Consider the following 57,671-nt stretch of genomic DNA (forward strand, 5'->3'; position numbering starts at 1 on the left):
CAGCGCGACCGGCAGGACGGCCGTCACGGCATCGACCTGCGGCGGCGGCGCCACGGGCGGTGGGAGGAGAGGCGGGAAGGAGAAGCTGGCCATGATCTCAGCAGTATAGTAGAAAAAAGCCAGAAAAAAAGGCCAGCGGAGGCTGGCCTTTGGAGGGTCCCGGCAGGTACGTCAGCCGGGTAGGGAAGCCTTGATTACTGCAGCAGCGACATGACCATTGAGGACATGCTGTTGGTCTGCTTCAGCATGGCGGTGCCGGCTTGCATCAGCATCTGGCTCGAGGTCATGTTCGACGATTCGGTCGCGAAGTCGACGTCCATGATCAGGCCGGTAGCGGCCTTGGTGTTGGTGCTGATGTTCGACAGGTTGTTGTACACGTGGCTCAGACGGTTTTCCGCAGCGCCCAGGCCCGAACGGACGGTGTTGATCGATGCCAGCGCGTCCTTCAGATTGTCGATGGTGGTGTTGGCGCCGCCCTGGGTCGTGATCTCGCTGCCGGCCGCGCCAGCCGGGGCGTAGGTGCTTGCAACGCCCGAGACGCCGCTCACGGCGGTGGTCATGGCCGCGCTCAGGTCGACGTTCATGGTTTCGCCCGACGATGCGCCGATCTGGAAGGTCATCGCGGAGGCGATGGTGCCGCCAGCCAGCAGCGGGCTGCCGCCGAAGGTGGTGTTACGCATCACGTTGCCCAGTTCCTTGCCCAGTGCGTCGTATTCCGACTGCATTGCGGTGCGGTCGTCGGCGCTCGACGACGCGTCGGCGGACTGGGTGGCCAGGTCCTTCATGCGGATCAGCATGTTGCTGACTTCGTCCAGGGCGCCATCGGCGGTCTGCAGCATCGAGGTGGCGTTCTGGGTGTTGCGCATTGCGACGGTCATGCCCGAGCTCTGGGCTTTCAGACGCGATGCGATCTGCAGGCCGGCGGCGTCGTCGGCTGCCGAGTTGATGCGGTAGCCGGTCGACAGGCGGGTCATCGAGGTCGACAGCGAGTTCTGGGTGCGGGTCAGCGAGTTTTGTGCGGACAGGGCGGCGTTGTTGGTGTGCAGGCTCAGCATGGTAGGCTCCTAAAAAGCTTTGAATTCAGTTGGTATCGGTTCGTCTTGCAGTGTTCTTTGAGATTCGTTTCGAGTGTTTGTCTCGCTCTCACAAGTACAAGACGACCGCTTTCAGCCGCGCATTAAGTGCCACACAGAAATTTTTTAAATTTTTTTTCGAAAAGATTTTTCATTGTCCGAGTGGCAAGCCGAGGAGACACCGTGCAGATCCGTGAAGCCACAGCCGAAGATGGTCAGGCCGTCGCCGGCCTGTTTGGACGGCTTGGCTATATCGCCCAGTCAGAGCGGGTCGCGCGGCAGCTGCAGGCGCTGGGCCCGAGCGGCTCGGGCCAGGCTTTCATAATGGAGATGGATGGGGATCCGGCGCTTCTACGAACAGAACGGCTATCGGGAAAAGCGCCTGCGCTTCGTGAAGATTCTGTGAGGCCGGCGCGTGCGCGGCTCAGCGCCCGCGCGTCGCCGCCGCGCCCATGGCCAGGGCCACGATCAGGGCGACCAGGGCCAGCAGGCCGATCATGCCGGCCAGCTGCAGCACCGCCATGCCGTCCGGGTCGACCGGTGCGGGCGGCAAGGCGCCCAGGTGCTGCAGCACGAACAGCGCCACCAGCGCGACCAGCACGAGTGCGCCCCATACCAGGCCGGGACGCAGGCCGCCGATCAGCATCGCGACCGCCGGGCACAGCACGAACCAGGGCGTGGTCGGCGCGCCGATGCCGCCCAGCTGCAGCGCCATCCCGATCTTGAGCATGAACAGCGCGCCGACGAACAGGTCGCGCGCCAGCGGCAGGCCGGCGCCGGCCGTCAGCGTGAACGGGCTGACCATCATGACGATGCCGGCGGTGATCACCATCATGCCGACCGCATCGTAGCCGAGCAGGTGGTACATCACGGTCAGCAGCGGCACGCTGCCGGCGGTGACGGCGGCCAGCAGCGACAGCTGGCGCGCCCCTTGCAATTCGGTGTCGTGGGCGCGTACCGCCGGCGGCAGCAGGCGGTCGAAGACTTTCAGCAAGGGATAGGCGGTGGCGATCATGCAGGAGTTCCGTAGCGGGCCGCGGCCGGCGCGCCCGACTCGCGCTGGCGCTCGAGGAAGACGGCCAGTTCGTTGATGCTCGGGTAATCGAACAGGACTTCAGGCACGACCGCCATGCCCAGCCGTTGTTCGAGGTCGACCGCGATCGTGGCGGTCGCCAGCGAGTCCATGCCGAGCGTGGCGAAGGACACGTCGAAGTCGACCGCGTGCACGTCGCGCCGGCCTTCGCCGCGCAGCCAGTGCAGGATGCTGTCGTGCACCTGGGCGCGCAGCGCCGCGCTCGCGTGCGCGGGCGCATGCGCGAGCGTGGGGGCGGGCGCGTGCGCGGACGCCGGCGCGAAAGCCGGTGCGGGTGCGGCGCGGCGCAGCAGGGCGTCGACCTCGCGGTCTTCGCCGGGCAGCGTCTGGTCGACGTCGCCGATGGACTCGGCATAGCCGGCCACCACGGCCGCCAAGTCGGCCGCGCTGCTGTAGGGACGCTGGGCCGCAAGTTCGGCCAGCAGCGCCTGCAGCAATGCGTTGAAGCGCCTGCGCGCCCATACCACGGCGTGGCTGGCGGCCAGGGCGCGCGCGCCGTCGTGCTCGCTCTCCTGGGCCTGCTCGGCCGCGCCCAGCAGCAGCGCGCCGGCGGCCAGTTCGCCCAGACGGTAATCGATCCACTGGCGTGCCGCGCCGCGCGAACCGAACAGGCGCTCGGCGCCGTCGGCCAGTTCGCCGACGCGCGCCACGGCCGCGTCCAGCTCGGCGGCCAGCGGCGCGCGCTTGAGCGGACCGGCCAGGAAGGCGCGGCTGGCGCAGCCCGGCTTGGCCAGCGATGCGCCGAGGTGGGCGTACAGGGTTTCGGTCGGGCCTTCCAGGATGCGCATCACGCGCGCGTCGCGCAGGATCTGCGGCGCGCCGTTCGATTCGATGTAGCCGCGTCCGCCCAGCATCTGCACCAGCAGGTCGGCCGCGTCGCCCAGCGCTTCGGTGGCGGCGGCCTTGCAGGCCACGTAAACTTCCGCGCCCGGGGCCGCGCCGGCGTCGATCTGCGCCGCCAGCGCAAGCACCAGCGCCTCGCATGCCGCGATCGATGCCGTCAGGCCCTGCAGGCGCACCACGCTGACCGCGTTCTCGGCCAGCAGGCCGGTGCCCACCGTGCGGCGGCCGGCATAGCGCGCGATCAGCTGGGCGCAGCGTTTCATCGCGCCGACGCAGATCGCGCCGATGCCCAGGCGGCTGAACAGCATAGCGTCGTGCGCCGCGTCCATGCCGTCGCCGGGCGCCAGCAGCACCGCGTCGTCGGGCACGAAGGCGTCGCGCAGGAACAGCGTGTTCTGGACCATGCCGCGCATGCCCATCGTCAGCGATTCCGGACCTTGGGTCAGGCCCTCGGTATCGGCGTCCACCAGCAGCGAAATCATGCCGAGCGGCGTGCCGTCGGCCGTGCTGGCCTTGGCGAACAGCGTGGTCAGGCCGGCCCAGGAGGCCAGGCCGATCCACTGCTTCTCGGCCTGCACGCGCCAGCCGCCGGCGGTCTTGACGGCGCTGGCGCGCAGCGCCATCGGGTTGGAGCCGGCGCCCGGTTCGGTCAGGGCAAAGGCGCCGAGACGGCGTCCCCCGGCCAGCGCCGGCAGCAGGCGTTCCTGCTGGGCGTCCGAGCCGAAGCGCAGCAGCGGGCGGATGCCCAGGCCGTTGTGCACGCCGACCATGGTGGCCACCGTCACGTCGATCGCGGCCAGCTGCTCCATCACGCGCATCAGGTCGACCGTCGTCAGCTCCTTGCCGCCGAAGCGGCGCGGCGCCTGCAGGCCGAAGAAGCCGGCATTGCCCAGGTCGAGCACGACGTACGGCGGAATGGTGCGGCGTTCGTCGATCACGCGCGAATTCAGGCGCCGTTCGGCATAACGGCGCAGCCAGGCGATCATGGCGTCGGCCTCGTGGCGCGAGCGTTCGCGCTCGGCGTCGACCGTCGGGACGGGCTGCGCGGCGGCCGATTGCGCCGCGACGGTGGCAGCAGGGGCGACAGGGGCGGCAGCGGCAGCGGCGTCAGGGGCGGCATCCGCAGGCGCACCGGCCCCTGCCGGCAGCGTGGCCGCCTGGGCCAGGTCGCGCGGCGTGCGGCGGTCGAAAATACTGCCCGGCATGACGTACACGACCTCGAGCTCGCCATGCAGCGCCAGCTCGCGCGCACGTCCGCGCTGTACCTTGCCGCTGGTGGTGCGCGGGAAGGCGCCCGGCTTGACGAACACGATCGAGGCCACCGCGACGTCGAACTGCTGCGCGATCACGGTGCGGATGTGCTGCACGGTCGCTTCGAAACGCGCCATGTATTCGTCGTGCCCGAGTTCTTTCTCGATCTGCTGGGCGGCGCGCACCAGGCTGCGGTTGGCCTCGGCGACGATCGCCAGCCGTTCCTGCCCGCCGATCTCCACCGAGAACGCGGCGCACATGTTCGGCTCGATGAAGTCGATGGCCTGCTCGATGACTTCCTCGATGTCCTGCGGGTAGACGTTGCGCCCGTTGATGATCACCAGGTCCTTCAGGCGCCCGGTGATGAACAGCTCGCCGTCGCGCAGGAAACCGAGGTCGCCGGTGCGCAGCCAGCGTTCGCCGTTGCCGTTGGCCAGCGTCGCGCCGAAGGTCGCCTCGGTCTGCTCGAGGCGGTGCCAGTAGCCGCGCGCCACGCTCGGGCCGGCCACCCAGATCTCGCCGACGCGATGGCTGGACACCGGCAGCGAGGTTTCGGGATCGACCACGCGCACGCGCGTGCTCAGTCCGATCCGGCCCGAGCTGACGATCTCGCGCGCGTCCGGGTCGCCCGGCTGCGCGTCGCGGATCTGGTTGCCCTCCAACAGGGACTTGCTGACCGTGCGCACCAGCGGGCCGCGTCCGCGCGGGCCGCCCGAGACGAACAGCGTGGTCTCGGCCATGCCGTAGCACGGGAACAGGGCGGACTCGCGCATGCCCTGGGCGGCAAAGGCGTCGACGAAGGCGCGCAGCGTGGCCGCGCGGATCGGCTCGGAGCCGTTGTAGGCGACGCTCAGGCTGGACAGGTCCAGTCCGGCCTTGTGTTCGTCGCGGATCTTGGCGGCGCAATAGTCCCAGCCGAAGTTGGGCGCGCCGGCGCAGGTGCCGCGGTAGCGCGTGATCGCTTCCAGCCAGCCCAGCGGATGCTTCAGGAAGGCGGCCGGCGCCATCAGGACGCAGTGGAAGCCCACGTGCAGCGGCGAGACCACGCTGCCGATCAGGCCCATGTCGTGGAACAGCGGCAGCCAGCTGACCATCACGGTGGAGGGATCGAAGCCGAAGCCGTCGCGGATCGAGGCGACGTTGGCGGCGAGGTTCGCATGGGTGACCTCGACGCCCTTGGGCAGCGAGGTCGAGCCCGAGGTGTACTGCAGGAAGGCGACCGACTCGGGGGTGGGCTGCGGCAGGCGGGTGCGGATGGCGTCCAGCTCGGCGTCGGGGATGTCCGCGGCGTCGCCCGCCAGCAGGTCGGTGCACAGGCAGGCGCGGTTGGCCGCTTCGACCAGCGACAGGCTGTGCTGGATGGCCGGCTCGTTGTCGCTGCGGGTCAGGATCAGGACCGGGTCGGCGTCTTCGAGCAGCGCCTTCAGGCGGCGCGAGGCGCGGCTCTTGTGCGGAATGGTGGCCGGCACGGCGATGATCCCGGCCAGCAGGCAGGCCAGGTAGACGGTGATGAATTCCAGGCCGGCAGGATACAGCAGCAGGGCGCGCGCACCGGCCGGGGCGCGCGCGGCCAGGGCGCCGGCCAGCGCGGTGGCGCGGCGTTCGAGCTGGCCATAGGTCAGCTCGTCGATCTTGCCGTCGTCGCGCAGGAAAGTGTAGGCCAGCCGGTCGGGCGTGGTGCGGGCATGCTCGCGCAGCCGCTCGGTGATCAAGATGATGTCCTCGTGCAGCTTGTCGATGTTTTCCCGCATATGTCCCTAACAGTTAATCCGCTGTGTTGGCCCCATGGTCGCGGCGTCGAGCTTCGGCGGCGGCCAGGGCGGCGCGCGCTCGTGCGACCGTCTGGCCGATCACGGGTGCAGCGCGTTTGATTTGCTGCATATTATGGTTTGACATCAGTTGAAGGCGCAAGCGCGAAGCGCCGATTGGCACCCCGGGAAACTCGACCTGGTTGACGAACACCGATTGTTCGAACAGCAGCTTGCCCACCAGGCGCGAGGCTTTTTCGCCGCCGATCAGCACCGGCACGATCGGCGATGCGATGCCCATGCAGGTCAGGCCTTCGGCTGCGAGCAGGCTGCGCAGGCCTTCGACGTTGCGCATCAGGTCGGCGCGCAGCGTGTCGCCTTCTTCCGAACGGATGATCTGGATGCATTCGCCGATCGTGGCCGCCTGCACCGGCGACAGCGCGTTCGAGAACATGTGCGGGCCGGCGAACAGCTGCAGGTGGCGCTTGACCGAGCGCGAGGCGGTGGCGACGAAGCCGCCGTTCGAGCCGAAGCTCTTGGAGAACGCGCCCATCACCAGGTCGATCTTGCCGAGCATGCCCTGGCTGGCGATGCAGCCGCCCCCGCCCGGACCCATCGCGCCCAGGTCGTGCGCGACGTCGACCAGCAGCGTCGCGCCGTACTCGTGGCACAGCGCCTGCAGCGCGGCCAGGTCGGGCGTATCCGAGTCCATGCTGAACAGGCCTTCGGTGACGACCATGATGCCGTGCTCGGTATCGCGCGCGCGGATGGCGCCCAGCAGCTGGCGCACGTGCGCCACGTCGAGGTGGCGGTTGATGCTGATGTTGGACGTCGCCGCGTTCGCGCCCTGGCGCAGCGAGGCGTGCGCGAACTGGTCGATCACGATGTGGTCCTGGGCCTGCACCAGCGCGGTGATGGCGCCGAACGCCGCGCCCCAGCCGGTCGGGAACAGCGCCACGTGCTCGGTCGCGACCAGGCCGGCGATGGCCTGCTCGAGCGCCAGCGAGTAGCGCGTGTTCCCGAGCAGGACGGCCGAGCCGGCGCTGTGCGGGCCGGCTTCGCGCAGCGCGCGCGCGGCGGCGTCGGCGACCTGCGGGTGCGAAGCCAGCGACAGGTAATCCTGCGAAGCGAAGTTGATGCCGCGCGCCGCGGTCCCGGCTTCGTCGCGGATGCTGGCGATCGGGTAGGGCGCGCCTTCCAGCGAGCGCGCGTACTGCCACAGGCCGTCGTTGCTGCGGGCGTCGTGCCAGGCCTCGACCGCGGCGGTGCGGCGCAGCAGGTCGGCGCCGCGCGGCTGCGCGAACTGGGCCGCGGTGCCGTCGAGCGAACCGTTGGCGAGCATGGTTTCGACCTGGCGCGCGAGTGCGTCCGCGGCGGCGATCTCGGAATCGACGTCGTCGGACGCCGGATGCGTGGGTTGAGCGTACATGGTTGGGCTTTCCTGGTTATGGGCTCAAGCGACCCGCAGGGTCGGGGAGGGCATGGTGTCCATCTGCGTGCGCAGCAGCGCGGCGACGCGGTCGGGGTCCTGCGGACGGTGGAACAGGTAGCCCTGGGCGTAGTCGCAGCCCATGGCGCGCAGGTCGGCCAGCTGTTCCGGCGTCTCGACCGCTTCCGCGATCACGGTCAGCTGCAGGCGGTGTGCCATGTGGATGATCGATTCGGCCAGTGCATAGGAGCGCGCGCCGGGGTCGCCCTGGCCGAGGCGCATGACGAAGCTGCGGTCCATCTTGAGGATGTCGGCCGGCAGTTCGGTCAGGTAGCTCAGGCTCGAGTAGCCGGTGCCGAAGTCGTCGATCGAGATCTTGACTCCCGCCTGGCGCAGCACGCCCAGGCCGATCTGGTTCATTTCCATATTGTCGATCAGGATGCTCTCGGTGATTTCCAGGTCGAGGCAGCTCGGATCGATGCCGGTCTCGGCGATCACATCCAGCACGCGTCCGACCAGTTCCGGATGCTTGAGCTGGCGTGCCGACAGGTTGACCGCCATCTTCAGCGCCGGCAGGCCGGCGTCGCGCCACGCTTTTTGCTGGCGGCAGGCCGTGCGCAGCACCCATTCGCCGATCGGGACGATCAGGCCGGTCTCTTCGGCCAGCGTGATGAAGCGGCCCGGCTCGATGCGTCCGTATTGCGGGTGGTTCCAGCGGATCAGCGCTTCGACGCCGACGATGCGGCCGGTATCGCCTTCCACCTGCGGCTGGTACTCGAGCAGCAGCTGGTCGTGCGCCAGCGCTTCGCGCAGGTGATTCTTGAGCAGCAGGCGCTCGCTCGGCGGCAGCGGCGCGTCCGACGAGTAGATCTGGACGCAGTTCTCGCCCCACAGCTTGGCGCGCGTCATGGCGGTGTCGGTGCGTTTGAGCAGCGTGTCGATGTCGCAGCCGGGCGCCGGGAAGATCGCGATGCCGATCGACAGGCTGACGAAGCATTCGCGCTCGCAGGCCTGCAGCGGCAGCGCGAAGCGGTCGAGGATCTTTTCGGCCACCTGCTGGGCGTCGGCGGGTTGGGCCAGGTCTTCCAGGATGACGATGAATTCGTCGCCGCCCCAGCGCACCACGGTGTCCGACTCGCGCAGGCACTGGCGCACGTTGGCCGCCACCTGCACCAGGATCGCATCGCCGGCTTCGAAACCGAGGGCTTCGTTGATGTCCTTGAACTTGTTCAGGTTCAGCAGCATGAGGCCGACCGAGCGCTCGTTGCGCACCGCGCGCGCCATCGCGTGGCCGAGGCGGTCGCGCAGCACGCGCCGGCCGAGCAGGCCGGTAAGCGGGTCGCACTCGCTGCTGTCGGTGTTGTCCACCGCGGGCGCGCCCACGGTGGACATCGGTACGGTCTGCTCGCGCAACAGGAATTCGATGGTCTGGCCGTGGTTGACCACGCGGTTGCGCCCCACCGACTTGGCGACGTACAGCGCTTCGTCGGCGCGGGTGATGGTCTGGCCGATGGTCTCGCCGGCGCGGAACTGGGCCACGCCGATCGACACCGAGACTTGCAGTTCATTGCCAACGTCCGGGAACGCCAGCTTCTCGATTTGCTGGCGCACGCGCTCGGCGAACGCCATCGCGTCCTCGAGCGAGGTGGCAGGCAGCATCAGCAGGAATTCCTCGCCGCCATAGCGTCCGAACGCGTCGGTGTCGCGGATCTGATTTTGCACGGTCAGGGCAAACATGCGCAGCACCACGTCGCCGGCCGCGTGGCCGTAGGTGTCGTTGATGCGCTTGAAAAAGTCGATGTCCAGCAGGCACACGCAGAACGCCGTGCAGCCTTGCATCACACGCTCGCGTTCGTGTTCGATCAGGCCGATCAGGTGACGCCGGTTGTGGGTGCCGGTCAGCTCGTCACGGATGGCCAGCTCGTTGATCACGTTGAGGGCTTGCTCGAGCTTGATGAAGCCCTGCGTCTTGGTCAGTTCGAACAGCAGCACGAACACCACGATCACCATGTACAGGCCGACGTCGCACAGCAGGTACAGCAGGTCCATGTCGCGCACCGGATGGGCCGGCAGGGCCATGCCCAGCATAGGCAGCGCATACACCCCGCCGGCGGCCAGGCAGCTCATCGCCAGCCAGAACACGGCAGTGCCGACGCCGCCGAGGAACATCGCCACCACCGGCGCGGTGATCAGCCAGCCGGCGGTCGGGGCGTTGACGCCGCCCAGGTGGAAGGTCAGCCAGGTGAAGTTGAAGAACACCGCGCACAGGAAGACCTCACGCGCGACCACGATGCTGCGCGTCATGCGCAACAGGAACGGCGTGACGAACATGAAGGCGCAGCAGGTCAGGATTTCCTGCGCGGCGATGGTGAAGCCCAGCAGGTAGTAGGCCAGCGCATACAACGGTCCCGACAACGCCGCCATGACGACCGCATTGATGACGTTCTGCGCGCGTGTCAGCTGAGCGGCGTTCTGCTGAGCCTCGATGGGGATGAACCAGTGGATTGCGGTGATGTAACGGCTGATCAGTTTGGAGCCGGGTTTGGTCATGATGTCTAAGGCAATGCGAAAGGCGGGTCGATTTCTTGCTCTTCATCCTACGCCACCCGCAATCTAAAGTTGCTTTGTAGCATTTAAACGTCATACTAACATGTCTGGACGTGTTGCCGGCCGATTTGGCTGGACGTATTCATTTTCTGTTGCTAATTGGTTAGATAACAGAACCAGTTTTTGAACTTACATACGTTTTTAGCAAGATCGTTTCCCGAAAAGCTTAAAATGTAGGCAATGCGCGCGAACCATCATGGTGCGTCGGCCAGGCGGGGCAGCGCGTTTTCTAGGATAATGTCCGACTGCCTCCGCCTCACATCATCTTCATGAAACACAGCAAGCGAAAATTATCCGTAGCACCCATGATGGACTGGACCGACCGCCACTGCCGCGTCTTCCATCGCCACATCACGCGCCACACCTGGCTGTACACCGAGATGGTCACCACCGGCGCCCTGGTCCACGGCGACGTCGAGCGTCACCTGCGCTACGACGACATCGAACACCCGGTCGCGCTGCAGCTGGGCGGCAGCGACCCGGCCGACCTCGCCAAAAGCGCCAAGCTGGGCGAGCAGTGGGGCTACGAGGAAATCAACCTGAACTGCGGCTGCCCGTCCGAGCGCGTGCAGAAGGGCGCGTTCGGCGCCTGCCTGATGCATGAGCCGCAACTGGTGGCCGATTGCGTCAAGGCGATGCGCGACGCGGTCAGCATCGACGTCACCGTCAAGCACCGCATCGGCATCGACTACAACGAGGAATACGGTTTTGTCCGCGACTTCATCGGCACGATCGCCGAGGCCGGCTGCGAGACCTTCATCGTGCACGCGCGTAACGCCGTGCTCAAGGGCCTGTCGCCCAAGGAAAACCGCGAGATCCCGCCGCTGCGCTACGCCGTCGCCTACCAGCTCAAGCGCGATTTTCCTGATCTGGAAATCATCATCAACGGCGGCATCAAGACCAACGACGAGATCGAGCAGCACCTGGCCCACGTCGACGGCGTGATGATCGGGCGCGAGGCCTACCACAACCCGTGGCTGATGGCCGACTGGGACCGGCGCTTCTACGGCGACCAGGATGCGCCCGTGAAAACGCGCGAGGACGTGCTGGCGGCGATGATTCCGTACATCCGCGCGCAGCTGGAGCGCTACGGCCCGCTCGGCCTGCGCCTGAACAGTATTACCCGCCACATGCTGGGCCTGATGGCCGGGTTGCCGGGCGCGCGCGGATACCGCCAGTTACTTTCCGATTCGCGCAAGCTGGCTGCCGGCGACCCCGAACTCTTGCTCGAAGCCGCCGGCCGCCTGCGCCAGGCCGCCTGATTCCCGCTCTTCCTCGCCGGCAGCGCCATCGCGCGCGTTGCCGGTTGTCAAAATTCCGCCACACGTATAGACGAGAAGCAAACACTCGTCGTCTTTTCCTTGCCCGAAGGCAAGAAGACAACCATAATCCAATCGCTTCTTCATGCATATACCGCCACTTGGTTGTTGTAGCAAAACAACTTTTGTGCAATGCATGTTTTCCATCGGCAATTAATATGTTTTGATACAAGCTGATGGAAAAACACGACCGTTCACGGGGAAGGTGAACTGTTCGTAACAAAGCGACGCGCGGTAGCGGCAGCCGGGCGATCCAACAAATGGAACAGGGAATGGCAATGAATTTAGCAAACATGAAGGTCGGTGTGCGTCTGGGCCTGGGTTTTGCCCTCGTGCTGGTGCTGCTGGTGATGGTGACCGTTGTCGGCATCCTGCGCATGGCGCAGATCCAGAATCGCCTCGACCATGTCGTCAACGTGAACAATGTCGTGACCCGCCTGGTCGTCGACATGCGTAACAACGTCAGCGAACGCGTCACTTCGCTGCGTACCCTGACCCTGATGACCGATCCGGCCGACATGGAGCCGGAGCTGAACCGCTTCAAGGAACAGACCGCCAAGTACGACGCCCTGCAGCAGAAACTGGCCGAGAAATTCGCCGTCGAAGCGTCGAGCGAGGAAAAGGCGCTGCTGGCCCAGATCAAGGATGCGGAAGGCGCGACCATGCCGGCCGTCAGCAAGGCGTCGGCCCTGTACCTGGCCAACAACGCGATGGACGCGACCCGCGTGATGGTCAAGGAAATCCGCCCGGCCCAGAAAAAATGGACCGAAGCGCTGGAGAAACTGGCCGCGCTCGAAGACAAGCAAAACAACCAGACCCAGCTCGACGCCGAGGCGCAGTTCGTCAATGCGCGCAACTTCATGCTGGTGCTGCTGGCCCTGGCCGTCGCGATGGGGGTGGTGGCCGCCACCATGATCACCCGCGGCCTGCTCAAGCAGCTGGGCGCCGAACCGAGCTACGCAGGCAGCATCGCCGGCCGCATCGCCCATGGCGACCTGTCGATCGCGATCGAGACCAAGGCCTCGGACACCGGTAGCCTGGTGGCCGAAATGAAGCTGATGCGCAATAGCCTCGTCGACATCGTCAGCCAGGTTCGCCGCGGCACCCACACGATCAGCACGGCGTCGCGTGAAATCGCAGCCGGCAACACCGACCTGTCGTCGCGGACCGAACAGCAGGCCAGCTCGCTCGAAAAGACCGCTTCGGCGATGGAAGAGCTGACCTCGACCGTCAAACAGAACGCCGACAATGCCCGCGAAGCCAACCAGCTCGCCGCCACCGCATCGGACGTGGCGCGCAAGGGCGGCGAAGTGGTGTCGCAAGTGGTCGGCACCATGGGCGAGATCAACAGCTCGGCCAGCAAGATCGCCGACATCATCGGCGTGATCGACGGCATCGCTTTCCAGACCAACATCCTGGCGCTGAACGCCGCCGTCGAGGCAGCCCGTGCCGGCGAGCAGGGCCGCGGCTTCGCCGTGGTGGCGTCGGAAGTGCGCAACCTGGCCCAGCGCTCGGCCGGCGCAGCCAAGGAGATCAAGACGCTGATCGGCGACTCGGTCGAGAAGATCGGCCGCGGCAGCAAGCTGGTCGGCGAAGCCGGCGTGACGATGGAAGAAGTGGTCGGCAGCGTCAAGCGCGTCACCGACATCATGAGCGACATCGCCAACGCCAGCGCCGAACAGAGCGCCGGTATCGAACAGGTCAACCTGTCCATCATCGAAATGGACGGCATGACCCAGCAGAATGCAGCGCTGGTGGAGCAGGCCGCGGCCGCGTTCCAGAGCCTGCAGGACCAGGCGGCCGAACTGCAGCGCGTGGTCAGCATCTTCAAGCTGGCCGAGGGCGAGGAGCCGGTCGCGGCAGTGGCGCCAGCGCCTGTAGCACCGGCCAAGTCCGTGGCTGCGACCGGCACCGCGGTGGCGACGCGCGCAGTGACGGCGCGTCCGGCACGGGCGCAGTTGAAGAAACCGGCCGCCGCTGGCGCCGCTGTGAAGCCAAAGGCCGATGCCGAGGGCGCACCTGCGCCGACGACGAAAGCTTCGACCGCCAGGAAAGTCGCTGCCGCTTCGAGCAACGACGACTGGGAAGAATTCTGAGCCAGGAAGGCTTGTCCTATCGCCGGCGCCCACGCGCCGGTTTTAAAAAAACGATATTTTTCAGGGGAAATAAAAATGTCCAATAAGAAAGTCGCCGTTAGCATTGCCGCTCTGTTGCTGTCCGCCGTCGCCGGTTCCACCTTCGCTGCCGAAAACCCGGCAAGCTTCGATGCAAGCAAGTGCAAGGTCGACTACCCGAAAGCCTCGCTGATGAACGAAGAGCAGGGCGTGACCTCGATGTCCTTCCTGGTGAACCCCGACGGTTCGGTCGCCGATTCGAAGCTGGAAAAGTCGAGCGGTTTCAAGGGCCTGGACAAGGCTGCGCTGAAGGGCCTGGCATCGTGCAAGTTCAAGCCGGGCACCAAGGATGGCGCACCGGCCCAGACCTGGACCAAGGTCGACTATGCTTGGAAGCTGGACTGATTCCTGATCTTTTGAGATGTTTGCGAAAACCGGCCACTGGCCGGTTTTTGTTTTTCCAGCTTTGCGATTGGCGCGTTGATTTCGAAAGCAGACGCCCGAAAGCACGCTGTTACATGTCTATTTACCTATGTATCGAATGTAAGAACTTGCTTCAAACCTACTGTGTGGGATGTTCGCTGGCTATAGTTAACTCACTTAAAACAACAGGAGAAGCATCATGAAACGTATCCTCTGCGCCGCCGCTGCCGCTGTTCTGAGTACCGCCGCCTTCCTGCCGATCCAGGCTTCCGCCGACACCGTGATCATCCGCACCGCGCCGCCGGCGCCGCGCCACGAAGTCGTGCCGGCACTGCGCCACGGCTACGTCTGGGCCCCGGGCTATTGGAACTACAACGGCCATCGCTACGTCTGGGTGCGCGGCCACATGGAGCGCGAGCGTCATGGCTATGCCTACCGTCAGCCTGAATGGCGCCAGGGCGACCATGGCTGGGAACTGGATCGCGGCGGCTGGCGCCGTTAATCCCCGATAAGTACTGAATCGTCGATGACGGCCCGGTCCGATAACCGGGCCGTTTTGCTTTTGTGCAATAACAGCGCGTACCCGTGTGGCAGACTGGACCGATTCATGTCCCAAGCCATGCGGGAGCCGCGATGCAAGCCGAGTTATACGAGCTCAAGCCTGGCCACGTCCAGGTCAACCAAGCCTTGCAATGGGATGTGTTTTCGGCGCAGGGCTTGCTGCTGCTGCACAAGGGCACGATGATCCAGAGCGAAAGCCAGCGCGACCGCCTGCTCGAGCGCGGGATGTACGTCAACCGGGCCGACATCCGGAAGCCGAAAGTCGAAGGGCAGCGCCAGGCCTACGATCCGTTCGGCGAATGGGAGCAGCTGCGCAAGCGCCTGGTGCGCCTGAACCTGGCCTTCATGGGCGTCGCGCGCGCGCCTGCGGCGAACCCGGCGCTGCTAGCGGAGCTCGAGCAGCTCGCCACGCGGATCCGCGTGCTGGTGACGCGCGCGCCGGACATCGCCATCTTCGAAATCATGCAGATGGATCCGACCCACTACGTCGTCGCCCACCATCTGCAGGCGGCTGCGCTGAGCGCGCTGGTGGCGCAGGCGCTGGACTGGCCCGAGCCCGGCGTGCACGATGCCTGCCGCGTCGCGTTGACCATGAACATCGCCATGCTGGAACTGCAGACGGTCCTGGCCGCACAGGCGCCGCCCGTCACCGCGGCGCAGCGGGAGGTCATCGATGGCCACGGCCTGCAGGGCCGGCGCATCCTGGAGGCGATGGGCGTGCTCGATGCGAACTGGCTGCACGCCGTCGAGGAACATCATCCGGACCGGCTCGGCGCGGGTCGCACGGCGTCGCCGCTGGCCGAGCTGGCGCACCACGTCGACGTCTACCTGGCCAGGATCTCGCCGCGCGGCTACCGCGTCGCCAAAACGCCGTCCGCCGCCGCGCGCGAACTGCTGCAGCATCCCGCCATGGACAAGGGGCTGGTCAGCACCCTGATCAAGCTGGTCGGCGTCTACCGGTCCGGCACCTACGTCAAGCTGGCCAACGGCGAGACCGCCGTGGTCGTGCGCCGCGGCGCCAGCGCGCACGCGCCGTGCGTGTGCAGCCTGGTCAGTGGCGCCGGCATGCCGCTGGGCGAGCCGGTGGTGCGCGATACCGCGCTGCCGAAATACGCGGTGGCGGCGATCGTGGCGAAGGCGAGGGTGATGGTGAGGTTTGATCGGGCCAGGTTGTTCAGGCTGGTGGGGCAGGGCTGAAAAGCAAAAAGCCCGATTCTTGCGAACCGGGCTTTTGCTGAATTCTTGGGGTGGCTGATGGGACTCGAACCCACGACAACAGGAATCACAATCCTGGACTCTACCAACTGAGCTACAGCCACCACTGTCTTACTTGCTGTCTCGTTGTTGCCGAGACAGAACGAGATTATAGCGACACCTTCCCGATCTGGCAAATCTAAATGTGCTCAAGCGTGCTCGGAGCCGCGAACGCGGTCTCGGACACCGGCGGATCGATGCCGATCAGGCTGTTGAAGGCGCTGGCCAGGGCCGTGGCGCTGGCGCTGGTCCAACCCGCCACGCGCGCGGGCGCCTGCGCATCGGCAGCGCGCAGCAGGCCGCCGGCGTCGAGCAGGCGCGCCACCTGGCGCGCCACCGCCTCGCCGGTGTCGATCAGCGTCACGCCAGCAGCGCCATGTTCCGCGATCACGCGCTCGATCGACGCCTGCACCAGCGGATAGTGCGTGCAGCCCAGTACCAGCGTGTCGGCGCCCGCATCCAGCAGCGGCGTGACGTACCCGCGCAGCATCTCGAGGATCGCGGTGGCGCCCAGGTCGCCCAGCTCGATCTGGTCGACCAGGCCGCGGCAGGGCTGCAGCAGGAAGCGTGTGCCGGATGCGTCGGCGACCTGGTCGCGCAGGTGCAGAAACTTGGCGCTGGCGAGCGTGAGTTCGGTGGCGAGCACACCGACCGTGCCGCTGCGCGTCGCCGCCGCCGCCGGTTTCAGCCCCGGCTCGACGCCGACGATCGGCAGCTCGGGCAGGCTTTCGCGCAGCAGCTTGACCGCCGCGCCGGTCGCCGTGTTGCAGGCGACGACGATGGCCTTCGCGCCCTGGCCGGCCAAAAAACGCGCGACCGACAGCGAGCGCTCGGCCACCACCGCCTCCGGCTTGCCGCCGTACGGTGCGAAGCCGGAATCGGCTGCGTAGATGAGGTGTTCGTGGGGGAGCAGGGCGCGCACGTGGCGCAGGATGGACAGCCCGCCGACGCCGGAATCGAAGATCCCGATGGGTGCGTCGGCGGTGATGGTGCGGGTAGTCATGGGTAGATGTTACCCCAGCCGCGCGCGCGTGTGCAGTACCCGCGCGCGGCCATGCATCAAGCCGCAGCGATCAAGCGACAGCGACCGGAATGCCTTTGAGCGACTCGATCTTGGCCGACCATTCCTTCGGGCCGGTCTGGTGCACCGAGGTGCCGCTCGAATCGACGGCGACGGTCACCGGCATGTCCTTGACTTCGAACTCGTAGATCGCTTCCATGCCCAGGTCTTCGAAGCCGACCACCTTGGCCGACTTGATCGCCTTCGACACCAGGTAGGCCGAACCGCCGACCGCCATCAGGTAGGCCGACTTGTGGTTCTTGATCGACTCGATCGCGGCCGGGCCGCGCTCGGCCTTGCCGATCATCGCGATCAGGCCGGTCTTTTCCAGCATCATGTCGGTGAACTTGTCCATGCGGGTCGCGGTCGTCGGACCGGCCGGGCCGACCACTTCGTCACGTACCGGATCGACCGGGCCGACGTAATAGATGACGCGGTTGGTGAAGTCCACCGGCAGCGATTCACCCTTGGCCAGCATGTCCTGGATGCGCTTGTGCGCGGCGTCGCGGCCGGTCAGCATCTTGCCGTTCAAGAGCAGGGTCTGGCCCGGCTGCCAGGAAGCGACTTCTTCCTTGGTCAGCGTGTCCAGGTTGACGCTCTTCGATTTTTGCGTGTCCGGGGTCCACTGCACGTTCGGCCAGGTCGACAGCGCCGGCGGTTCGATGTAGGCCGGGCCCGAGCCGTCCAGCACGAAGTGGGCGTGGCGGGTCGCGGCGCAGTTCGGGATCATCGCGACCGGCTTGGAGGCCGCGTGGGTCGGGTACATGTTGATCTTCACGTCCAGCACGGTCGTCAGGCCGCCCAGGCCCTGCGCGCCGATGCCGAGCGCGTTGATCTTGTCGCACAGTTCGATACGCAGCTCTTCCAGCTTGTTCTGCGGGCCGCGCAGCTTCAGCTCGTACATGTCGATGTCTTCCATCAGCGACTCTTTCGCCATCAGCATCGCCTTCTCGGCCGAGCCGCCGATGCCGATGCCGAGCATGCCCGGCGGGCACCAGCCGGCGCCCATCAGCGGCACGGTCTTCAGGACCCAGTCGACCAGCGAGTCGGATGGGTTGAGCATCACGAACTTGGTCTTGTTCTCGGAGCCGCCGCCTTTCGCAGCCACTTTCACGTCGACGGTGTCGCCCTCGACCAGTTCCATGTGGACCACGGCCGGGGTGTTGTCCTTGGTGTTCTTGCGCTCGAAGTGCGGGTCGGCGACGATCGAGGCGCGCAGCTTGTTGTCCGGGAAGGCGTAGGCGCGGCGCACGCCTTCGTTGACGGCGTCGGTGACCGAGCCGCTAAAGCCTTCGAAGCGCACGTTCATGCCGATCTTGAGGAACACGTTGACGATGCCGGTGTCCTGGCAGATCGGGCGCTTGCCTTCGGCGCACATGCGCGAGTTGGTCAGGATCTGCGCGATCGCATCCTTGGCGGCCGGGCTCTGCTCGGTTTCGTAGGCGCGCGCCAGGTGCTGGATGTAGTCGGCCGGGTGGTAGTAGCTGATGTACTGCAGGGCAGCAGCGACGGATTCGATCAGGTCTTCCTGTTTAATGACAGTCATCTTGGATCTCGTTATGGTCTTGGACGGGGTGTTGTCAGTGTTGCTTGGCGTCGTTCGCCGTGTTGGTCATGATCCGGTCGGTGTAGGCGATCGCCATCGCCGACAGCAGGAACACGACGTGGATGCAGGTCTGCGCGATGATCGGCGCGGGTTGGTACTGGGCGGCGTTGATGAAGGTCTTCAGCAAATGGATCGAGGAGATGCCGATGATCGCCATCGCCAGCTTGGTCTTGAGCACCGAGGCGTTCACGTGCGACAGCCATTCCGGACGGTCCGGATGGTCTTCCAGGTGCATGCGCGACACGAAGGTCTCGTAGCCGCCGACGATCACCATGATCAACAGATTCGAGATCATGACCACGTCGATCAGGCCGAGCACCACCAGCATGATCGTGGTTTCGTTCAGCTTGCTGGGCGGCGTCGCGCCCGGCACGGCCACGGCCTGGAAGATGTGCTGCAGCGCGTCCTCGTTGCCGAGCGCGGCCAGGATCAGGTCCTTCAACTCGACCCAGAAATGGAACACGTACACGCACTGCGCCAGGATCAGGCCGAGGTACAAAGGCAGTTGCAGCCAGCGGCTGGCGAACATGAAAGAGGCGAGGGCGCCGCGCTTGCGCGGGTTGGACGGGACGTGCGAATCGAACATCGGAAGAGGGTCGCCGGTACGGCTGCGGACAAGACAGCTCGATATTCTACACCTGCCCGGCCGCATCGGCTCGACCGTATTTCATCCTCGACGCCCGACTCGCCCTTCGGGAAACGTTGGTAGAATCGTACGCGGGATGCCGGGCGCGCCGCCGCTTCAAGCGCTCATCCGAGTGCACATGTAAGCACTCAGTAAGCGACACGCCCTAAGGTAATGTGCAAGAACTATTACTATGGAGACTAATATGGCCGAAAATGAGATCAACCAGCAGGGCGGTTTGCAGGAGCATCGGGTGTTCCCGCCGCCTGCCGAATTCGCCGCTCAGGCAACCATCTCCGGCATGGACGCCTACCAGAAGCTGTGCGACGAAGCCGCCAGCGACTACGAAGGCTTCTGGGCTAGATTAGCCCGCGAGAACCTCGACTGGCAAAAGCCTTTTACCCAGACCCTGGACGAATCGAACGCGCCGTTCTACAAATGGTTCGCCGATGGCCAGCTGAACGCGTCGTACAACTGCCTCGACCGCAACCTCGCGAACGGCAACGCCGACAAGACCGCCATCATCTTCGAAGCGGACGACGGCAAGGTCACGACCGCCACCTACCGCGAACTGCACGAGCGCGTCTGCAAGTTCGCCAACGCGCTCAAGTCGCGCGGCATCAAGAAGGGCGACCGCGTCATCATCTACATGTCGATGTCGATCGAAGGCGTGGTCGCGATGCAGGCCTGCGCGCGCATCGGCGCGACCCACTCGGTGGTGTTCGGCGGCTTCTCGGCCAAGTCGCTGCAGGAACGTATCGTCGACGCCGGCGCGGTGGCCGTGATCACCGCCGACGAGCAGCTGCGCGGCGGTAAATCGCTGCCGCTGAAATCGATCGTCGACGAGGCCTTGGCGATCGGCGGCTGCGACACCATCCGCGACGTGATCGTCTATAAACGCACCGGCGGCAACATCAATTTCGAGCAAGGCCGCGACATCTGGATGCACGAGCTGGTCGATGGCCAGTCGGCCGAGTGCGAGCCGGAATGGGTCGACGCCGAGCACCCGCTGTTCATCCTCTACACCTCGGGCTCGACCGGCACGCCGAAGGGCGTCCAGCACAGCACCGGCGGCTACCTGCTGTGGGCCGCGCTGACCATGAAGTGGTCGTTCGATATCAAGCCGAACGACGTCTACTGGTGCACCGCCGACATCGGCTGGGTCACCGGCCACACCTACATCTGCTACGGCCCGACCGCGGTCGGCGCCACGCAAGTGATCTTCGAAGGCATCCCCACCTTCCCGCACGCCGGCCGGTTCTGGGAGACCATCGGCAAGCACAAGGTCTCGATATTCTACACCGCGCCGACCGCGATCCGCTCGCTCATCAAGGCGTCGAACACGGACGAGAAGGTGCATCCGAAGAGTTTCGATTTGTCGAGCCTGCGCCTGCTGGGCACGGTCGGCGAGCCGATCAATCCGGAAGCCTGGATGTGGTACTACAAGAACATCGGTCAGGAACGCTGCCCGATCGTCGACACCTTCTGGCAGACCGAGACCGGCGGCCACATGATCACGCCGCTGCCGGGCGCGACGCCGCTGGTGCCGGGTTCGTGCACGCTGCCGCTGCCGGGCATCATGGCCGCGATCGTCGACGAAGCCGGCCAGGACGTGCCGAATGGGCAGGGCGGCATCCTGGTCGTCAAGCGTCCTTGGCCGTCGATGATCCGCACCATCTGGAATAACCCGGACCGCTTCCGCACGGCGTATTACCCGGACGAGCTGGGCGGCAGATACTACCTGGCCGGCGACGGCGCGATCCGCAACAAGGACACCGGTTACTTCACCATCACCGGCCGCATCGACGACGTGCTGAACGTCTCGGGCCACCGCATGGGCACGATGGAGATCGAGTCGGCGCTGGTGGCGCATCCGGTGGTGGCCGAAGCCGCCGTGGTCGGCAAGCCAGACGACACCACCGGCGAGGCGATCTGCGCCTTCGTCGTGCTCAAGCAGGCGCGCCCGACCGGCGAGGAGGCCAAGAAGCTGGCCGCCGAGCTGCGCACCTGGGTCGGCAAGGAGATCGGTCCGATCGCCAAGCCCAAGGAAATCCGTTTCGGCGACAACCTGCCCAAGACCCGCAGCGGCAAGATCATGCGCCGCCTGCTGCGCGTGCTGGCCAAGGGCGAGTCGATCACGCAGGACGTGTCGACGCTGGAGAATCCGGCGATCCTGGAGCAGCTCAAGGAATCCGCTTGATGCAATCGGCTTGATGCAATCGGCTTGACGCACTAGCCGCCCGGCCGGGGTCGGGCGTGCGCAAGGCGGCAGAGTCGGCGCCGCATCCGTGCAAACGGTGCGGCGTTTTTATTGCCCGTCCGGTTTGCCGAACAGGTCGTCGAGTGGATTCTTCTTGACCTCTGCCGGCTCGGTACCGCCGAACAGCGCGTCCAGCGCGGCGCGTTTGCTGGCCACCTGCGCGCGCCCGCGCGTGCCCGCGAACTCTTCCTCGATATTGTCGCGATAAACGCTCCAGGCCGAGCCGGAAGTCGAGAAGCGCTGCCAAAGCTCGCGCCCGACGTTCGCGTAATCGATGGCGCTGCCGTCGTCGAACTCGACGCGCAGCACGCGCGTTGGCGCATCGTAGCCGATGGCGCGCAGTTTGCCTGCGCTGATCTTTTTCATGTCCATGGCGGCAGTCTATAACGACTCGATGCGCTGGCGCGCATACGCCGCGCTCGCGCTGTTCGGCGCCAGCTCGAGGTAGGCGCGGTACGCGCCCTTGGCCTTGTCGACCTCGCCCGCGCGCGCGTACGCGTCGCCGAGGTTCATGTAGGCGATTGCGCGCGACCGGTCCATCTTGATCGCGTTCTCGAACCAGCGCGCCGCTTCGGCGAAACGGTCCTGCTTGTAATAGACGAAGCCGAGGTTGTTGGCGGCCAGCGCGAAATCCGGGCGCAGTTTCAGCGCTTCGGTGAACCGGGCCTCGGCCTGGGCGTACTGCTTTTCCTTGTACAGCTGCAGGCCGTGGTCGTTGGCGTGCTGGGCCGCCTGGCGGCTTGAAACCGGCACCGGCGCCGGCGCCGTGATCGTCGAGGTGCCGCCCTGCAGGTCCTTGACCACCACCGTGGCCGGCGCGCCGTTGGCCTGCGCCTGCGCCGGCGCTTTCGCATCGAGCTTGCTGTTCAGCGCGATCGCATCGTTGGACAGCTGGGCCGTCTGCGGGTTGAGGAACTCGGTTTCCTCGGGCAGCTCGAACACGAAATCGCCGCCTTCCGAACCGGGCAGGCTGCCGAACGCCGGCGTCTGCTGCGACACGCTGGACACCGCCGGCGCGACGTAGGCCGCCAGTTCCGTCGCCGTGATCAGGCCGTCGCCGTTCAGGTCGGCCTTGCCCGCCAGGCCCTGCAGCAGCGTCCAGGTGAATACCGAGTGGCCGTTCGGGCCGCCGTCCGACACCAGTTGGTCGGCGCCGCCGGCGGTCAGCATCTGGCGGCCCAGGCGCTTGGCGTTATCGCGCAAGAAGGCCGCGTTGGCGCCGCCGCGCGTCAGACCGAGGCCGCTGTAGCAGGCGTCCATCACGAACAGCTCGTGCTTGGCCGGCAGGCTCTCGGCGATGTTCTGGATCTCGGTCATCGGGATCGCATCCGTGGCGATGTCCTTCGGGTCGGCATCGTAGGGAATGATGTAGCCGAGGTCGCGGCCCGAGCTGAGCTTTTGCGTCGCCCCGTGGCCGGCGAAGAACACGAACACGCGGTCGTTCGGCTGCAGGCCGCGATGCGCCAATTTGTCGTGGAAGGCGGCGAGGATGCCGGTGCGCGTGGCCTGCTCGTTGGTCAGCAGGATCACGTGGTCCCGGGCGAAGCCGAGCTTTTGCACCAGCGCCTGGCCGACCGCTTCGGCGTCGCGCACCGCGTACTGCAGGCGCGGCCATTTCGGATAATGGTCGATGCCGACCAGGATCGCCCAGGAGTTGGCGTAACCCGTCGCGGCCGCGTGGGTGACTGGAGCTGCCTTTGCTGCCGCCGCACCGCTGACTTTGAAAGTCGAGCCATCCCAGCCGGCGAACTGGTAGCCTTCGGCAGCGAGCCGCTCGAGCACGGCCGGCAGCGCCTTTACGGTGCGCTCGTGGATGTCGTGGAACAGGATGATGCCGCGGCCTTCCTTGTCGACCTGGTGCAGCACGCGCTCGGCGATCGACGACGGCACCGGATCGGCCCAGTCGAGCGAATCGATGTTCCACATGACCGACTTCAGGTGCGCGTCGGCCAGCAGGTGCATGCCTTCCTTGTTGCGCGCGCCGTAGGGAAAGCGGAACAGCGCCGAGCGCTTCGGATCGACCGCCTTGAGCAGCAGGTCGGTATTGAAGATCTCGGCCTTGAGCGCGTCGCCGGATTCCTTCGACAGCTGTGCATGCGAGAAGCTGTGGTTGCCGACGACGTAGCCGGCCGCCATCAGCTTGCGGTCGACGTCCGCCGTCGCATTGAGCTTGGGGACGCCATGCGCATCCAGCGTGCCGAGGTTGCGCCCGACGCTGAAGAACACGGCCGGCGCATCGTACTGCTTGAGGATGGCCGCGATCTCCTCGCTGTAGCGGCGGTGCGGACCGTCGTCGAAGGTGAGCACGACGGTCTTTTTCGGCAGCGCCTTGCCGAAGATTTCTTCCTCTTCCTTCGTTGGCGCGACGGCGGCCGTGTCCTGCTGCGCTTGCGCTTGTGCGTCCGCTTGCGGCCCGGGCTTGGCGGGGTAGGGCAGGACCACCCCATAATCCTTGAGGATGCGTTCGCGCTGGTAGATCGTCTTCAGGTAGGCGACGTAGCTGTCCCACTTCTCGCGTTTGAGCTCGATCGAGCGCGACTCGTAGCGCCCGAACACCGCGCGGATCTCCTTCTCGTAGTTGCGCTCGATCTCGGCCAGCGCGTCGAGATCCTCCGAGATGCGCTTGTGCAGCTTGATCGCCGGCAGCGAAGAATCCTTGGCGACGCGGTCCTGCAGCGACTGCATCAGCTCGCGGAAGGCGAGGCGGTCGGCATCGTACATGCCCTCGCTCGACTCGACGAAATCGAGCAGGCTGCTCAGGGCATCGTAGCGGCGCGGATCGGACGACGCCACCAGCGCGTCGAGCTGGCCGTCGACCTTGGCGATACGTTCCTGGTTCTCGTGGAAGATCAACTGGCCGACGTTGTTGGCGGCCGTGCGCTCGCCAGCGGTGAACTTGGCCTCGTCGGCGGTCAGCACGATCATCTTGCGGTAGGCGGCCAGCATGTCGTTCATGCCGGCGGCGATTGGCGCCGCGGCGGCCAGCGGCGCCTGCGGTCGGGCCGGGCCGTTGGCGGACGCCGAGCTGATTGGTTTGTGGGCGACCAGCCAGGTGCCGGAAGCGGCGCCGGCCGCGGCGACGGTGAAGACGATGGCGAGCAGGGGTTTGCGGTTCACGTTGGTTCGTTGCGCAGGGATGTTGGGAAAAGTGCATCCTGACAACAATAGCATTGGTGTGCGGGCAATGGTAGCGATGTGGTGGGAGTGATGCGGAAACGCAAATGTTGGTGTTGCTGCTGGTGTCGCCAGCATTGCCGTGCCGCAGCCGCACGCGGTCGCAACACGGTACCTGCTTGCCACACTTGTACTGCCGAGAATCCTTGTTATAATAGGCGGCTTCGCGAGGACCCACGTCCGTGCGGAACCCCATCAGGAGAGATGGATGAGTGGTTTAAGTCGCACGCCTGGAAAGCGTGTATAGGTTCATAGCCTATCGGGGGTTCGAATCCCCCTCTCTCCGCCAGGACAACAATGGAAAATGGCCGCCCTCGGGTGGCCATTTTTTATTGTTTCATGGCGGTGAGAAGCAAGGCGCCTGCGCGCCTTGCGTGGGGGATTCGAAAGCGGTCGCCTTGCAAGGCGCCGCGGGCCCGCGGGACGTGGGCGAATCCCCGATTTGGAACCGTCAAGGTCGCTTGGCTCAATGGCCATCCCTACCTTTCGTCCGACCTGTCCAGCCAGGGCAAACTCGGTCTTGACCGCAACTATGTAGCGCCGCAAAATAGAACCCTATGATCGCGCCTTTCTTCATTCCCAGCTTCAACGTTTGCATTGTATGCAACGTAGAGTGCGCACGTTTCGCGCAGCAGGGTTTGAAAGCGATCTCGTACCCGGGTTCCGAACTGCCGCGCGGCTACTTCTGTTTAGTTACGCCCCCGTAATACCTTCTCTGGCTGAACGCTAGACCTTTGACCCAAAAGGTTGGCTTTTCCGGCCCTTAGTTCATGCGATGCGTATTGCTGTTTCATACGGCGCGTATCCCCATTTTCTTTGCACTCGGTATCCAAGCCGGGAAGGTATTCGTATGTCTTTACAAAAAATTCGTCTTGAGTGGTTTTCTAACGTTCGCAACGATGTGCTCGCCGGCCTTGTTGTTGCGTTAGCATTAATTCCAGAAGCAATCGCGTTCTCGATCATTGCAGGCGTAGACCCGAAGGTAGGTTTGTACGCCTCGTTTTCCATTGCAACCTTGATTGCGTTCTTTGGCGGGCGTCCAGGCATGATCTCGGCTGCTACAGGGGCAATGGCCCTTGTCATGGTTAGTCTGGTCAAGGCTCACGGTCTGGACTATCTGTTAGCTGCCACCATTTTGGCTGGAATCCTGCAGGTTATTGCCGGATGTGTAAAACTCGGCCGATTGATGCGATTCGTTTCGCGTTCCGTCGTTACTGGTTTTGTCAACGCACTGGCTATCCTGATTTTCATGGCTCAGTTGCCTGAACTGACCAACGTCACTTGGCACGTCTACGCGATGACGGCTGCTGGACTGGCGATCATTTACGGCTTTCCATACATTACCCGTGCTATACCATCGCCTTTAGTCGCGATTGTCGTGTTGACTGCTGCTTCCATCGGGATGGGTTTGAATATCCATACGGTGGGCGATATGGGCCAGCTTCCAGACAGCCTGCCGTCGTTCCTGGTTCCTAATGTGCCGTTCAACTTGGAAACGCTGCAAACGATCTTGCCTCACTCGATGACGTTGATGGTCGTTGGCCTGCTTGAATCACTGATGACCGCTACCATCGTTGACGATTTCACCGATACCAAAAGCGATAAGAACCGGGAATGTGTAGGCCAAGGAATCGCCAACATCGCAACTGGTTTCATTGGCGGTATGGCTGGCTGCGCGATGATTGGTCAATCAGTTATCAACGTTAAGTCAGGCGGGCGAACCCGTTTGTCTACCTTGGTGGCTGGGGTGGTCCTGCTGATTCTGGTCGTGTTCTTGGGCGAATGGGTCCAGCAAATTCCGATGGCTGCTTTGGTCGCGGTTATGATCATGGTTTCCTTCGGTACTTTTAACTGGCGTTCCATTCGGAATCTGCGCAAGCACCCGACAAGTTCCAACATCGTGATGATTGCTACCGTTATTGTTACCGTTGCGACCCACGATTTGGCAAAAGGGGTGGTGGTAGGCGTGCTGCTATCGGGCGTTTTCTTCGCCCAGAAGGTCAGCAAGATTCTCAAGGTTAGTTCCCATGTTGAAGCTGATGGCCGTACCCGCCGGTACGATGTCATTGGCCAAGTCTTCTTTGCATCCTCGGAACAACTTGTTCATTCCTTCGATTACCAAGAACCGTTATCCACAGTCCATATCGACGTAAGCCGTGCGCACTTCTGGGATATTACCGCGGTTAGCGCACTGGATAAGGTCGTGCTGAAGTTCCGCCGCGCAGGTGCGAAGGTCGAGGTTCACGGGCTTAACGAAGCCAGTGCAACTATGATTGATAAGTTCGCTGTGCACGATAAAGACATTGGAAGCGATGTTTTGTTGGAACACTAACGATCCAGGGGCTTTCGTCTTCCCTGCCGAGATTTCCGATCCGCTTAGGTAAGTTATTAGAAAAGCATTTGCCGACCTTTCCTCAATCCTGTTGAATAGGATTCGGTTCGATGCGGTATCCTTCCCGGATGCCGCCCTTCGCCAAACCCTTCCTGCTGTTCTTCCTGACCGCCCTGGCCGAAATCGTCGGCTGCTACCTGCCATGGCTGGTGCTCAAGCAAGGCAAATCAGCATGGCTTCTGGCGCCGGCCGCCTTGTCGCTGGCCTGCTTCGCCTGGCTCCTGACGCTGCACCCGAGCGCCGCCGGGCGCACGTATGCGGCCTATGGCGGGATGTACATCGCGGTGGCGCTGCTATGGCTGCGCTTCGTCGATGGGGTGGCGCTGACGCGCTGGGACGTCGCCGGCGCGGCGGTGGCGCTGGCCGGCATGGGCATCATCGCGCTGCAGCCGCGCTGACGCCCGCGCTCACGCGCTCTTCACACCACCGGCTTGCGCCCCGGCAGCGGCGCTTCCTGCGGCACCAGGCCCTCCGCCACAAGCGCTTCCCAGAACGCCACCGGAATCTCGATCTCCATCAGCGTCGCGTTGCGCTTGAGGTGCGATGCGGAGCTGGCACCGGGAATCGTCGCCGCGACCACCGGATGTGCCATCCCGAATTGCAGCGCCGCCGCCGGCAGGTCGACGCCGTGGCGCGCCGCCACCTGGCGCAGGCGCTCGCGGTGCTCGATCTGCGCGGGCGAGGCCGGCATGTAATCGTAATGCGCGCCGCCGGCCAGGAAGCCGGAATTGAACGGCCCGCCCAGCACGACATGCGCGCCGCGCGAGGCGCACAAAGGAAACAGCGAAGCCAGAGGCGTAGTCTCCATCAGCGTGTAGCGCCCGGCCAGCAGGAAGATGTCCGGGTCCGACAGCTGCAGCGCGCGCAGGCACGGCTCGATCGTGTTCACGCCCAGGCCCCAGCCCTTGATCAATCCTTCCTCGCGCATCTTCACCATTTCCTGGAATGCGCCGCTTGGGCCGGCGGCGATCGCGAAATGGTGCTCGAACGTGTCGCCCAGGGCGTCGGGCGAGAGGTCGTGCACGTAGGCGATGTCGACGTGGCCGAGCGCCAGGCGCTGCAGGCTGTCCTCGAGCGCGCGGCGCACGCCGGCGCCGCTGTAGTCGAGCACGCGCTTGAAGGGCAGGGCGCCGACGAACGGGGCGGTGATTTCTCCGGGCAGGTGCGGCACCAGGCGGCGCCCGACCTTGGTCGACAGCGTGTAGTCCGCGCGCGCGCGCCGGCGCAGGGCCTGGCCGAAGCGGTGCTCGGACAGGCCGGCGCCGTAGTGCGGCGCGGTGTCGAAGTAGCGGATGCCGGCTTCCCAGGCCGCGTCGACGGTCGCCTTGGCGTCCTCGTCGGTGGTGGTGTGGTACATGTCGCCCAGCCCGGTGCCGCCCAGGCCCAGGCGCGTGATCGGTCGATAGCGCTGGTTCACGATGGATCCTTTCGTCGGTGATTGTCGATGAGGGTTGGTGATGAGTCCGAGGCATGCTACACCGCGGCCGCCAGGCGCACGATTGGACGCGATCGATTACACTGCGCGGCCCGCTTTCATCTTCGAATTCATCGTCATCGAGCCGCACCGTGCAGCAACAAGATACCAATCTGGGCAAGGCCCGCCTCGCCGCCATGTCGGTGCTGTTCGCCAATGGCGTGATCTACGCGTCCTGGGGCACGCACGTGCCGACCATCAAGGACAAGTTCGACCTCTCCGATTCGGCACTGTCGCTGTCGATGCTGGCGGTGGCGCTGGGCGGCATCCTGATCATGGCGTGGGCCGGGCGCTGGATCGCGCGCGTGGGCAGCGCGCACGCCTCGGTGCGCTCCGCCGTGCTGCTGTCGGCGGCCGCCTTCGGCATCCTGCTGGTGCCGCAGTACGCGCTGCTGCTGCTCTGGCTGGCGCTGTACGGCGCCATGTCGGCCATCAACGACGTCGCCGCCAACTCGCAGGCGACCGTGATCGAAGCGACGTACCAAAGGCCGGTGATCGGATCGCTGCACGGCAGTTTCAGCCTGGGCGGGATGGCCGGCGCGCTGGTCTCGAGCGGCTGGCAGGCGATGGGCTGGCCCGGCACCTGGCACCTGGCCACGGTGTGCAGCCTGTGCGCGCTGCTCGTGCTGTCGACCTCGCGCTGGCTGCTGCCCGAGTCCCATGCACACGCGCACGCGAACGCGGGCGAAGGCGCGTCCACGCACGCCATCGAACCCAGGCTCAAGCGCCACCTGGTACTGCTCGGCGGCCTGGCCTTCCTGGCCCTGATCGTCGAGGGCGCGATGTACGACTGGACCGCGGTCTACATGCGCGACGTCGCCCACGCCAGCGGCGGCTTCATCAGCGCCGGCTACGCCGCCTTCTCGATCGGGATGGCGTGCGGGCGCTTTTCCGGCGACCCGGTGCGCGCGCGCTTTTCCGAAGGCGCGCTGGTCGTGGCCAGCTGCGCGCTGTCCCTGGCCGGGCTCGGGATGGCGCTGCTGCTGCCGGGCGTCGCCACCGCGCTGATCGGTTTCCTGATCTGCGGACTGGGCACGGCCAACATCATCCCGGTGATGTTCGCCTCGGCCGGACGCGCGGCGCTGGCGGGGGGCGGCTCGGCCTCGAACGGACTGGCGGTGACCACGCGCCTGGCTTATATAGGCCTGTTGACCGGTCCCGTGATCGTCGGCTTCATCGCCCACCATGCGAGCCTGCGTATCGCGCTGGCGGCGACTTTGCTGGGCGTGGTGGCGATCGCGCTGTCGGCGCGCCGGGTGTTCCGCTTCAGGCGTGCGGATCCGGCGCCAGCGGCAAACGCACCGTGAAGCGGCTGCCGCGGCGTTCGCCCGGACTGCTGGCCTCGACCTCGCCGCCGTGCGCCAGCACCAGCTGCTGAACCACCCATAAGCCGACCCCGAGGCCACCGTCGGCCTGGGCCTGCGCATGCGCGGCGGGAGCGCCGCGCACGAACAGGTCGAACATGTGCGCCGCCGCCTCGGGCCGCATGCCGATGCCGGTGTCGCTGACGCAGATGGCCAGCTTGTCGTGGGTCGTGCTGGCCTCGATCGTGATGGCGCCGCCCGGCGGCGTGTACTTGATGGCGTTGCCGAGCAGGTTGCTCAGCACCTGGATCAGCTTGACGCGGTCGCCCTCGATCCAGGCCGACAGGGTGTCCAGCGCGAGCACGACCCGCTGCTGTTTGCGTTCGGCCTGGGCGCGCTGGGTTTCGAGCGCCGCCTCGATCACCTCGATGGCGGGCAGCCGCTCCAGGCGCAGTTCGAGCTGGCCGAAGCAAATGTAGGAAAGGCTGAGCAGGTCGTCGACCAGGTGCGTCATCTGGTTGATCTGGCGCCCCATCAGCTGCAGCACCCGCCCCGATTCCGGCGCCGCCGAGCGCTGCAGCAGCTGCAGCCCGGTCGACAGCGTCGACAGCGGATTGCGCAGCTCGTGTCCGAGCACGGCCAGCACGCGCGTCTTTTGCTCATCCGCTTCGCGCAGGCGCTCCAGCGTGCGGCAGCGCTCGACCGCGTCCCAGGTCTTGTCCGCCGCCGCCTGGAGCATCTCGTGGCTGTCGTCGTCCCAGCTGCGCTCGTCGTCGGCCAGCAGGGCAACGACGCCGAGCAGGTGAGGCCCCCGCATGCACGGGCACACGAGGCAGGACCGGGCCCCGGTGTGCGCAAGCAGCGCACTGTCGGCGCGGCTGTCGAGGTGCTGGTGGGTGGCGAGCTGGCCGGCCACGAGGCGCGCCAGGATGCCGGGACCGAGCGTCGCCAGGTCCTGGGGCTGCGCCTGCGCGCCCGTCCTCATCACGGTCGACAGTTCGGTCAGGCGCATCTGCTCGGGATCGACTTCGGCCACGTAGCAATGCCGGCAGCCGAGGTGCCTGCGCAGCAGGTCGGCCACCGCGGCGACCGTCGGCCCGGTGTCGGTGGCGGCGCGGGTCACGTCGCCCAGGTCGCTGAACAGGCGCAGGCGCCGCTCCAGCTGGACGCGCTCGGTGATGTCGTAGGAGACGACGAAAGCAAGTTCGGGCCGCCCGTCCGCGTCGGTCAAGGGCACGCCATAGGAATGGTAGTGGCGCTGGTTGATCTCGTGCTCGCGCGAGAAGGTCTGGCCGGCGAGGACGCTCAGGTAGTCGGCTTCCTGCTGCTCGACCAGCTCGGCCGGTACGGCCTCGCGCACGGTCCGGCCTTCGAAGCGAGCGGGCTCGAATCCCGCCGCGCGCAGGCCCGAGCCGTCGGCCAGCAGGTAGCGCAGGCCGGCATCGACCACGAACACGGCGCCGTGCGGGAGTTCGTGCGCGATCGTGCGATAGAGGCCGGCGTTGGCAATGCCGCTTGGTTCGACTTTAGGATTTTCCATGTTCTTTTGACATTGGTTCCCGCTCATAGATGTTAGCACGGCGGTAAGCGCGTGGGGGACGGCCTCCGGCGCTTGCAGGTTCAAGCGCTAAAAAAAAGTCAAAAAAGGTGAATCCATTCTCCAGTGCGCTTCGTATAAGAGCTCAGGCACCGCGTGCGCGGGCCCTGGCCGGGGACGTTCCCCGCGCCTGACCTCTACCCCTGGAGACAAAACAATGAAGCGCGCCCTGATTGTTTCAGCAGTATCCCTTTGTGCCTTCCTGTCCGGCTGCGGCGGCTCCGACGACAACAGCGCGACCCCGCAATTCCCGCAGAACGCCGACATCTGGCAAGCCCTGGGCGGCGACGCCAAGGCGCCGGCCGCGGTGGCGAAAGTGGTCGACGACGCGGCCACCGGCCTGCTCGGCGATCCGAAGGAAGCGCCTTACTTCGCCGTGCTCGGCAAGCAGGGCCACGATTCGCCGGACCGCCTGAAAGCCTGCCTGCGCCTGCAGTTCTCGGCCCTGCTGGGCGGCCCGTTCACCTACCCGGGCAAGGTCGCCGCCGACGGCACGACCGTGATGTGCGAAGACATGCAGACCTCGCACGCCGACCTCGGCATCCCCGGCTGCGTGTTCGACCAGTTCATCACCGACCTGGCCGCCGTGATGAAACAGGACGGCGTGCCCGACGCCTACATCAGCCGCGTGGCGCCGACCCTGGTGGGCCTGAAGCCGAGCATCGTCTCGAAGACGCCGCAGTACCTCGGCCCGAACACCGCGGCCAACTGCGCATCATGAGCGCGCACGCCCGGACTTTTCAAGCTGGGCGGCTGGCGTCCTGGCGCCCTTCGTGGCGCCTCGGCGTCGGACTGGGCGCGGGCGTGATCGCGGCGCTCGGCGCGATCGGCTGGATGCATACGCCATCCGGCCTGCGCGTGCTGGCGGCGCTGGGCGTGCCGTGCCCGGTCAACAGCGTGCCGGTCGAGCGCGTGGAGGCGCTGCGCCAGCACGGCGTGGCGCCGCTGAGGATGCTCGCACCGGCGCCGGCGCGCCCGACGCCGGGCGGCCTGGCGCTCGACCGGACCACCGAGGCGCAAGCGGCGACGCTGCTGGCGCATGCCCACGGCCAGTGCGAGGCCCAGGTGCGCGGCTACCATTACCTGCGCTGCCGCGGCATCGATGCGTCGGCGCTGGCGCTGGCCGGGCCGCCGGTCAGCGAACTGTGGCTGAGCTTCAACGGGGCGGGACGCCTGATCGGCATCGACATCTACCGGCGCGGCATGCAGGACGGCGACGTGCGCGCGACCTGGGCGGACGCCACCGGCCGCCTGCAATCGGCGCTGGGCAAGCCGCAAGTGGCGTTCGGCGATGCGTCGCCGGCGGTGCTGGCGGCCACGCCGATCCAGACCGCGCGCGTGCAGTACCGCTACGCCGACTACGTCGCCACCGTCACCGCCTCGCACCTGCCGCAGAGCGGGCTGTCGGTGCGCGAGCAATACATGTCGTCGACGCTGTAATTGTTGCGCACGAACTGATGAATTTGACATAAATTTGGATGAGTCCGGCTACAATCGTGTCATTAAATCAATGACAGGGTCAGCCGTGCACAAAGACATTGACGAAAGTGATCGGCTGCGCCGGCTGTTGAGCGCCGTCGCGCTGGGCGACCGGGGCGCGTTCCGTACCTTGTACGACGCCACCTCGGCGCGCCTGTACGGCTGTGCGCTGCGCGTGCTGCCCCAGGAATCGCTGGCCGAGGAAGCCTTGCAGGACGCCTTCGTCGCGATCTGGCACGCGGCATCGACGTATCAACCGCACCTGGCCGCACCGGCGACCTGGATGGCGACGATCGTGCGCAACAAGGCGCTCGACGTGCGCCGGCGCCTGCAGGCCAGTGGCGAATCCGATGGCGCGCGGTACGTGGATGAGCTGAACCTGGATCCGCTGGCGGCGCTGCAGGACGCGGCGGCCGGGCCGCAGGAACGCCTGCAGATGTCGCGCGATGCGCAAGCGCTGGCGCGATGCCTGGAGACGCTGGCCAGCCGCCAGCGGCAAGCGATCTGCATGGCCTACCTGCACGACCTGTCGCATGGCGACGTGGCGGCGCAGCTGGACACGCCTTTGGGTACGGTCAAGACCTGGATCAGGCGCGGCCTGGAACGGCTGCGCGTCTGTTTGACGACACAGGAAGCGGCATGAACATACGAGACAACCCGGCGCTGCGCGAAAAACTCGCCGCCGAATACGCGCTCGGCACCCTGCGCGGCGGCGCGCGACGGCGCTTCGAGACCTGGCTGCGCGGCGACGCCGCCTTGCGCGCCACCGTCGCCGCCTGGCAGGGCCGCCTCGCGCCGCTGGCCGAGCTGGGCCGGTCCGTCCCCGCGCCCGCGCGCGCGTGGGACGGCATCGAGCGGCGCCTGGGTTTTGCCGCCGGCCCGGCACAGGACGCACGCACAGCGCCGTGGTGGCGCTTCTGGGAACTCGACGGCGCGCGTCCGTGGCCCGGCATCGCGCTGGGCGCGGTTGCGGCGGCGCTGGTGCTGGCCGTGCTGCTGGTCGCGCGCACGCCAGGCACGCTCGACGCCGGCCTGCCGCAGCAGGTCGCGGCCCTGAGCGACGCGCAGGCGCATACCGCGCTGGTGGTGAGCGCCGATGCGCGTCGCCAGCGCCTGGAAGTGCGCGTGGCGCGCGATCTGCGCGTGCCCGACGACCGCACGCTGCAGCTGTGGGCGATCGACCGCGCCGGCAAGCCGCATTCGCTCGGCATCCTGGCGGACAACCGCCACGCCGAGCTCGCGCTCGACGCGCGCGCGACCGGCCCGGACGTGGCGCTGCTGGCGATCAGCCTGGAGCCGAAGGGCGGCTCGCCCGATCCGAACGGGCCGACCGGGCCGGTGCTGTACAAGGGCGCCTGGACCACCCTGTAAAACGAGCGCGCCGGGAGCGGCGCCTACTCGTCGTGCAGCTCGATGTCGCGCTTTTCCTGCTCGGGCTTGTCGAGCCAGCGGCGCTGCAGCGTGCGCTCGAGCGGTTTGCCGAGCAAGAGCAGCAGGAACACGATCACCAACGCGATGCCGGCGATCTGCCACGAACCCATCCCGCACAGCACGCCGAGGATCGCGGTGATCCAGATCGAGGCGGCAGTGGTCAGCCCGCGCACGCGCTCGCTGCCGGCCTTGTGGATGATTACGCCCGAACCGAGAAAGCCGATGCCGGTGATCAGGCCCTGGATCACGCGGCTGACCGCCGACACGTCGACCTGGCCGGTGGGGGAGGTCAGCATGTCGCTGGCGGCCATCGTCAGCAGCGCCGAGCCGAGGCTGACCAGCCCGAGCGTGCGCACCCCGGTCGGCTTGCCGTGCAGGTTGCGGTCCAGGCCGATCGCCGCGCCGATCAGCACCGCGGCCGCCAGGCGCAGCAGGATGTCGCCGTAGTTCATCTTGCGTTCATCTCATCAGCGTGCGCGCTTGACCACCACGCCATCCTTCATCACGAACAGCGGACGCTCGGTGGCCTGGATGTCGGTCAGCGGATTGCCCGGCACCGCGACGATGTCGGCCAGCTTGCCTTCCTGGAGCGTGCCGACCTTGTCGATCGTGCCGAGCAGGCGCGCGCCGTTGCACGTGCCGGCCATCAGCGCCTGCGCCGGCGTGAGACCGTTCTGCACCATGAAATTGAATTCGCGCGCGTTGGCGCCGTGCGGGCCGACCGCGGCGTCGGTGCCGAGCGCGATCGGCACGCCGATCTGGGCCGCGTGGCGGAAGGTGGTGCGCAGGTGGTTGGCCGCGGCCCGGCCCTTGTCGGCGATCACCGGCGGGAAGGTCGCGATCTTTTCCTCGACGTGGGCGACCGCCGAGATGGTCGGCACCAGGAACACGCCTTTCTGCTTCATCAGGCGCAGCGTGTCGTCCTCCAGGAAGCTGCCGTGCTCGATCGAGTCGACGCCTGCCTGCACCGCCATCTTCGCGGCCTTGTCGCCGTGCGCGTGCGCGGCCACCTTGCGCCCCCAGGCGTGGGCTTCGCCGATGATGGCGTTCATCTCGTCCTGGGTCAGTTCCGGAGCGTCGACGGGGTCGGACAGCGACAGCACGCCGCCCGAGGGCATGAACTTGATGACGTTGGCGCCGTACTTGATCTGGTAGCGCACCGCGGCGCGGCATTCGTCGGGGCCGTTGCACACGCCCTGGATCGGCCCGGCGACCGCGATCTTCTGCGGCGGCACCGGGTCCTGGTCGGCGTGGCCGCCGGTCGAGCCGACCGCGTAGTTCGAGACCAGCATGCGCGGTCCGGGGATCTTGCCGGCGTCGATGGCGTTGCGCAGGCCGAGCGCGATCCAGTCGGTCGAGCCGACGTCGCGCACCGAGGTGAAGCCGGCTTCCAGCGTGATACGCGCGTTGTAGGCGCCGTACAGCGCCTGCTCGGCCGGGAAGCGCATCATGTTGTCGAAGAAGTCGCCGTACCAGTTGTCGCTCGACTGGCCGGACAGGTGCACGTGGGCGTCGATGAAGCCGGGCAGGAGGGTGGCGTCGCCCAGGTCGATGGTCTCGGCGCCGGCCGGGGCGCTCAGGTTGGCGCCGACGCGCGCGATCTTGTTGCCGACCACGAGCACTTGCGCGTTGTCGATCAGGCGGCCGCTGACGCTGTCGAACACGTGCGCGGCGCGCAGCAGGACGGTGTGCGGGGCGGCTTGCGGCCCGGGGCCGGGTCGGCGCCATGGCCGGGCGCGGCGGCGGCCAGGGTGAGCGCGGCGAGGAGGGTGCGGCGTACGGCGGAAGCGGTCATGGCGGAGCCCATCGTTCGAAAAACCGATAGTAATCCGTCATTGACCGCTTAACAATATGCAATGCACCATTCGCTCCCTGGCGCGCCGCGCATCAGGTCATGAAGGCGATGATCGCCGCCGCGATGCCGACCAGCGCCGATCCGCCCGCGCCCCAGAGCAGCCAGCGGCGCCGGGTCAGCACCGTGATCGCGGCCAGCGCGATGCCGATTTGCAGGAAGGTCAGCGCCCGGGCGAACTGCTCGTGCGGCTTGAGCTTGGCGTCCGACTCGCGCGCCAGGCGCTGCGACTCCGCCTGCAGGCGGCTTGCTTCCTGCTGCACTACCTGCCGCGCCTTGTCTTCGTAATCGCGCTCCGCGATCAGGCGCTGGCGCACGGCCGGATCGGTCGCGATCGCGGCGACCGCGTTGGCGATGTGCGACTTGGTCGACCTCGATTGGTAATACGCCCACTGGTCGCTGGCCTGGGTCTGCTTGAGGATGCTTTCGTTTTTCAGGAACAGCGCCTCGGTCTGTGCGCTGCCGCTGGCGAAGTTGACGATCGCACCGATGGTCGAGAGCACCGCTGTCATCAGGGCCACGCGCTGCCCCAGCCGGTCGCGCCGGCGTTCCCCCGCTTCCTCGACCTCCCTGTCGTGCGGACCCTCCACGTCGTAATCGTCGTCCATTCCACCGTCTGCCTGCATGCCGCGCTCCTTGACTCAACAACGACACGGTAGCATGGGAAATGCCGCACCATGTGCATCGCTGCGCACGGTAATTTTACCGTCTATCAAGTCATGTTCATTTCGCTAATAATCGCGCGAGATGCAGCGAATAAATACGTTTCGACCAACCTGGAGACAGAGGAGCCCCATGACATTCCTGATTGTCCTCGCCGCCCTGGCGTTCCTGATGTTTGCCGCCTACCGCGGCTACAGCGTGATCCTGTTCGCCCCCATTGCCGCGCTCGCCGCGGTGCTGCTGACCGCCCCTGCCGCCGTCGCGCCGGTGTTCTCCGGCATCTTCATGGAAAAGATGGTCGGTTTCGTCAAGCTCTACTTCCCGGTGTTCATGCTCGGCGCCGTCTTCGGCAAGGTGATCGAGCTGTCCGGATTTTCCGAGTCGATCGTGGCGGCGGCGATCCGCTACATCGGCCGCTCGCGCGCCAACGCCGTGATCGTCGCCGTGTGCGCGCTGCTGACTTATGGCGGGGTGTCGCTGTTCGTGGTCGTGTTCGCGGTGTATCCGTTCGCCGCCGAGCTCTACCGCCAGAGCAATATTCCGAAGCGCCTGATGCCGGGCGCGCTGGCGCTCGGGGCGTTCTCGTTCACCATGGATTCGCTGCCGGGCACGCCGCAGATCCAGAACATCATCCCGACCACCTTTTTCAAGACCACGTCCTGGGCCGCGCCGGCCCTGGGCGCGATCGGATCGCTGTTCATCGTCGTGGCAGGCCTGAGCTACCTCGAATGGCGCCGGCGCACGGCGATGGCCAAGGGCGAGGGCTACGGCGCCTCGCTCGTCAACGAGCCCGAGCGCGCCACGAGCGCCGCGCGCCTGCCGTCACCGCTGCTCGCGATCTTGCCGCTGGTCGTGGTCGGCGTCGCCAACTTCGTCCTCACCAGGATGATTCCGGTCTGGTACGGCGCCGACGCCTATACCGTGGCGCCGGAGGCGCTGCCCGGCGTGCACGCGCCGGTCACGGCGACGATCAAGACCGTGGTCGCGATCTGGGCGGTCGAAGGGGCGCTGCTGCTCGGTATCGTGCTGGTCGTGGCGAGCGCGTTCGGCCGGGTCAGCGCGCGCTTCGCGGACGGCTCCAAAACCGCGGTCGGCGGCGCGCTGCTGGCGGCGATGAATACGGCGTCCGAGTACGGCTTCGGCGGCGTGATCGCGGCGCTGCCGGGCTTCATCGTGGTCGGCGACGCGCTCAAGCGCATCCCGGACCCGCTGGTCAACGCCGCCGTGTCGGTCAGTGCGCTGGCCGGCATCACCGGCTCGGCTTCGGGCGGCATGAGCATCGCGCTGGCGGCGATGTCGAACCTGTTCATCCAGGGCGCGCAGGCGGCGCACATTCCGCTCGAGGTGCTGCACCGCGTGGTCGCGATGGCCAGCGGCGGCATGGACACGCTGCCGCACAACGGCGCCGTGATTACGCTGCTGGCAGTGACCGGACTGACCCACCGCGAGTCCTACCGCGAGATCTTCGCCGTCACCGTCATCAAGACGCTGGCGGTGTTCTTCGTGATCGCGGTGTACTACCTGACCGGGCTGGTCTGATCCGGGCTGAAGCGCACCACCCGCACCGGTGTCTCGCACCAGTCGCGAAAGCCCATGCGCGGATAGAGTTCGCGCGCGGGTGCGCGGGAAGGCGTCTGAGAATTTCGACCTTCGTCACGCTCAGACGTAGACGTCGCCGCCGGCGCCGTAGCGGTTGGGACGCGGCTCCTGGACCAGGAACACGATCAGGACGATCCAGCCGATCAGCGGCACGAGCCAGATCAGCTGCCACCAGCCGCTGCGGTCGGTCTCGTGCAGCCGGCGCGCGCCCACGGCGAGCGAGGGCAGCAGGGTGGCGATGCCGAACGCGCCGCTGAGCTTGTCGCTGAAGATCCCCAGGAAAGCCGAGGTCAACACGCAGAACAGGGTGAACCACCAGAATTCCGAGCGCGAGGCCAGGCCCGCGAAGGTGGCGTACTTGCGAAAGCAGGTTTGGATCGATTCGAAGAAGGTCATCACGGGGCTCCGTCGGGGAATGCTTTATCGTACAAGATATTTTGTTCCGTAAACCCAACAACTGTCACGCCAATTCTGCGACGGCGATCGTGCGATCGGGTTTCACCCTTTCTCACCGCAATTCATTCCCGCTTTCCGGCACTTCGTCGCATGCCGCTCCGCGCTGTCATGACAGGCAGGCATCATGCGTCTTGCGGCGTGTGGCGCTTCAGCCCGAAGGTGCAGCTGCGCGCGATGCTGTCCAACGCCCTGCACCAGGACAACGTGGCGGCATCGGCTTATGTCACCGGTAACGGTGGCGGCGGCGACGCCCTGAGCGACACCACGATCACCCCGACCTTCGCCGTGGCGCGCGCGATGCTGGAAATGAAGTTTTAACGGGCAGGCTTGGGCGCCCGTACGAAGTCGTACTCCCACGACCACGGCATGTCGTTCGGCCCCAGCACGCGCGCGGCGATGTCCGGGTACAGGCGCTCGGCGCGCGCGTCGTTGGCCAGCATGACGACGCAGCGCTGGCCGCTTTCCATGCACAGCACCAGGTTGCCGGCGCCGTCGTCGTGGCCGCCCTTGAACCAGGCCACGCCGCTGCGGTCGCGGAAGGTCACCACGCCCAGCCCGGCGGCCAGGCGCTGCGGCCAGGTGACCGCGTGCGCGCCATCCTGCGGGGCCAGCGTCGGGAACTGGCGGGCGGAACGGATCGGGCGCCAGGCGCGCACCAGAGAGGCGCGCGCGGCGGGACTGAGGCCGTCGCCGCGCACGACCCCGGCCCACAGCCTGGCCTGGTCCTCGATGGTGGTGTCCATCGAGCCGATCGCGCTGGCGAGCAGGCGCCGTCCGTGTCCCTGCGCGCTGCCGTCAAGCGCGTAGCCGCTGGCGGCGTTGCCCGCGAAGTCGTCGCGCCAGCGCATGCTGGTGCGTTTCATGCCGAAGCGGTCGAACACGCGCCGCTGCATTTCGCGTTCCGGATCGAGCTTCAAGCCGTCCTCGATGATCAGCTGCAGGATCTGGATGCCTTCGCCCGAGTAGGCGTAGCGGTCGCCTGGCGTGAAGTGAAAGTGCGGGCGCCCGTCCGGCTCGAGCCCGCGCAGTTTGGCCAGGCCGCTGCTATGGGTCAGCAGGATGCGCGGGGTCAGCACGCGCCAGCGTTCGTCGCGCGCCAGCGAGGCGAAATCGTAGGGCGTCTTGTCGTAAGCGGGCAGCGGCTTGGGCAGCAGGCGGTCGATCGGGGTGTCGAGGTTGAGCTTGCCCTCGTCGGCCAGCTGCAGCACCATGTAGGCAAACGCGGCCTCGGTCAGCGAGGCGCCGGCCATCACGGTGTCGTGCAGCAGCGGCTGGCGCTCGGCGGCGTCGCGCCAGCCCCAGGTCTGGACGCTGCGCACCTGGCCGTCGTCGATCACCGCCACGGCCAGGCCCTGCACCTGCGCGCGCCGCATCTCGGCTTCGATGTCGGCGTAGGGCGGCGCCACCGCATGCCGGCCCGCGATCCAGGACGGCGTCAGCGTGGAAGTCACCGACTTCACCGACGAACTCACGGAGGAAGACATCGAAGACACCGAAGGCGCCCAGGAGGGCGTCTTGCAGGCGCTCAGCAGGCAGAGCGAAAGAAAGGCAAGCGGTAGACGGCTATTCGGCAGGAAGGGTTTGGTCATCGGCATTCTCGGGACGGCGTACGCCCGCCATGATGCCACAGTCTTGTTCAGTTACCGTCATCCGCGCCCTGTGAGCCGGGCTTGCCGCGCCGCGCCATCGAGCGCTCCGTGCGCCCCAGGCGAGCGCGCACGGAGCGTGTGGGGCGCCGATCAGCCCTGTACCGGCACCGAGCGGTCGCCGAGCAGGATCTTGTCCGGCGTGATCGGCGTACTGCGCAGGCGCTTGCCGGTGGCGTGGAAGATCGCGTTGGCGACCGCGGCCGCCACGCCGACGATGCCGATCTCGCCCACGCCCTTGGCGCCCAGCTGCTTGCTGACGATCCGGTCTTCTTCCTCGGCGAAGATCACCTGGATGTCGTGGATGTCGGCGTTGGTCGCCACGTGGTACTCCGAGAAGTTGTGGTTCATGAAGCGGCCCAGGCGGTGGTCGCTGAAGGTCTCCTCGTGCAGCGCCTGGCTGATGCCCCACACCACGGCGCCGCTGATCTGGCTGGCCGCGGCCTTGGCGTTGATGATGCGTCCGCCCGCGACCGCGCTGACCGCACGCGTGACGCGCACGATGCCGAGCTGCTCGTTGACGCGCACTTCGACGAACACGGCCGAGTGCACCGCACGCGTGAACTTGCGCTGCTTGAGCATCTGCGGCGTCATCAGGAACTTTTCCTCGACCCGGTCCTTGCCCGCGTGCGCCAGGATCTCGCTCAAGAGGATGCCGTTGTCCGGCTGGCCGCGCAGGTGCAGGCGACCATCGTTGAATTCGACTTCGCGTTCCTTGAGGCGCTTGAAGATCGAGTCCGGCATCGACTGCGCCATCTTCAGCAGCGTGGCCTTGAGCTTGTCGCAGGCGCCGGCCACGCCCGAGCCGACCGTGGCCACGTGCGAGGAACCGCCTTCGATCGGCGCCAGCGGCAGCGTCGAGTCGCCCAGCTGGAAGGTGACCTGTTCGAGCGGCAGGCCGAGGCGCTCGGCGGCGATGATCGACATCGCGGTGTAGGTGCCGGTGCCGATGTCGGACGCGGCGCTGGAGACCACCAGGCGGCCGTCGGCATGCAGCACGGCCGAGACGCGCGCCACCATCACCAGCGAATCCCACATGCCGGTCGCCATGCCCCAGCCGACCAGTTCCTCGCCCTCGCGCATCGAACGCGGCTCGAGCGGGCGCTGGTCCCAGCCGAAGCGCTCGGCGCCGAGCCGGTAGCACTGGCGCAGTTCCTTGCTGGAGTAGGGCTTGTCGTCGAGCGGGTTCTTCTCGGCGTAGTTCACCAGGCGCAGTTCGAGCGGGTCCATCTTGAGTTCGTAGGCCAGTTCGTCCATCGCCACTTCGAGCGCATGCATGCCGTGGGCCGCGCCCGGCGCGCGCATGTCGAGCGGGCTGAAACGGTCCTGGCCGACCAGCTTGTAGCCGAGGTGGATGTTGTCGCAGGCGTACAGCTGGCCGGACCAGTTGACCACGACCTCGACATAGTCTTCCAGGCGCGAGGTCTCGGCGATGGCCTCGTGCCAGATCGCCTGCAGCTTGCCGTCGGGATTGGCGGCGAGCTTGACCTTCTGCCAGGTCTCGGGACGGTGGCCGAAGCTGAACATCTGCTGGCGCGTGAGCACCACGCGCACCGAGCGCTTCAGGTGCAGCGCCCCCATCACCGCCAGCGGCAGCTGGTATTGCGGGCGCAGGCCCGAGCCGAAGGCGCCGCCGACGTACGGGTTGCGCACCGTGACCTTGTTTTTTGAAAGGCCGAAGGCGTGCGAGACGTACCAGCGGCTGTTCTGCGAGCTCTGCGTCTTGTCGTAGACGGTCAGGTGGCCGTCCTCGCCGTAGATGACGGTCGAGGCGAACATCTCCATCGGGTTGTGGTGCTCGACGCCGTTGAAGTACTCGGACGCGATCTTGACCGGCGCGGCTTCGAAGGCCTGGTCCGCGTCGCCCTTCGAGCTGGGCGGCGTGAAGCCGGCCTTGAGCGGACGCGGCTTGTAGGCCTGGTCGAGGCGCTCGAGCAAGCGCGTGTCGTGTTCTTTCACGTCGTAGGTGGCGCTCACCAGCGCGGCGGCGTAGCGCGCGGCTTCGAAGGTCTCGGCGACCACCAGCGCGATCGGCTGGCCGCTATAGAAGATCTCGTCGGAGAACAAGGGGCGGAACGGCGAACCGCTAGGGGCCGTCATGTCCTTGTAGGCCAGGTCGTTCGAGCGCATCTTCGGGCGGTTGTCATGGGTCAGCACGTCGAGCACGCCCGGCACGGCCTTGGCCTTGTCGATGTCGATCTGCTTGATGCGGCCCTTGGCCACGGTGCCGCTGACGACCACGCCATAAGCCAGGTCGGGCGCGCCTTCCTCGGCGGCGTACTTGGCCTGGCCGGTGACCTTGGCGCGGCCGTCCACGCGCGACACCGCCATGCCGCTGTGCACGCGGCCGGTGCCGGCGGGGGCGCTCGGGGCGCGCAGTTCGGGGATCAGGTCGGTCATGGGCGTTCTCCCTTGGCGTAGTCGGTGCCTTTGGCGGCGGTCTGCAAGGCTTGCACGATGGCGTTGTGCGCCAGCGGCACCTTGAAGTCGTTCTGGCCGTAGCCGCGCGCGCCCTGCAGGATGCGGGTCGCCGCTTCCTTGAAGGCGGCGTCGGTGGCCAGCTTGCCTTCGAGCGCCCCTTCGGCTTCCTCGACGCGCCACGGCTTGTGGGCGACGCCGCCCAGCGCGATGCGCGCCGCGCGGATGGTGCCGCCTTCGTCGACGTCGAGCGCGGCCGCGACCGAGACCAGCGCGAACGCATACGACAGGCGGTCGCGCACCTTGATATAGGCGCTGTGCGCGGCGAAGCGGCTGGCGTCCGGCAGCGTGATGTGGGTGATCAGCTCGTCCGGGCGCAGGTTGGTGTCGATCTCGGGCTGGTCGCCGGGCAGGCGGTGGAACTCGGCGAACGGGATCGTGCGCGCACCGTCGCGCGAGCGCACGTGCACGGTCGCGTCGAGCGCGCGCAGGGCCACGCACATGTCGGACGGATGGGTGGCGATGCATTTCTCGCTGGCGCCGAGGATCGCCAGCTGGCGGTTGACGCCGGCCTTGGCCGGGCAGCCGGTGCCGGGTTCGCGCTTGTTGCAGGGCGTGCCGACGTCGTAGAAGTAGACGCAGCGGGTGCGTTGCAGCAGGTTGCCGCCGTTGGTGGCCATGTTACGCAGCTGCGGCGAGGCCGCGGCCAGCATCGCGCTCGACAGCAGCGGATAGCGCTCGCGCACCTTGGCGTCGTAGGCGGTGTCGGCGTTGCGGGCCAGGGCGCCCAGGCGCAGGCCGCCATCGTCCGTGTCGTCGATGCTGTCCAGGCCCTCGCCGGAGATCGCATTGATGTCGACCACAGCGGCCGGGTGCATCACGCCTTCCTTCATCAGGTCGAACAGGTTGGTGCCGCCGGCGACGGGACGGATTGCAGTGTCGAAGTCGGCACCGCCATCCGCGGCCAGCGCGGCCAGCACGCCATCGATGTCCTTGGGTTGGGTAAAGGCGAACGGATTCATGCGAGCACCGCCCCGGTCGTGAAACCGTCCTTGCCGTCGACGGCGGCGCCGGCCGGCTTGTTGTCCTGGATGCCCATCACCTGGATCACCGCCTGGGCGATCTGCGGGTAAGCGCCGCAACGGCAGATGTTGCCGCTCATGAGTTCGCGCACGTCGTCCACGGTCTTGGCCTGGCCTTCCTTGATCAGGCCCGCGGCCGAGCAGATCTGGCCCGGCGTGCAGTAGCCGCACTGGAAGGCGTCGTGGTCGATGAAGGCTTGCTGCAGTGGATGCAGGTCGTCGCCCTCGGCCATGCCCTCGATGGTGGTGATCTCGTGACCGTTCTGCATGACGGCCAGCGTCAGGCAGCTGTTCACGCGGCGGCCATCCACGAGCACGGTGCAGGCGCCGCATTGGCCGTGGTCGCAGCCTTTCTTGGTGCCGGTCAATCCGGCGCGTTCGCGCAGCAGGTCGAGCAGGGTAACCCAGGACTCGACGTCGAATTCCTGGTCCTGCCCGTTGATGCGCAGCCGGATGGGGTGGTGCTGGTGGAGATCCATGGCCGTCCTTTCGTGAGCGAAGGCTAAACCATACGAGTCCGGCGGTTTCGGCTCGGTTAGATTACGCACACAATGTAGCGGGCTGAAACCTCATGTGAAGGAAATCCCACGAATGCGTAGTTTTATTGTGAAAAATAGCAGTATGTAAATTTTGAACATGCAAAAACGGTTAAACTATCCACAATGATTAATTCCGATGCGCACTAACGGAACTGTTGCGGAAACGTCTTTCTCCAAGGAAAGATATGGCTGAGATAGCGGACATGCCAAGGGTAATCAGATAGAATTTCGTATCGCGGGCGCGTCCGTCGTTTCACATTGCCGACTCAGGGCCGCATCCAGCTCATACTTTTCTTCTTTGCCCCGCGCGGGCAGGATGCTTCATGCTCAGTCAACAAGAACTCGCGGAACAGGAACGCGTCAAGGCACTGCACGCTCTCGGCGTTCTCGATACGCCCCAGGAAGATCGCTTCGACCGCTTCACGCGGCTGGCTTCGGCCGCCTTCGACACGCCGATCGCCCTGGTGTCGCTGGTCGATTGCGAGCGCCAGTGGTTCAAGTCGTGCATCGGCGTCGACTTCAAGGAAACCTCGCGTTCGCTCGCCTTTTGCAGCCATGCGGTCGCGCTCGACGACATGCTGGTGGTCGACGACACCCATCTGGACGACCGCTTCCGCGAGCACCCGCTGGTGCTGGGCGCACCCTTCATCCGCTTCTACGCTGGCCAGCCGATCTACAGCCTGGACGGGCAACCGCTGGGCACCCTGTGCGTCCTCGACGTTCGCCCGCGCCAGCTCGACGAGCTTGGGCGGCGCATGCTGCGCGACCTGGCGCGCATGGTCCAGGACGAATTGAACCGTCCGGTGATCGTGGCGGCGCGCGATGCCGCCCAGCAGGCGCTGCTGGAACTGAACGTGCGCCTCGAGCAGCGCGTGCAGGAGCGCACCGCCGAGCTGCACGCCAAGAACGTCGCGCTCGATCAGGAAGCGGCCCGCCGCATCGCGTTTCAAGAGCAGCTGCGCCAGAAGCAGGAGCTGCTCGACGCCGTGCTCGAGACGGTCGACATGGCGGTGGCCGCCTGCGATGCCGAGGGCAATCTGACCCTGTTCAACCAGGCCGCGCGCGAGTTCCACGGCGTGGACGCCGCCGCCATCCCCATGGCCGAGTGGCCTTCGTATTACAGCCTGTACGCCGAGGACGGCCTGACCCCGATGACGCTCGAGATGGTGCCGCTGGCGCGGGCGCTGGGCGGCGAGCAGGTGCAGGACGTGCCGATGACCATCGTGGCCGCCGGCGCCGCGCCGCGGCGCGTGCTGGCCAGCGGCCGCGCGCTCAAGTGCGCCAGCGGCAAACCGCTGGGCGCGGTGGTGGCGATCAAGGACGTGACCGAGCTGTCCGACTCGCGCGCGCGTGCGATCGAGAGCCAGGAATGGCTGCGCACCATCGCCGACAACGTGCCGGCGCTGATCGCCTACATCGACACGCGCCAGCGCTATCGCTTCGCCAACGACCGCTACCGCGAATGGTTCGGCGTGCGCAGCGAGAACATGGTCGGCAAGACCGTGCTCGAGGCGATGGGCGAGGCTTTCTACACGCCGCGCCGCGAAGCGATCGAGCGCTGCCTGAAAGGCCACGGCTCGCACATCGAGATCGAGGAAGAGCGCCGCGGCCGCAAGCGCGTGATCAGCTCGACCTATCTGCCGCACCTGCGCGACGGCGTGGTGCAGGGCGTGTACGTGCTGTCGCTGGATGCGACCTCGGCGCGCGAATACGAGCGCCAACTGCACGCGCTGGCCCATTCCGACCACCTGACCGGCCTGCCCAACCGGCGCGACTACGAAGAGCGCCTGACCCAGGCGATCGGCCGTTCGCGCCGCAGCGGCATGGCGCTGGCCCTGGTCTACCTCGACGTCGACAACTTCAAGCAGATCAACGACAGCCTCGGCCACGCGGTCGGCGACGTCGTGCTGCGCATGGTGGCGCAGCGCCTGACCGCGGCGGTGCGCAGTACCGACACCGTGGCGCGCCTGGCGGGCGACGAGTTCGTGATCGTGCTCGAGCACGTCGGCTCGCCGCTCGAGTGCGAGCGCATCGCCGCCAAGCTGCTCGACGCGGTGCGTCCGGAGATGGGAGTCGACGGCCAGACCTTGAAGGTCACCACCAGCATGGGCATCGCATGGTGCCCGCGCGCCGAGCAGGCGTCGCTGACCCACGCCGCCGACGACGCGCTCTACCAGTCCAAGCGCGCCGGCCGCGACACCGCGACCGTGGTGGCGCTGCGCGCGTCCTGATCCAACCCTGAGCCGGACGCAAACGCCCGGCGCCAGGCCGGGCTAGTCCGCAGCCCGAGCTGGCCCGGACCGTGCCTTTGGCGTGTCTGGCTTGTCTCAGCCGTGCTGGCGTTGCGGCTGCTGCGGCGCGGTTGCGGCGGTCGCCGCCTGCTTGTCGTGTTCCTGCCTGGCTTGCGCGTCGTGCGCCACCTGGTTCTTGCGGGTCTGCTGGATCAGGGTCTCGTCGCGCGCGGCGTGGGCGAACGAAGCGCTCAGGGAAAGGGTGACGACTGCGGCGAGCAGGGCGGCAAGGCGATACGATTTCATGACGGTCCTTCGTAAGCGGGGACGCGCGGATGGCGCGTTCCGTTAGGGAAGCCGGCCGCTGGGCTGTTGGCCGCGGCCGGCCATTACGGTTCAGAAATGAATAATAGCATCCATCGCGAACATGGTCTGGGTGCGCTGGCCGGCGCCCGGTGTCGCGCTCGGGTTGTCGTAGGCGTCGACGTCGCGCGCATGCTCCCAGCGGATTTCCGGACGGAGCGTGATGGCCTTGCCGATCCAGTGCTGCCAGCCCAGGCCGACTTCGTAGTAGCGCGTCTTGAAGCCGGTGCGCTGGCCGGTCGTGTCGTCCAGGATGTCGGTGCGCAGCGTGACGTCGTCGCGCGGGCCGAACTGGTAGCCGATGTAGTTCACGAAGGCCCACTCGCGCGACTGGCAGGTCGGACCGGCATCCGGGCCGCACTGGGCGCCCGAAGGCGCGCCATAGGTCAGGTTGCCGTAGCGCGCGCTCAGCAGGGCCTGGCCGGCCGGGTCGTTGACGTTGGGCGTGCCGTCCTGCGTCATGCGGTAGGCCTCGGTCGACATGTGCAGCTTGTCGTTGAACTTGTGATACCAGCTGATCACCTTGTGCTGCAGGTTGTTCCAGCCGAACTTGCCGTTGTTGCCCAGGACCGGATGGGCGCCGTTCAGGCAGGCGTAGATGTGGTCGTCGGCGCTGTCGGTGGTGTAGGCGACGCACGCCGCCGGCGTGGCCCGGCGCTCGTCCTTTTCCCAGTAGGCGATGTCGTTGCCGATCGAAAGCTCGCCCTGCACGGTCCAGTTGCGGCTCAGCTTGATCGTCGCGACCACGCCTTCCTTGGTGTAGGGGTCGACCGTGTACAGCAGCGAGTGGGTGAAGGTGTAGTTGTTCGGGGCCAGCTGGGCCTCGATGTCCGGGATCGAGATGTAGCGCCCGGCGCGCACGTTCATGCCTTCTGCGACGAACGGGGTGTACCACTCGGCGTACATCATCACCGGGTCGAAGCCGTAGCGGCGGCCGTGTTTCGTGTACTGGTCGCTCAGCAGGCCTTTCGAGAAGGTGTACTTGTAGTCGCTGCCGTACAGGCCGGCGATGCGAAAGCCCCAGTCGTTGTGGTCCTTCTGCACCACGTCCGGCGTGCGTTCGACGTACAGCGCGACCTGGTCGAGCTGGACCTGGTTCGGCTCGTAGCCGTAGGCGGCCGGGTAGTTGCCGCCGGTGCCGGTGGCGAAGTTGAAGCGCGAGTGCGAGGTGCTGACGTTGAAGCTGGGGTTGATCCAGCCGTACACCGTCACGCGCGATTCCTTCCAGGCCTTGCCGTGCGGGCCGCAGTACAGGCTGTCCATCAGGGCGCCATAGTACTGGTTGTCGTAGCCGATGGTCTCGGTGCCGCCGATCGGCCAGGTCGAGAACGGATACGGCGGGCTCGACAGCGGCGGCGCCTGCAGGTCTTTGCGGTAGCTCGGATCGGCGTCCGGGGCTGGGGCCGGGTCGCCGTTCCATTTCAAATAGTCGCCGTAGGTGTCGACGAAGCGCTCGCCCAAGCCTTTCGCGGCCGAGCCGGGTGCGCAGCCGTCGGCCGGGCCCGAGTCCGCCGCGGCGGCGCTGCCGCAGCTGAGCGACGAGGCGAAAGCGAGGGCGAGGGCAATGGCGATCTTGTTCTGGTGTTGCATGACTATCCTTGAGGGTTGGCAGGGCTTCAAGGATAGGGATTCGCCGGTATAGATTGCCTAAAAACTCGGTGGCCGGAAGTAAACGCCGTATATACGCGCCGGCGCTTCAGACGGGCACCGCCAGCCGGTAGCCGACGCCGGTTTCGGTGATCAGGTACTTCGGCTGGGCCGGGTCGGCTTCCAGCTTGCGGCGCAGGTGGCCCATGTAGATGCGCAGGTAGTGCGGGCTGTTGGCCGACTGCTGTCCCCACACCTCGCGCAGCAGCTGCGGGTTGCTGACCACGCGCCCGGCGTTGCGCGCCAGGACCGCCAGCAGCTTGTATTCGGTCGGCGCCAGGCGCACGCCGCAGCCGTCGCGCGTGACCGCGTGCGCCTGCAGATCGATCGCGACGCTGCCGAAGCGCACCACGCTGCCGTTGCCCTGGGCGCTTGACCCGAGCTGCTGGCGGCGCCGCGCCGAGCGCGCGCGCGCCAGCAGCTCGGCCAAGCCGAACGGCTTGGTCAGGTAGTCGTCGGCGCCGGCGTCGAGCGCGCGCACCTTTTCCGATTCCAGCGTGCGCGCCGACAGCACGATGATCGCCGTGCGCGACCACTGGCGCAGGTCGGCGATGAAGGCGACGCCATCGCCGTCCGGCAGGCCGAGGTCGAGCACCACCAGGTCGGGTTGGCGCGTGCCGGCCGCGATCAGGCCGTGGCGGCAGTTGCCGGCTTCGATCACGCGCCAGCCTTCTTCCTCGAGCGCCTCGCGCACGAAGCGGCGGATCTGGGGTTCGTCTTCCAGCGCGAGTGGTTGTTCATTCATGGGTGTCCTCCAGCGTTGAATCCGGGTCCAGGTCGGACAGTTCGGGTAACTCGGGTAGCTGAGGCGGCTCGCCGCGCGGCAAAGCGATCACGATGCGCGCGCCGCCGCTGCCGTCGTCGGCGCGCTCGGCATGGATGGCGCCGCCGTGCGCCTCGACGATCGCGCGGCAGATCGCCAGTCCCAGGCCCATGCCGGGCGTGTTCGATTCCTGCTGGCCGCGCGCGAATTTTTCGAACAGCGCTTCTTCGCGCCCGGGCGGCAGGCCGGGACCGTCGTCGCTCACGCGCAGCTCGATCCTGTCCCCGCGCACGCGCGCGTCGATCGTCAGCGTCGATCCGGGCGGCGTGTACTTGGCGGCGTTCTCGAAAAGGTTGCACAGCACCCGTTCGAACAGCGGCGCGTCGAACTGCACCAGCGGCAGGTCTTCCGGCAGGTCGGTGCGCACGTAGTGCCGCGCCAGCACGGCGCCGCACACGCGCAGCGCGCTGCCGACCGCTTCTTCGATCGATTGCCACTCCAGGTGCAGGTGCACGCCGCCGCTCTGGATGCGCGCCATGTCGAGCAGGTTGGCCACCAGTGCGCTCATGCGCAGCGCTTCCTGCCTGAGCGTGGCGGCCACCTGCAGCTGGTTGGCGGGCAGCGGCGGTTTCGAGTTGGCCAGCGACTCCGACAGGCCGACCAGCAGCGTCAGCGGCGTGCGCAGGTCGTGCCCGAGCGCGGCCAGCAGCGAATTGCGCAGGCGTTCGGATTCCATGTCGACCAGCGCGCCCTGCGCGACCTCGATGTAGTGCACGCGTTCCAGGGCGATCGCGGTGACGGTGGCGAAGGTGTCGAGCTGCTGGCGCTGCTCCGGGCCGAGGAAGCGCGCGCCCGGGTCCGGGGCCAGGGCCAGCACGCCGCGCGTGCGCATCGGCGCCACCAGCGGCAGGTAGAACAGGCGGCTGGCGGGCAGGGTATCGGTGCCGAAGCCGGCCGGCTGGGCGTGATCGAATGTCCACTGCGCGGTGCCGGGTTCGATGCAGGCCGGCGCTTCGTCGGCTGTATCCACAGGCGCCTGCAGCCGGCCTTCCAGGTCGGGCAGCAGCAGCGTCGCGCGCGCGCGAAACGCCTGCGCGACGAACTCGCGCGTGGCTTCCAGCACCTGCTCGGGCTGCAGTGCGCCGGACAGGCGGCTGGCGAATTCGTACAGCGCGCGCCAGCGGTTCTCGCGCTGGCGCGCGACCCGCACTTGGAAGCGCAGCAAGGAGGTCAGGTGGCCGGTGATCAGGCCCACCGCCAGCATCACGCCGAAGGTCACCAGGTATTGGAAGTCCGAGACGGCAAACGAAAAGCGCGGCGGCACGAACACGAAGTCGAGGGTCGCCACGCTGACGCAGGTCGCCAGCACCGACGGCCCGCGTCCGAGCGTGTAGGCGACCAGCAGCACCACCAGCATGAACAGCATGGCGATGTTGGGCAGGTCGAGCCAGCGCTCCATCTGCCAGCCGAGCAGGCCAGCGCCCAGGCTGGCCGCGGCGCCGAGGGCGTAGGCGAACCAGCGCGCGCGCGCATCGTCCGTCAGGCCGGCGCCGTTCGACGCGGCCATCCGCGCGCGCTCGCCGTGGCGCAGCGGCCGCGTCGCCGGCACTTCGACCAGGTCGATCTCGGGCGCCAGTTCGGTCAGGCGGCGCGCCAGCGGGGCACGCCAGCGCAGGTGCGCGCGCAGCTGCCCGAGCGCGCGCGCGGGCGGACTCGGGCGGCCCAGCACCAGGCGCGACAGGTTGTGCTCCCCGGCGTAGCGCGCCAGTTCGTCGGCGACTTCGCTGCCGGGCAGCACCGCGGTGCTGGCGCCGAGCTTTTCGGCCAGCTTGAGCGCATCCAGGATATCGGCCCGGCGCCCAGCCGCCAGCTGCTGCAGGCGCGGCGTCTCGACGTGCACCGCATGCCAGCGCACGCCCAGTTGCCCGGCCAGGCGCGCGGCGCTGCGCACCACCTGCTCGGCGCCCGGATCGGGGCCGACGCAGGCCAGCAGCGCGGCGCCGGTCTTCCACACGGCGTCGATCGACTGCTCGACGCGCCAGGCGCGCATGTCACCCTCGATGCGTTCGGCGGTGCGGCGCAAGGCCAGTTCGCGCAGCGCGATCAGGTTCCCCTTTCGAAAAAAATGCTGGGCCGCGCGCTCGGCCTGGGCGCCCTGGTAGACCCGCCCGGACGTCAAGCGCGCCAGCAGTTCGTCGGCGGGGATGTCGACCATCACGATCTCGTCGGCGCGGTCGAACACGGTGTCGGGCACGGTCTCGGCCACGCGCACGCCGGTGATGGCGCCGACCACGTCGTTCAGGCTTTCCAGGTGCTGCACGTTGACGGTCGTGTAGACGTCGATGCCCGCCGCCAGCAATTCTTCCACGTCCTGCCAGCGCTTGCGGTGGCGCGAGCCGGGCGCATTGGTGTGCGCCAGTTCGTCCACCAGCACCAGCGACGCGCCACCGGCCAGCGCGGCGTCGATGTCGAATTCGGGCAGCGTCTTGCCACGGTAGGCGACCTGCCTGGGGGCCAGCTGCGGCAAGCCGTCGAGCAGGGCGGCGGTTTCCAACCGGCCGTGGGTCTCGATCACGCCGGCCAGCACCGAGTGGCCGCTAGCATGCAGCGTGCGCGCCGCGCCCAGCATCGCGTAGGTCTTGCCGACCCCCGCCGAGGCGCCGAAGTAGATGCGCAGGGCGCCGCGCGCGGCGCGCCGTTCCTGCTCGGCGACGCGCGCCAGCAGGACATCGGGATTGGGGCGGGCGGGATCGGAGCGGGCGGGATCGGGGCGGTTGCGGTCGGTCGGCATGGGTGAATGATAAACGCTCAGCGGCGCGGCCAGGCCTGGTCGAGCGCCAGGTTCAGCGCGAGCACGTTGACGTGGGGCGCGCCGAGGATGGCCGGCGCCGGCGTCTCGACGTGGCGGCGCACCAGCGCTTCCACCTGCGCGCGCGCGGCCCCGCGCGCCTGCGCGACGCGACCGGCCTGGTACAGCGCGGCGGCCGGGCTGATGTCCGGATCGAGCCCGCTGGCCGAGGCCGTGACCAGGTCGACTGGCACCGGCGCATGGTTGTCCGGATCGGCCTGGCGCAGCGCGGCGATGCGGCCCTTGACCGCGTCCAGCAGGGCCGGGTTGGTCGGGCCCTGGTTCGAGCCGGACGAGCCGGCCGCATTGTAGGGCATCGGGCTGGTGGCCGACGGACGGCCCCAGAAATAGCCGGGCGCGCTGAACGGCTGGCCGATCAGGCGCGAGCCGCGCAGGTGGCCGTCCTGCACGATCAGGTCGCCGTCGGCCTGGCGCGCGAACACGCCCTTGGCGATGCCGGTGACCAGCAGTGGGTACGCGCCGCCGCACAGGACGGTCAACACCAGCAGCAGCGTCAGCGCCGGGCGGATGGGGGATGTGGTTTTCAAGCGGTTCTCCAGTCAAGCGAAATGCAGCGCGGCCAGGGCCATGTCGATCAGCTTGATGCCGATGAATGGCAGGATGATACCTCCGACGCCGTACAGCAGCAGGTTCCGGCGCAGCAGCGCGGCGGCGCCGATCGCGCGGTAGCGCACGCCCTTCAAGGCCAGCGGAATCAGGAAGACGATGATCAAGGCGTTGAAGATCACCGCCGACAGGATCGCCGAATCCGGGCTGGCCAGCCGCATGACGTTCAAGGCGTCCAGCTGCGGATAGGTCGCCACGAAGGCCGCCGGGATGATCGCGAAGTACTTGGCGATGTCGTTGGCGATCGAGAAGGTGGTCAGCGAGCCGCGCGTCATCAGCATCTGCTTGCCGATCTCGACGATCTCGAGCAGCTTGGTCGGGTTCGAATCCAGGTCGACCATGTTGCCGGCTTCCTTGGCCGCCTGGGTGCCGCTGTTCATCGCCACCGCGACGTCGGCCTGGGCCAGCGCCGGCGCGTCGTTGGTGCCGTCGCCGGTCATCGCGACCAGGCGGCCGTCGCCCTGGTGGTCGCGGATCAGTTTGAGCTTGTCCTCGGGCGTGGCTTCGGCCAGGAAGTCGTCGACCCCGGCTTCGGCGGCGATCGCCGCGGCCGTGAGCCGGTTGTCGCCGGTGATCATCACGGTCTTGATGCCCATGCGGCGCAGTTCGGCGAAGCGCTCCTTGATGCCGCCCTTGACGATGTCCTTCAGCTCGACCACGCCCATGGTGCGGCCGCCGTCCACCACCACCAGCGGCGTGCTGCCGCGGCGCGCGACCGCGTCGACGCTGTCGGCCACGCCCTGCGGGTAGTCGTAGCCCAGGCCCAGCACGTACTTGCGCATGGTGTCGGCCGCGCCCTTGCGCACCGGCCGCTCGTCCAGGTCGACGCCGCTCATGCGGGTCTGGGCCGTGAACGGCACGAACTCGGCGCGCAAGCCGGCCAGCTCGACGGCGCGCAGGTTGAACTTCTGCTTGGCCAGCGCGACGATGCTGCGGCCTTCCGGCGTCTCGTCGGCGAGCGACGCGAGTTGCGCCGCTTCGGCCAGCTCGCGCTCGCCCACGCCGGGGGCCGGCAGGAAGGCGGCGGCCTGGCGGTTGCCCAGCGTGATGGTGCCGGTCTTGTCGAGCAGGAGCACGTCGACGTCGCCGGCGGCTTCGACCGCGCGGCCCGAGGTGGCGATCACGTTCGCCTGCATCATGCGGCTCATGCCGGCCACGCCGATCGCCGACAGCAGGCCGCCGATGGTGGTCGGGATCAGGCATACCAGCAGCGCCACCAGCGCCGTGATGGTGATCGGCGAACTGGCCACGCCGGCGGCCCTGGCGGCGGCGACCGAATATAGCGAGAACGGCAGCAGCGTGACCGTCACCACCAGGAACACGATCGTCAAGGCCACCAGCAGGATGGTCAAGGCGATCTCGTTCGGGGTCTTCTGGCGGCGCGCGCCTTCGACCATCGCGATCATGCGGTCGATGAAGGCTTCGCCGGGATTGACGGCCACCTTCAGCACCAGCCAGTCGGACAGCACGCGGGTGCCGCCGGTGACGGCCGAAAAGTCGCCGCCGGATTCGCGGATCACGGGCGCCGATTCGCCGGTGATGGCCGACTCGTCGACCGAGGCCACGCCCTGGATCACCTCGGCGTCGGCCGGGATGATGTCGCCGGCTTCGACCAGCACGAACATGCCCTTGCGCAGGTCGGCGGCTGGGCAGGGCAGCCAGGTGGTGCCGTACTGCGGCGAGGCCAGCTTCTTGGCGCTGACGGTCTGCTTGAGGGCGCGCAGCGTGGCCGCCTGGGCCTTGCTGCGGCCTTCGGCCAGGCTCTCGGCGAAGTTCGCGAACAGCACCGTGAACCACAGCCACAGGCTGATGGCAAACACGAAGCCGGGCGCCGCGTCGGCATGATGCGCGCCGTGGCCGCCGCCGTTGCGCAATACGGCGTCCAGCCACAGCAGCGTGGTGATGATCGAGCCGATGTAGACGACGAACATCACCGGGCTGCGCCATTGCTGGCGCGGGTGGAGCTTGCGGAATGCGTCGATCACGGCCGGACCGGCCAGCTTGGGATCGAACAGGGTTACGTTGGGTTGCGACATGCGATGCCTCTTATTATCAGTGCGCAGCGAACAGTTGCAGGTGCTCGGCGACCGGGCCCAGGGCCAGCGCCGGAACGTAGTTCAGCACGCCGACCAGCAGCACGGTGCCGATCAGCAGGCCGACGAACAGCGGGCCGTGGGTCGGCATGGTGCCGCCCGTGACGGCCAGGCGCGGCTTGGCGGCCAGCGACCCGGCCAGCGCCAGCACCGGCACGATGATGGCGAAGCGGCCGAACCACATGGCCAGCGCCAGCAGCACGTTGTAGAACGGGGTATTGGCGCTCAGGCCGGCGAAGGCGCTGCCGTTGTTGTTGCCGGCGGAGGCAAAGGCGTACAGGATCTCCGAGAAACCGTGCGCGCCGGGGTTGGCCAGGCCGGCCAGCCCGGCGTCGCTGACCACGGCGACGGCGGTCCCGGCCAGCACCAGGATCGGCGTGACCAGGATCGAGATCGAGACCATCTTCATGTCGAAGGACTGGATCTTCTTGCCCAGGTATTCCGGGGTACGGCCGATCATCAGGCCGGCGATGAACACGCCCAGCAGCGCGAACACCAGCATGCCGTACAGGCCCGAGCCGACGCCGCCGAACACGACTTCGCCGAACATCATCAGCGCCATCGGCACCAGGCCGCCCAGCGGGCTCAAGCTGTCGTGCATGGCGTCGACCGCGCCGCACGAGGCGGCCGTGGTGACGGCGGCGAACAGGCTCGAGGCGGCGATGCCGAAGCGGGTCTCCTTGCCTTCCATGTTGCCGCCGGCCTGCAAGTGGCTGGCGGCCTGGTCGACGCCAAGGGCGGCCAGGCCCGGATGCGCCGCGGTCTCGGCCGCCATCGCCAGCAGCGCCATGGCGACGAACATGATCGCCATCGCGGCGTAGACCGCCCAGCCCTGGCGCGCGTCGCCGACCATGCGGCCGAAGGCGAAGCACAGGCCGGCCGGGATCAGGAAGATCGCGACCATCTGCGCGAAGTTGACCAGCGCGGTCGGGTTTTCGTAGGGGTGGGCCGAGTTGGCGTTGAAGAAGCCGCCGCCGTTCGTGCCCAGCATCTTGATCGCTTCCTGCGAGGCGACCGGACCCATGGCGATGCTTTGCGTGGTGGCGGTCAGGTTTTCCACGACCGGCTGGCCCTGCGCATCCTTCAAGGGCTGGCCGTCGGGCCCGTTCGTCGGCTGGCTGTAGGCGAGCGGCTCGACCAGCCGCGCCTCCTGGTAAGGCGAGAAGTTCTGGATCACGCCCTGGCTGACGAAGAACACGCCAAGCACCAGCGACAGCGGCAGCAGCACATACACGGTCGAGCGCACCAGGTCGGCCCAGAAGTTGCCGACCGTGCTGCTTGCACGCGCCGCCAGGCCGCGGATCAGCGCGTACACGACGGCGATGCCGGTCGCGGCCGAGAAGAAATTCTGGCCGGCCAGCGCCACCATCTGGGTGAAGTAACTCATGGTCTGCTCGCCGCTGTAGCCTTGCCAGTTGGTGTTGGAGACGAAGCTGAGCGCGGTGTTGAACGCCGAATCGGGCGACACGGCGCCCAGGTGCTGCGGATTGAGCGGCAGCCAGGCTTGGAGGCGCTGGACCGCGTAGACCAGCAGCGCGCCCAGGCCGTTGAACACGATCAGCGCCAGGGCATAGGCCTTCCAGCCCATGCCCTGGGCCGGGTCGATGCCGGCCGCGCGGTAGCACAGGCGCTCCAGCGGCGCCAGCCAGCGCATGCCGGGCACGGGGCCGCCATCGCCGACCGCGGCCAGCAGGCACCCGAGCGGCCAGGCCAGCGCCAGCAGCACGGCCATGAAAACGGCCAGCAGGAGGATCGCATCGATGTTCATTTACAGGTTCTCCGCATTCAGCAAGGCGACGACGAGGTAGAACAGCACGGCGGCCGCGGCCATGCCGACGGCCCAGTACACGAGATTCATTGCTTGCCTCCCAGCTTGGCGCAGGCGGCGACCATGCCGCACAGGATGGCGCTCAAGAGCAGCGTCGCGCCGATATAGATGATGTCCATGGCTGTCTTTCAGGATCGGTTATCGATCCGGCCAGCTTAGGCAAGGGAAAGGAAAAGGGGCGTAAACAAGAAGCTCGGCGGTATATATGCGGCGTAAAAGCGAAAAATATGAAAAAATGCAACTGCGTTGTCGATGGGCAACTAAATTGACGGATATGATGAAGAAAGAGATTCCATACGGCAATTAATGCGGTAGAATTGGGGTGCGTACAGGTTGTTATGCATAAAATAATGACGAAATTGAAGGTGCGAGCCGGATGGAGATCCTCAAAACCGATGTTGCCAAGCGCAAGCTGACTCGCCTGGACCGGCAGCGCCGCCCTGTGGTGCTGCGCCTGGTCGTGTTCATGGTGTGCTTTTGCCTGCTGATCGTCGGGCTGCAGTCGTGGAATCTGTGGCAGTCGCGCCAGGCCGAGCTGGATGAAACGGCGGTCAGCACCACCAACATGGCGCGTGCGCTGGCGGCCCAGGCCGAATCGGCGTTCAAGGTCGGCGACGCGGTGCTGGACGAGATCGTCGAGCGGGTCGAGCACGACGGCAGCACCGGCGCCGCCGGCGAGCGCATCCACTACCGCATGGCGGACATCGTGCGCACCACGCCCGGCGTCCACGGCGTGCTGGTGTTCGGATCGAAAGGCGATTGGCGCATCACGTGGATGCCGCCGACCGACGAATCGCGCGCGACCAACAATACGGACCGCGAATACTTCCGCTGGCATGCGGCGCACACCGAGCGCGCCACCCGCATCGGCAAGCCGATCATCAGCCGTTCGCTCGGCA

45 protein-coding genes and 2 tRNA genes (2 of these 47 running past the window's edge) are annotated in these 57,671 nt (G+C 66.9%); 18 read left to right on the forward strand and 29 right to left on the reverse strand.

Annotated elements, in window-relative coordinates:
* From FA90_RS00285 to FA90_RS00310, 6 genes are all read right to left on the reverse strand, one after another.
* Positions 1-93: the beginning of a hypothetical protein gene (locus FA90_RS00285; protein WP_036164632.1), read on the reverse strand. It extends 771 nt beyond the left edge of the window; only the first 93 of its 864 coding nucleotides appear in the window; the start codon lies at positions 91-93; the stop codon falls past the left edge of the window.
* Between the two features lie 101 nt (positions 94-194).
* Positions 195-1,055 (reverse strand): flagellin, encoded by an 861-nt coding sequence (locus FA90_RS00290; RefSeq protein WP_036164635.1) that lies wholly within the window; start codon positions 1,053-1,055, stop codon positions 195-197.
* Between the two features lie 442 nt (positions 1,056-1,497).
* Complete coding sequence (locus FA90_RS00295; RefSeq protein ID WP_036164639.1) at positions 1,498-2,088, reverse strand: hypothetical protein; 591 nt, start codon at positions 2,086-2,088, stop codon at positions 1,498-1,500.
* Complete coding sequence (locus FA90_RS00300) at positions 2,085-6,011, reverse strand: AMP-binding protein (RefSeq protein WP_051971276.1); 3,927 nt, start codon at positions 6,009-6,011, stop codon at positions 2,085-2,087. Before FA90_RS00300 ends, FA90_RS00295 begins: the two co-directional genes overlap by 4 nt.
* 13 nt (positions 6,012-6,024) lie before the next feature.
* Positions 6,025-7,437, reverse strand: coding sequence for a pyridoxal phosphate-dependent aminotransferase family protein (locus tag FA90_RS00305; protein ID WP_156116524.1), 1,413 nt, complete (start codon positions 7,435-7,437; stop codon positions 6,025-6,027).
* 24 nt (positions 7,438-7,461) lie between these two features.
* On the reverse strand, positions 7,462-9,987 hold the full coding sequence (locus FA90_RS00310; protein WP_036164641.1) for a diguanylate cyclase domain-containing protein: 2,526 nt from the start codon (positions 9,985-9,987) through the stop codon (positions 7,462-7,464).
* A 326-nt stretch (positions 9,988-10,313) separates the two neighbouring features.
* Between FA90_RS00310 and dusA the strand changes: the two genes are divergently transcribed.
* From dusA to FA90_RS24675, 5 genes are all read left to right on the forward strand, one after another.
* Complete coding sequence (gene dusA, locus FA90_RS00315; protein WP_051971277.1) at positions 10,314-11,306, forward strand: tRNA dihydrouridine(20/20a) synthase DusA; 993 nt, start codon at positions 10,314-10,316, stop codon at positions 11,304-11,306.
* 335 nt (positions 11,307-11,641) lie between these two features.
* Entirely contained in the window at positions 11,642-13,459 is a 1,818-nt protein-coding gene (locus tag FA90_RS00320; RefSeq protein WP_197065213.1) for a methyl-accepting chemotaxis protein, read from the forward strand.
* A gap of 75 nt (positions 13,460-13,534) precedes the next feature.
* Positions 13,535-13,882 (forward strand): energy transducer TonB, encoded by a 348-nt coding sequence (locus FA90_RS00325; RefSeq protein WP_036164647.1) that lies wholly within the window; start codon positions 13,535-13,537, stop codon positions 13,880-13,882.
* A 217-nt stretch (positions 13,883-14,099) separates the two neighbouring features.
* Positions 14,100-14,402 (forward strand): YXWGXW repeat-containing protein, encoded by a 303-nt coding sequence (locus FA90_RS00330; RefSeq protein ID WP_036164650.1) that lies wholly within the window; start codon positions 14,100-14,102, stop codon positions 14,400-14,402.
* Between the two features lie 131 nt (positions 14,403-14,533).
* Positions 14,534-15,658: an HD-GYP domain-containing protein gene (locus FA90_RS24675; protein WP_051971278.1), complete on the forward strand. Its 1,125-nt coding sequence runs from the start codon at positions 14,534-14,536 to the stop codon at positions 15,656-15,658.
* A 46-nt stretch (positions 15,659-15,704) separates the two neighbouring features.
* Here FA90_RS24675 and FA90_RS00340 read toward each other — a convergent pair.
* The 4 genes from FA90_RS00340 to FA90_RS00355 form a co-directional block, all read right to left on the reverse strand.
* Positions 15,705-15,780, reverse strand: a tRNA-His gene (locus FA90_RS00340).
* Between the two features lie 74 nt (positions 15,781-15,854).
* Entirely contained in the window at positions 15,855-16,718 is an 864-nt protein-coding gene (gene murI / locus FA90_RS00345) for a glutamate racemase (RefSeq protein WP_036164653.1), read from the reverse strand.
* A 70-nt stretch (positions 16,719-16,788) separates the two neighbouring features.
* The gene (locus FA90_RS00350; protein ID WP_036164656.1) at positions 16,789-18,321 is read right to left on the reverse strand and encodes a fumarate hydratase; all 1,533 of its coding nucleotides are present in this window, start codon (positions 18,319-18,321) and stop codon (positions 16,789-16,791) included.
* A gap of 34 nt (positions 18,322-18,355) precedes the next feature.
* A complete protein-coding gene (locus FA90_RS00355) occupies positions 18,356-18,967 on the reverse strand; it encodes a TIGR00645 family protein (protein WP_036164659.1) in 612 nt (203 codons plus the stop codon).
* Positions 18,968-19,211: 244 nt separating this feature from the next.
* On the opposite strand from FA90_RS00355, the gene acs reads away from it, so the two are divergent.
* A complete protein-coding gene (gene acs, locus FA90_RS00360) occupies positions 19,212-21,206 on the forward strand; it encodes an acetate--CoA ligase (protein ID WP_036164662.1) in 1,995 nt (664 codons plus the stop codon).
* Positions 21,207-21,314: 108 nt separating this feature from the next.
* On the opposite strand, the gene FA90_RS00365 is transcribed toward acs, so the two are convergent.
* Together FA90_RS00365 and FA90_RS00370 are read right to left on the reverse strand one after the other, a co-directional pair.
* On the reverse strand, positions 21,315-21,632 hold the full coding sequence (locus FA90_RS00365) for a KTSC domain-containing protein (protein ID WP_239700464.1): 318 nt from the start codon (positions 21,630-21,632) through the stop codon (positions 21,315-21,317).
* 15 nt (positions 21,633-21,647) lie between these two features.
* Positions 21,648-24,383 (reverse strand): polysaccharide deacetylase family protein, encoded by a 2,736-nt coding sequence (locus FA90_RS00370; RefSeq protein ID WP_239700465.1) that lies wholly within the window; start codon positions 24,381-24,383, stop codon positions 21,648-21,650.
* Between the two features lie 255 nt (positions 24,384-24,638).
* Here FA90_RS00370 and FA90_RS00375 point away from each other — a divergent pair.
* The 3 genes from FA90_RS00375 (at position 24,639) to FA90_RS00385 (ending at position 27,230) form a co-directional block, all read left to right on the forward strand.
* Positions 24,639-24,729: transfer RNA gene (locus tag FA90_RS00375), tRNA-Ser, on the forward strand.
* A 561-nt stretch (positions 24,730-25,290) separates the two neighbouring features.
* On the forward strand, positions 25,291-26,772 hold the full coding sequence (locus FA90_RS00380) for a SulP family inorganic anion transporter (RefSeq protein WP_036164667.1): 1,482 nt from the start codon (positions 25,291-25,293) through the stop codon (positions 26,770-26,772).
* 110 nt (positions 26,773-26,882) lie between these two features.
* Positions 26,883-27,230: a YnfA family protein gene (locus FA90_RS00385; RefSeq protein ID WP_239700466.1), complete on the forward strand. Its 348-nt coding sequence runs from the start codon at positions 26,883-26,885 to the stop codon at positions 27,228-27,230.
* 20 nt (positions 27,231-27,250) lie between these two features.
* Here the strand turns inward: FA90_RS00385 and FA90_RS00390 are convergent, their stop codons facing one another.
* Positions 27,251-28,249 carry an aldo/keto reductase gene (locus FA90_RS00390; RefSeq protein ID WP_239700467.1) on the reverse strand — a complete coding sequence of 333 codons (999 nt, stop codon included), beginning with the start codon at positions 28,247-28,249 and terminating at the stop codon, positions 27,251-27,253.
* A gap of 149 nt (positions 28,250-28,398) precedes the next feature.
* On the opposite strand from FA90_RS00390, the gene FA90_RS00395 reads away from it, so the two are divergent.
* Positions 28,399-29,613, forward strand: a complete 1,215-nt coding sequence (locus FA90_RS00395) for an MFS transporter (protein WP_051971280.1) — start codon at positions 28,399-28,401, stop codon at positions 29,611-29,613.
* On the opposite strand, the gene FA90_RS24680 is transcribed toward FA90_RS00395, so the two are convergent.
* On the reverse strand, positions 29,573-31,150 hold the full coding sequence (locus FA90_RS24680; protein ID WP_051971281.1) for an ATP-binding protein: 1,578 nt from the start codon (positions 31,148-31,150) through the stop codon (positions 29,573-29,575). The genes FA90_RS00395 and FA90_RS24680 overlap by 41 nt on opposite strands.
* A gap of 214 nt (positions 31,151-31,364) precedes the next feature.
* Here FA90_RS24680 and FA90_RS00405 point away from each other — a divergent pair, with 214 nt between their 5' ends.
* The 4 genes from FA90_RS00405 (at position 31,365) to FA90_RS00420 (ending at position 34,057) form a co-directional block, all read left to right on the forward strand.
* Complete coding sequence (locus FA90_RS00405) at positions 31,365-31,928, forward strand: hypothetical protein (protein ID WP_036164673.1); 564 nt, start codon at positions 31,365-31,367, stop codon at positions 31,926-31,928.
* Positions 31,925-32,647, forward strand: a complete 723-nt coding sequence (locus FA90_RS00410) for a hypothetical protein (protein WP_239700468.1) — start codon at positions 31,925-31,927, stop codon at positions 32,645-32,647. Before FA90_RS00405 ends, FA90_RS00410 begins: the two co-directional genes overlap by 4 nt.
* Positions 32,648-32,732: 85 nt before the next feature.
* Positions 32,733-33,329: a sigma-70 family RNA polymerase sigma factor gene (locus FA90_RS00415; protein WP_036164676.1), complete on the forward strand. Its 597-nt coding sequence runs from the start codon at positions 32,733-32,735 to the stop codon at positions 33,327-33,329.
* Entirely contained in the window at positions 33,326-34,057 is a 732-nt protein-coding gene (locus tag FA90_RS00420) for an anti-sigma factor domain-containing protein (RefSeq protein WP_036164680.1), read from the forward strand. The genes FA90_RS00415 and FA90_RS00420 overlap by 4 nt, the downstream gene beginning before the upstream one ends.
* A gap of 23 nt (positions 34,058-34,080) precedes the next feature.
* On the opposite strand, the gene FA90_RS00425 is transcribed toward FA90_RS00420, so the two are convergent.
* The 3 genes from FA90_RS00425 to FA90_RS00435 form a co-directional block, all read right to left on the reverse strand.
* Positions 34,081-34,569, reverse strand: a complete 489-nt coding sequence (locus tag FA90_RS00425; RefSeq protein ID WP_036164682.1) for an MgtC/SapB family protein — start codon at positions 34,567-34,569, stop codon at positions 34,081-34,083.
* Between the two features lie 15 nt (positions 34,570-34,584).
* Entirely contained in the window at positions 34,585-35,781 is a 1,197-nt protein-coding gene (locus FA90_RS00430; protein WP_197065214.1) for an amidohydrolase family protein, read from the reverse strand.
* A gap of 223 nt (positions 35,782-36,004) precedes the next feature.
* Positions 36,005-36,595 carry a DUF4337 domain-containing protein gene (locus FA90_RS00435; protein ID WP_081933547.1) on the reverse strand — a complete coding sequence of 197 codons (591 nt, stop codon included), beginning with the start codon at positions 36,593-36,595 and terminating at the stop codon, positions 36,005-36,007.
* Positions 36,596-36,764: 169 nt separating this feature from the next.
* Here FA90_RS00435 and FA90_RS00440 point away from each other — a divergent pair, with 169 nt between their 5' ends.
* The gene (locus tag FA90_RS00440) at positions 36,765-38,171 is read left to right on the forward strand and encodes a GntP family permease (RefSeq protein WP_036164687.1); all 1,407 of its coding nucleotides are present in this window, start codon (positions 36,765-36,767) and stop codon (positions 38,169-38,171) included.
* A gap of 120 nt (positions 38,172-38,291) precedes the next feature.
* Here the strand turns inward: FA90_RS00440 and FA90_RS00445 are convergent, their stop codons facing one another.
* Positions 38,292-38,627, reverse strand: coding sequence for a DUF805 domain-containing protein (locus FA90_RS00445; RefSeq protein ID WP_036164690.1), 336 nt, complete (start codon positions 38,625-38,627; stop codon positions 38,292-38,294).
* A gap of 168 nt (positions 38,628-38,795) precedes the next feature.
* Between FA90_RS00445 and FA90_RS00450 the strand changes: the two genes are divergently transcribed.
* A complete protein-coding gene (locus FA90_RS00450; protein WP_156116526.1) occupies positions 38,796-39,005 on the forward strand; it encodes a hypothetical protein in 210 nt (69 codons plus the stop codon).
* Here FA90_RS00450 and FA90_RS00455 read toward each other — a convergent pair.
* The 4 genes from FA90_RS00455 to FA90_RS00470 all read right to left on the reverse strand — a co-directional run bounded on the left by FA90_RS00455 (position 39,002) and on the right by FA90_RS00470 (position 44,312).
* Positions 39,002-40,171: a serine hydrolase gene (locus tag FA90_RS00455; RefSeq protein WP_036173463.1), complete on the reverse strand. Its 1,170-nt coding sequence runs from the start codon at positions 40,169-40,171 to the stop codon at positions 39,002-39,004. The two genes, FA90_RS00450 and FA90_RS00455, sit on opposite strands and share 4 nt — an antisense overlap.
* A 255-nt stretch (positions 40,172-40,426) precedes the next feature.
* On the reverse strand, positions 40,427-42,733 hold the full coding sequence (locus tag FA90_RS00460; protein WP_036164695.1) for a xanthine dehydrogenase family protein molybdopterin-binding subunit: 2,307 nt from the start codon (positions 42,731-42,733) through the stop codon (positions 40,427-40,429).
* The gene (locus FA90_RS00465; RefSeq protein WP_036164698.1) at positions 42,730-43,773 is read right to left on the reverse strand and encodes a xanthine dehydrogenase family protein subunit M; all 1,044 of its coding nucleotides are present in this window, start codon (positions 43,771-43,773) and stop codon (positions 42,730-42,732) included. The genes FA90_RS00460 and FA90_RS00465 overlap by 4 nt, the downstream gene beginning before the upstream one ends.
* Positions 43,770-44,312 carry a (2Fe-2S)-binding protein gene (locus tag FA90_RS00470; RefSeq protein WP_036164703.1) on the reverse strand — a complete coding sequence of 181 codons (543 nt, stop codon included), beginning with the start codon at positions 44,310-44,312 and terminating at the stop codon, positions 43,770-43,772. Before FA90_RS00470 ends, FA90_RS00465 begins: the two co-directional genes overlap by 4 nt.
* 383 nt (positions 44,313-44,695) lie before the next feature.
* On the opposite strand from FA90_RS00470, the gene FA90_RS24685 reads away from it, so the two are divergent.
* Entirely contained in the window at positions 44,696-46,603 is a 1,908-nt protein-coding gene (locus FA90_RS24685) for a diguanylate cyclase domain-containing protein (protein ID WP_051971283.1), read from the forward strand.
* A 96-nt stretch (positions 46,604-46,699) separates the two neighbouring features.
* On the opposite strand, the gene FA90_RS00480 is transcribed toward FA90_RS24685, so the two are convergent.
* The 7 genes from FA90_RS00480 to kdpA all read right to left on the reverse strand — a co-directional run bounded on the left by FA90_RS00480 (position 46,700) and on the right by kdpA (position 56,712).
* Entirely contained in the window at positions 46,700-46,909 is a 210-nt protein-coding gene (locus FA90_RS00480; RefSeq protein ID WP_036164705.1) for a hypothetical protein, read from the reverse strand.
* Positions 46,910-46,999: 90 nt separating this feature from the next.
* Positions 47,000-48,556, reverse strand: coding sequence for an outer membrane beta-barrel protein (locus FA90_RS00485; protein WP_051971284.1), 1,557 nt, complete (start codon positions 48,554-48,556; stop codon positions 47,000-47,002).
* Positions 48,557-48,662: 106 nt separating this feature from the next.
* A complete protein-coding gene (locus FA90_RS00490; RefSeq protein ID WP_036164708.1) occupies positions 48,663-49,358 on the reverse strand; it encodes a response regulator in 696 nt (231 codons plus the stop codon).
* Positions 49,351-52,167 carry a DUF4118 domain-containing protein gene (locus FA90_RS00495; RefSeq protein WP_051971285.1) on the reverse strand — a complete coding sequence of 939 codons (2,817 nt, stop codon included), beginning with the start codon at positions 52,165-52,167 and terminating at the stop codon, positions 49,351-49,353. Before FA90_RS00495 ends, FA90_RS00490 begins: the two co-directional genes overlap by 8 nt.
* A 17-nt stretch (positions 52,168-52,184) precedes the next feature.
* Positions 52,185-52,772, reverse strand: coding sequence for a potassium-transporting ATPase subunit KdpC (gene kdpC, locus FA90_RS00500; RefSeq protein WP_197065215.1), 588 nt, complete (start codon positions 52,770-52,772; stop codon positions 52,185-52,187).
* Positions 52,773-52,784: 12 nt separating this feature from the next.
* Positions 52,785-54,887 carry a potassium-transporting ATPase subunit KdpB gene (kdpB, locus tag FA90_RS00505; protein WP_036164713.1) on the reverse strand — a complete coding sequence of 701 codons (2,103 nt, stop codon included), beginning with the start codon at positions 54,885-54,887 and terminating at the stop codon, positions 52,785-52,787.
* A 16-nt stretch (positions 54,888-54,903) separates the two neighbouring features.
* Positions 54,904-56,712, reverse strand: a complete 1,809-nt coding sequence (kdpA, locus tag FA90_RS00510; protein ID WP_036164717.1) for a potassium-transporting ATPase subunit KdpA — start codon at positions 56,710-56,712, stop codon at positions 54,904-54,906.
* A gap of 436 nt (positions 56,713-57,148) precedes the next feature.
* Between kdpA and FA90_RS00515 the strand changes: the two genes are divergently transcribed.
* On the forward strand, positions 57,149-57,671 hold the beginning of the coding sequence (locus tag FA90_RS00515; protein WP_051971286.1) for a GGDEF domain-containing protein. 1,055 nt of this gene lie beyond the right edge of the window; 523 of the gene's 1,578 nt are visible here — the first part of the coding sequence; the start codon lies at positions 57,149-57,151; the stop codon falls past the right edge of the window.

Source organism: Massilia sp. 9096 (genome assembly GCF_000745265.1).
Taxonomy (GTDB): Bacteria; Pseudomonadota; Gammaproteobacteria; order Burkholderiales; family Burkholderiaceae_D; genus Telluria.

What these genes read in the sequence shown, in the direction of transcription:
- FA90_RS00310 (WP_036164641.1), bottom strand. Translation starts at nt 9,987, where the DNA reads ATGACCAAACCCGGCTCCAAACTGATCAGCCGTTACATCACCGCAATC.
- FA90_RS00440 (WP_036164687.1), top strand. Translation starts at nt 36,765, where the DNA reads ATGACATTCCTGATTGTCCTCGCCGCCCTGGCGTTCCTGATGTTTGCC.
- FA90_RS00330 (WP_036164650.1), top strand. Translation starts at nt 14,100, where the DNA reads ATGAAACGTATCCTCTGCGCCGCCGCTGCCGCTGTTCTGAGTACCGCC.
- FA90_RS00420 (WP_036164680.1), top strand. Translation starts at nt 33,326, where the DNA reads ATGAACATACGAGACAACCCGGCGCTGCGCGAAAAACTCGCCGCCGAA.
- FA90_RS00380 (WP_036164667.1), top strand. Translation starts at nt 25,291, where the DNA reads ATGTCTTTACAAAAAATTCGTCTTGAGTGGTTTTCTAACGTTCGCAAC.
- FA90_RS00355 (WP_036164659.1), bottom strand. Translation starts at nt 18,967, where the DNA reads ATGTTCGATTCGCACGTCCCGTCCAACCCGCGCAAGCGCGGCGCCCTC.
- FA90_RS00450 (WP_156116526.1), top strand. Translation starts at nt 38,796, where the DNA reads ATGACAGGCAGGCATCATGCGTCTTGCGGCGTGTGGCGCTTCAGCCCG.
- FA90_RS00465 (WP_036164698.1), bottom strand. Translation starts at nt 43,773, where the DNA reads ATGAATCCGTTCGCCTTTACCCAACCCAAGGACATCGATGGCGTGCTG.
- FA90_RS00325 (WP_036164647.1), top strand. Translation starts at nt 13,535, where the DNA reads ATGTCCAATAAGAAAGTCGCCGTTAGCATTGCCGCTCTGTTGCTGTCC.
- dusA (WP_051971277.1), top strand. Translation starts at nt 10,314, where the DNA reads ATGAAACACAGCAAGCGAAAATTATCCGTAGCACCCATGATGGACTGG.
- FA90_RS00425 (WP_036164682.1), bottom strand. Translation starts at nt 34,569, where the DNA reads ATGAACTACGGCGACATCCTGCTGCGCCTGGCGGCCGCGGTGCTGATC.
- FA90_RS24680 (WP_051971281.1), bottom strand. Translation starts at nt 31,150, where the DNA reads ATGGAAAATCCTAAAGTCGAACCAAGCGGCATTGCCAACGCCGGCCTC.
- FA90_RS00445 (WP_036164690.1), bottom strand. Translation starts at nt 38,627, where the DNA reads ATGACCTTCTTCGAATCGATCCAAACCTGCTTTCGCAAGTACGCCACC.
- FA90_RS00290 (WP_036164635.1), bottom strand. Translation starts at nt 1,055, where the DNA reads ATGCTGAGCCTGCACACCAACAACGCCGCCCTGTCCGCACAAAACTCG.
- FA90_RS00365 (WP_239700464.1), bottom strand. Translation starts at nt 21,632, where the DNA reads ATGAAAAAGATCAGCGCAGGCAAACTGCGCGCCATCGGCTACGATGCG.
- FA90_RS00320 (WP_197065213.1), top strand. Translation starts at nt 11,642, where the DNA reads ATGAATTTAGCAAACATGAAGGTCGGTGTGCGTCTGGGCCTGGGTTTT.
- FA90_RS24685 (WP_051971283.1), top strand. Translation starts at nt 44,696, where the DNA reads ATGCTCAGTCAACAAGAACTCGCGGAACAGGAACGCGTCAAGGCACTG.
- FA90_RS00410 (WP_239700468.1), top strand. Translation starts at nt 31,925, where the DNA reads ATGAGCGCGCACGCCCGGACTTTTCAAGCTGGGCGGCTGGCGTCCTGG.
- FA90_RS00435 (WP_081933547.1), bottom strand. Translation starts at nt 36,595, where the DNA reads ATGCAGGCAGACGGTGGAATGGACGACGATTACGACGTGGAGGGTCCG.
- FA90_RS00470 (WP_036164703.1), bottom strand. Translation starts at nt 44,312, where the DNA reads ATGGATCTCCACCAGCACCACCCCATCCGGCTGCGCATCAACGGGCAG.
- FA90_RS00485 (WP_051971284.1), bottom strand. Translation starts at nt 48,556, where the DNA reads ATGCAACACCAGAACAAGATCGCCATTGCCCTCGCCCTCGCTTTCGCC.
- FA90_RS24675 (WP_051971278.1), top strand. Translation starts at nt 14,534, where the DNA reads ATGCAAGCCGAGTTATACGAGCTCAAGCCTGGCCACGTCCAGGTCAAC.
- FA90_RS00350 (WP_036164656.1), bottom strand. Translation starts at nt 18,321, where the DNA reads ATGACTGTCATTAAACAGGAAGACCTGATCGAATCCGTCGCTGCTGCC.
- kdpA (WP_036164717.1), bottom strand. Translation starts at nt 56,712, where the DNA reads ATGAACATCGATGCGATCCTCCTGCTGGCCGTTTTCATGGCCGTGCTG.
- FA90_RS00460 (WP_036164695.1), bottom strand. Translation starts at nt 42,733, where the DNA reads ATGACCGACCTGATCCCCGAACTGCGCGCCCCGAGCGCCCCCGCCGGC.
- FA90_RS00495 (WP_051971285.1), bottom strand. Translation starts at nt 52,167, where the DNA reads ATGCCGACCGACCGCAACCGCCCCGATCCCGCCCGCTCCGATCCCGCC.
- FA90_RS00455 (WP_036173463.1), bottom strand. Translation starts at nt 40,171, where the DNA reads ATGTCTTCCTCCGTGAGTTCGTCGGTGAAGTCGGTGACTTCCACGCTG.
- acs (WP_036164662.1), top strand. Translation starts at nt 19,212, where the DNA reads ATGGCCGAAAATGAGATCAACCAGCAGGGCGGTTTGCAGGAGCATCGG.
- FA90_RS00300 (WP_051971276.1), bottom strand. Translation starts at nt 6,011, where the DNA reads ATGCGGGAAAACATCGACAAGCTGCACGAGGACATCATCTTGATCACC.
- FA90_RS00490 (WP_036164708.1), bottom strand. Translation starts at nt 49,358, where the DNA reads ATGAATGAACAACCACTCGCGCTGGAAGACGAACCCCAGATCCGCCGC.
- murI (WP_036164653.1), bottom strand. Translation starts at nt 16,718, where the DNA reads ATGACTACCCGCACCATCACCGCCGACGCACCCATCGGGATCTTCGAT.
- FA90_RS00305 (WP_156116524.1), bottom strand. Translation starts at nt 7,437, where the DNA reads ATGTACGCTCAACCCACGCATCCGGCGTCCGACGACGTCGATTCCGAG.
- kdpB (WP_036164713.1), bottom strand. Translation starts at nt 54,887, where the DNA reads ATGTCGCAACCCAACGTAACCCTGTTCGATCCCAAGCTGGCCGGTCCG.
- FA90_RS00405 (WP_036164673.1), top strand. Translation starts at nt 31,365, where the DNA reads ATGAAGCGCGCCCTGATTGTTTCAGCAGTATCCCTTTGTGCCTTCCTG.
- FA90_RS00385 (WP_239700466.1), top strand. Translation starts at nt 26,883, where the DNA reads ATGCGGTATCCTTCCCGGATGCCGCCCTTCGCCAAACCCTTCCTGCTG.
- FA90_RS00295 (WP_036164639.1), bottom strand. Translation starts at nt 2,088, where the DNA reads ATGATCGCCACCGCCTATCCCTTGCTGAAAGTCTTCGACCGCCTGCTG.
- FA90_RS00480 (WP_036164705.1), bottom strand. Translation starts at nt 46,909, where the DNA reads ATGAAATCGTATCGCCTTGCCGCCCTGCTCGCCGCAGTCGTCACCCTT.